37 protein-coding genes, 3 tRNA genes, 2 pseudogenes and 1 riboswitch (2 of these 43 only partly in view) are annotated in these 57,671 nt (G+C 48.9%); of the genes and pseudogenes, 8 read left to right on the top strand and 34 right to left on the bottom strand.

Annotated elements, in window-relative coordinates; all coding sequences use genetic code 11:
* The 6 genes from O3276_RS17855 to O3276_RS17835 all read right to left on the bottom strand — a co-directional run.
* On the bottom strand, window positions 1-162 hold the 5' end (the start) of the coding sequence (locus O3276_RS17855; protein ID WP_269672551.1) for a calcium-binding protein. 2,217 nt of this gene lie to the left of the window's left edge; 162 of the gene's 2,379 nt are visible here — the first part of the coding sequence; the start codon lies at window positions 160-162; its stop codon lies off the left edge, out of view.
* Window positions 163-194: 32 nt separating this feature from the next.
* Window positions 195-599, bottom strand: coding sequence for a hypothetical protein (locus O3276_RS17850; protein WP_269672550.1), 405 nt, complete (start codon window positions 597-599; stop codon window positions 195-197).
* A gap of 33 nt (window positions 600-632) precedes the next feature.
* Window positions 633-2,111, bottom strand: a complete 1,479-nt coding sequence (locus O3276_RS17845) for an HlyD family type I secretion periplasmic adaptor subunit (protein ID WP_269672549.1) — start codon at window positions 2,109-2,111, stop codon at window positions 633-635.
* Complete coding sequence (locus O3276_RS17840) at window positions 2,112-4,235, bottom strand: type I secretion system permease/ATPase (protein WP_269672548.1); 2,124 nt, start codon at window positions 4,233-4,235, stop codon at window positions 2,112-2,114.
* A gap of 604 nt (window positions 4,236-4,839) precedes the next feature.
* Complete coding sequence (locus O3276_RS25860) at window positions 4,840-4,932, bottom strand: ATP-binding protein (RefSeq protein WP_219622270.1); 93 nt, start codon at window positions 4,930-4,932, stop codon at window positions 4,840-4,842.
* A complete protein-coding gene (locus O3276_RS17835; RefSeq protein WP_269672547.1) occupies window positions 4,920-5,204 on the bottom strand; it encodes an ATP-binding protein in 285 nt (94 codons plus the stop codon). The genes O3276_RS25860 and O3276_RS17835 overlap by 13 nt, the downstream gene beginning before the upstream one ends.
* Window positions 5,205-5,263: 59 nt before the next feature.
* On the opposite strand from O3276_RS17835, the gene O3276_RS17830 reads away from it, so the two are divergent.
* Both O3276_RS17830 and O3276_RS17825 read left to right on the top strand, forming a co-directional pair.
* Window positions 5,264-5,665: a hypothetical protein gene (locus O3276_RS17830; protein WP_269672546.1), complete on the top strand. Its 402-nt coding sequence runs from the start codon at window positions 5,264-5,266 to the stop codon at window positions 5,663-5,665.
* Window positions 5,666-5,704: 39 nt separating this feature from the next.
* Complete coding sequence (locus O3276_RS17825; RefSeq protein WP_269672545.1) at window positions 5,705-5,902, top strand: hypothetical protein; 198 nt, start codon at window positions 5,705-5,707, stop codon at window positions 5,900-5,902.
* A 236-nt stretch (window positions 5,903-6,138) separates the two neighbouring features.
* Here the strand turns inward: O3276_RS17825 and O3276_RS17820 are convergent.
* The 6 genes from O3276_RS17820 to birA form a co-directional block, all read right to left on the bottom strand.
* Window positions 6,139-6,214, bottom strand: a tRNA-Thr gene (locus O3276_RS17820).
* A 34-nt stretch (window positions 6,215-6,248) separates the two neighbouring features.
* Window positions 6,249-6,322, bottom strand: a tRNA-Gly gene (locus tag O3276_RS17815).
* 121 nt (window positions 6,323-6,443) lie between these two features.
* Window positions 6,444-6,527 (bottom strand) — tRNA-Tyr (locus tag O3276_RS17810).
* A gap of 161 nt (window positions 6,528-6,688) precedes the next feature.
* On the bottom strand, window positions 6,689-7,411 hold the full coding sequence (locus O3276_RS17805) for an SPOR domain-containing protein (RefSeq protein ID WP_269672544.1): 723 nt from the start codon (window positions 7,409-7,411) through the stop codon (window positions 6,689-6,691).
* A gap of 1 nt (window position 7,412) precedes the next feature.
* A complete protein-coding gene (locus O3276_RS17800; protein ID WP_269672543.1) occupies window positions 7,413-8,180 on the bottom strand; it encodes a type III pantothenate kinase in 768 nt (255 codons plus the stop codon).
* Window positions 8,177-9,175, bottom strand: a complete 999-nt coding sequence (birA, locus tag O3276_RS17795) for a bifunctional biotin--[acetyl-CoA-carboxylase] ligase/biotin operon repressor BirA (RefSeq protein WP_269672542.1) — start codon at window positions 9,173-9,175, stop codon at window positions 8,177-8,179. Before birA ends, O3276_RS17800 begins: the two co-directional genes overlap by 4 nt.
* Before the next feature lie 148 nt (window positions 9,176-9,323).
* On the opposite strand from birA, the gene O3276_RS17790 reads away from it, so the two are divergent.
* On the top strand, window positions 9,324-10,394 hold the full coding sequence (locus tag O3276_RS17790; RefSeq protein ID WP_269672541.1) for a pyridoxal phosphate-dependent aminotransferase: 1,071 nt from the start codon (window positions 9,324-9,326) through the stop codon (window positions 10,392-10,394).
* On the opposite strand, the gene thiC is transcribed toward O3276_RS17790, so the two are convergent.
* The 3 genes from thiC to O3276_RS17775 all read right to left on the bottom strand — a co-directional run bounded on the left by thiC (window position 10,361) and on the right by O3276_RS17775 (window position 13,823).
* A complete protein-coding gene (gene thiC, locus O3276_RS17785; RefSeq protein ID WP_442876532.1) occupies window positions 10,361-12,202 on the bottom strand; it encodes a phosphomethylpyrimidine synthase ThiC in 1,842 nt (613 codons plus the stop codon). The genes O3276_RS17790 and thiC overlap by 34 nt on opposite strands.
* A gap of 194 nt (window positions 12,203-12,396) precedes the next feature.
* A riboswitch (TPP riboswitch) is annotated at window positions 12,397-12,510 on the bottom strand.
* A gap of 40 nt (window positions 12,511-12,550) precedes the next feature.
* Window positions 12,551-13,225: a phosphohydrolase gene (locus O3276_RS17780; RefSeq protein WP_269672540.1), complete on the bottom strand. Its 675-nt coding sequence runs from the start codon at window positions 13,223-13,225 to the stop codon at window positions 12,551-12,553.
* 97 nt (window positions 13,226-13,322) lie between these two features.
* A complete protein-coding gene (locus O3276_RS17775; protein ID WP_269672539.1) occupies window positions 13,323-13,823 on the bottom strand; it encodes a GNAT family N-acetyltransferase in 501 nt (166 codons plus the stop codon).
* Between the two features lie 930 nt (window positions 13,824-14,753).
* Between O3276_RS17775 and O3276_RS17770 the strand changes: the two genes are divergently transcribed.
* The gene (locus O3276_RS17770) at window positions 14,754-15,782 is read left to right on the top strand and encodes a YbgA family protein (RefSeq protein ID WP_269672538.1); all 1,029 of its coding nucleotides are present in this window, start codon (window positions 14,754-14,756) and stop codon (window positions 15,780-15,782) included.
* 33 nt (window positions 15,783-15,815) lie between these two features.
* Window positions 15,816-16,229, top strand: a complete 414-nt coding sequence (locus O3276_RS17765; protein ID WP_269672537.1) for a hotdog fold thioesterase — start codon at window positions 15,816-15,818, stop codon at window positions 16,227-16,229.
* 75 nt (window positions 16,230-16,304) lie between these two features.
* Here O3276_RS17765 and tal read toward each other — a convergent pair.
* The 14 genes and pseudogenes from tal to O3276_RS17695 all read right to left on the bottom strand — a co-directional run bounded on the left by tal (window position 16,305) and on the right by O3276_RS17695 (window position 44,955).
* A pseudogene (tal, locus tag O3276_RS17760) lies at window positions 16,305-17,257 on the bottom strand (transaldolase).
* A gap of 137 nt (window positions 17,258-17,394) precedes the next feature.
* On the bottom strand, window positions 17,395-18,366 hold the full coding sequence (gene rbsK, locus O3276_RS17755) for a ribokinase (RefSeq protein ID WP_269672536.1): 972 nt from the start codon (window positions 18,364-18,366) through the stop codon (window positions 17,395-17,397).
* 118 nt (window positions 18,367-18,484) lie between these two features.
* Window positions 18,485-18,913, bottom strand: coding sequence for a YbaN family protein (locus O3276_RS17750; RefSeq protein WP_269672535.1), 429 nt, complete (start codon window positions 18,911-18,913; stop codon window positions 18,485-18,487).
* Between the two features lie 31 nt (window positions 18,914-18,944).
* Window positions 18,945-19,211, bottom strand: a complete 267-nt coding sequence (locus tag O3276_RS17745; protein WP_269672534.1) for a hypothetical protein — start codon at window positions 19,209-19,211, stop codon at window positions 18,945-18,947.
* Window positions 19,212-19,433: 222 nt separating this feature from the next.
* A complete protein-coding gene (locus tag O3276_RS17740) occupies window positions 19,434-20,444 on the bottom strand; it encodes a tryptophan--tRNA ligase (protein WP_269672533.1) in 1,011 nt (336 codons plus the stop codon).
* Window positions 20,445-20,560: 116 nt separating this feature from the next.
* Complete coding sequence (locus tag O3276_RS17735) at window positions 20,561-21,952, bottom strand: MATE family efflux transporter (protein ID WP_269672532.1); 1,392 nt, start codon at window positions 21,950-21,952, stop codon at window positions 20,561-20,563.
* Window positions 21,953-22,062: 110 nt separating this feature from the next.
* Entirely contained in the window at window positions 22,063-22,494 is a 432-nt protein-coding gene (locus O3276_RS17730) for a hypothetical protein (protein WP_269672531.1), read from the bottom strand.
* Window positions 22,495-22,592: 98 nt separating this feature from the next.
* The gene (locus O3276_RS17725) at window positions 22,593-25,451 is read right to left on the bottom strand and encodes an RAP domain-containing protein (protein ID WP_269672530.1); all 2,859 of its coding nucleotides are present in this window, start codon (window positions 25,449-25,451) and stop codon (window positions 22,593-22,595) included.
* Between the two features lie 63 nt (window positions 25,452-25,514).
* Complete coding sequence (locus O3276_RS17720) at window positions 25,515-29,150, bottom strand: DUF1601 domain-containing protein (protein WP_269672529.1); 3,636 nt, start codon at window positions 29,148-29,150, stop codon at window positions 25,515-25,517.
* A 53-nt stretch (window positions 29,151-29,203) separates the two neighbouring features.
* Window positions 29,204-31,765, bottom strand: coding sequence for an RAP domain-containing protein (locus tag O3276_RS17715; protein ID WP_269672528.1), 2,562 nt, complete (start codon window positions 31,763-31,765; stop codon window positions 29,204-29,206).
* A gap of 49 nt (window positions 31,766-31,814) precedes the next feature.
* Complete coding sequence (locus O3276_RS17710; RefSeq protein ID WP_269672527.1) at window positions 31,815-34,682, bottom strand: DUF1601 domain-containing protein; 2,868 nt, start codon at window positions 34,680-34,682, stop codon at window positions 31,815-31,817.
* Window positions 34,683-34,724: 42 nt separating this feature from the next.
* Entirely contained in the window at window positions 34,725-38,198 is a 3,474-nt protein-coding gene (locus O3276_RS17705) for a DUF1601 domain-containing protein (RefSeq protein ID WP_269672526.1), read from the bottom strand.
* A gap of 53 nt (window positions 38,199-38,251) precedes the next feature.
* The gene (locus tag O3276_RS17700) at window positions 38,252-41,731 is read right to left on the bottom strand and encodes an RAP domain-containing protein (protein WP_269672525.1); all 3,480 of its coding nucleotides are present in this window, start codon (window positions 41,729-41,731) and stop codon (window positions 38,252-38,254) included.
* A 56-nt stretch (window positions 41,732-41,787) separates the two neighbouring features.
* Window positions 41,788-44,955 (bottom strand): RAP domain-containing protein, encoded by a 3,168-nt coding sequence (locus tag O3276_RS17695; protein WP_269672524.1) that lies wholly within the window; start codon window positions 44,953-44,955, stop codon window positions 41,788-41,790.
* Window positions 44,956-45,210: 255 nt separating this feature from the next.
* Between O3276_RS17695 and O3276_RS17690 the strand changes: the two genes are divergently transcribed.
* A protein-coding gene (locus tag O3276_RS17690; protein ID WP_269672523.1) for an IS5 family transposase occupies window positions 45,211-45,986 on the top strand; the annotation gives its coding sequence in 2 pieces (ribosomal slippage) (window positions 45,211-45,550 and window positions 45,550-45,986; 777 coding nt in all).
* A 79-nt stretch (window positions 45,987-46,065) separates the two neighbouring features.
* Here O3276_RS17690 and O3276_RS17685 read toward each other — a convergent pair.
* From O3276_RS17685 to O3276_RS17675, 3 genes are read right to left on the bottom strand one after another with little or no spacing between them, the layout of a single operon-like run.
* Window positions 46,066-46,977 (bottom strand): RAP domain-containing protein, encoded by a 912-nt coding sequence (locus O3276_RS17685; RefSeq protein WP_269672522.1) that lies wholly within the window; start codon window positions 46,975-46,977, stop codon window positions 46,066-46,068.
* A complete protein-coding gene (locus O3276_RS17680) occupies window positions 46,863-49,076 on the bottom strand; it encodes a DUF1601 domain-containing protein (RefSeq protein WP_269672521.1) in 2,214 nt (737 codons plus the stop codon). The genes O3276_RS17685 and O3276_RS17680 overlap by 115 nt, the downstream gene beginning before the upstream one ends.
* 53 nt (window positions 49,077-49,129) lie before the next feature.
* A complete protein-coding gene (locus O3276_RS17675; RefSeq protein WP_269672520.1) occupies window positions 49,130-51,943 on the bottom strand; it encodes an RAP domain-containing protein in 2,814 nt (937 codons plus the stop codon).
* A gap of 66 nt (window positions 51,944-52,009) precedes the next feature.
* Between O3276_RS17675 and O3276_RS17670 the strand changes: the two are divergent.
* Together O3276_RS17670 and O3276_RS17660 are read left to right on the top strand one after the other, a co-directional pair.
* Window positions 52,010-53,661: pseudogene (locus O3276_RS17670) on the top strand (IS1634 family transposase).
* A 464-nt stretch (window positions 53,662-54,125) separates the two neighbouring features.
* Complete coding sequence (locus tag O3276_RS17660) at window positions 54,126-55,550, top strand: transposase (protein WP_269672517.1); 1,425 nt, start codon at window positions 54,126-54,128, stop codon at window positions 55,548-55,550.
* Here O3276_RS17660 and O3276_RS17655 read toward each other — a convergent pair.
* Window positions 55,547-55,858, bottom strand: coding sequence for a hypothetical protein (locus O3276_RS17655; RefSeq protein ID WP_269672516.1), 312 nt, complete (start codon window positions 55,856-55,858; stop codon window positions 55,547-55,549). The genes O3276_RS17660 and O3276_RS17655 overlap by 4 nt on opposite strands.
* A 119-nt stretch (window positions 55,859-55,977) precedes the next feature.
* Window positions 55,978-57,671 carry the 3' portion of an RAP domain-containing protein gene (locus O3276_RS17650; protein ID WP_269672515.1) on the bottom strand. 1,573 nt of this gene lie beyond the right edge of the window, so only the last 1,694 of its 3,267 coding nucleotides appear in the window; the start codon falls outside the window, past its right edge; its stop codon occupies window positions 55,978-55,980.

Genomic DNA, 57,671 nt, shown 5'->3' with positions numbered 1-57,671 from the left:
AACTGCAAAACCTGCTGCCACCTCAGCCCATGCTGTCGTTGCCTCAGCAATTTTTGCAGGATCTTTGCTCAACTCATATGCATCCATAGCATCGCCAGCTGTTTTTATTTTATCAGCTGCCCACACTCCAATACCTACATAAGATTCTACTTTTGAACTCATTTTAAGGTCACCTCCAAGCATCTTTATTTTTATTAAATAAGCCATTTGTTATAAAAACGGCTTTCCCTAAGAAAACCAAAACTAATAGCTATTATCCAATACACGAACATAGAGAGACCTAGTTCTCTAACTCCTGTATCAAAATAATTTTTATCCGACCTAAGGATTGTCATTAAAACTACAAATCCAAAAAACAAATACCCGAGATCAGAAAAAACTCTTTTTTTAAAGCCAGGAACTGGATCACGACTACTTACCTTGAATTGTTTATTCCCAACATAAACTCTTGCAACAGCAAAAAATATTGACAGACTCGCCATTAGCAACAAACTGTAGGTCTCTATTGAAACTGGCCATTCCTGATTAAAACCAATTGTTCCTGAAATCTTCAGAAACCAGTATGCTGCGAGATAAAGTAATAAAAATACTGTTTCCATAACTTAAACCGACCTTAAACTTGTTATAAAGACTTAACGCTCACGTATACTTTCTTGCTTAAACCTTAAAAGTGGACTCAAAAAATACTCTATCAGTCGCCTTTGCCCCGTTTTAATTTCTACCGCCACACTCATTCCTGGGGCGAGATTCACCTTACGGCTTTCTACCTGCATCCAGTCTTTTTCGATTTGCACATTGGCAAGGTATCTCAGCCCTAACTGCTCATCGGGCACGGCATCGTTGGAAACGTTGGTTAACATGCCATCAATCAAACCGTATTTGGTGAAGTTAAAGGTGTCGATTTTTACTTCGGCGCTTTGGCCCTCGTGAACAAAACCGATGTCTTTGTTCAGTATCCAGGCTTCCACTTCCATCTTTGCTTCGGCGGGTACAATCTGCATCAGTGCCTGCGCTGGCTGTACCACACCGCCGATGGTGTGCACCTGCAATTGTTGCACCGTGCCATCAATGGGTGAGGTGATCTGTTGCTGGTCGTGCAACTCTTCTGCTTTGATGCGTTCCTGCTCCAGTGTGTCCAGCTGACGGTGCAGCTGTTCCTGCTGATCCAGGCTTTCCCGGCGAGTCTGTGCATGGAGGCTGGCCAGTTGATGTTGCAGCGCTTCCGCTTCTGCAGCCAGTTGCTTAACGGCGGCGCTTTGAGCCTTGATATCTTCTTCCAGTTCGATGCGTTGCTGTTCCAGCTCCAGGTATTCCACTCTGGAGCCGTAGCTTTTGTCATAAAGCGCTTTCAGTGATTGGGTGCGTTCTTCAATAATGGGAAGAACCCGCTTCAGCTTGTTCACCTGAGCGACAATGGTTTGTAGCTCAGCGCGTTTGCTTTTTTCCTGGCTGATCAGGGCATTTGCTGATGTTCTGTAATCTTCGATTTGTTGAAATAGCAACTGTTCTACGAAGGTTTGAGATTCGCTATTTCTCTGGATCTCATGTTCTTGCCCGGGAGCCTGTTCTTCTGTGACCGCGTACTTTCGGTAAGAGTGGGTATGCATTCCCACGGGAGAACCTAAAGGCCCTAAAACCGTGGGAACGAGGTTGGAGGAAGGGGCATCAAGATAAGCAACAAACGCCTGCTGTCTGGCCAGCTGCAAACCAAGAGCCTCGATTTCCTGTTGCAACCGAACGCTTTCCGCCTCCGTGACGGTGCCTACCAAAGTGATCAATGGATCACCGGCTTTGACTTCATCGCCTTCCCGAACATGAATCACCTGCACCTCACCAATCACCATCGGCTGAATGGTTTTAACCCGCTCACCGGGTATGATTTTTCCCTGGGCGGTGGCCACAATATCGATTTTGCCAAAACAGGCCCAGAGAATGGCGATGACAAACAAAGCGATAATCACTTTAACGATAACCCGGCTTGCCGGACTGGCTGGGGTATCTTCCACTTCCAGTGCCGCTGGCAGAAACTGACGACGGGTGTAATCCAGAGATTCCGGGCGCTCCGTTCGACTTAGCAGCGCTTTGGTGGCTTTTGAGAACAGTGACTTCATCTACACCGCCTCCCGTAAGCTATGCTGATGGGCATTCAACCTTGCGTAATGGCCACCCTGTTTTACCAACTGATCATGAGCACCTTCTTCCACAATTCTGCCTTTGTCCATCACGATAATGCGGTTGGCATCCCGCACCGTGGAAAGACGATGGGCAATAATAAAGACCGTGCGACCCTGGCTGATCTTTTTCATGTTCTGCTGGATGATGTGTTCCGATTCGTAATCCAGGGCACTGGTGGCTTCATCAAAAATCAGGATTTTCGGATTGGTGAGCAAAGCACGGGCAATGGCAATGCGCTGTTTCTGACCGCCGGAAAGGAAGCTGCCCTGTTCACCGACATTGGTGTCGTAACCTTCGGGTAATTCCAAGATAAAATCATGGGCACCGGAGAGTTTCGCCGCTGCCATCACCCGTTCGATGGAGGCACTCGGGTCGGCCAGGGCAATGTTGTCCCGCACTGAGCGGTTGAACAGGAAGTTTTCCTGCAGCACCACGCCCACTTGACGACGTAACCAGGCGGGTTCCACCAGTGCCAGGTCAACACCGTCCACCAATAGACGACCAGATTCAGGTACATACAATCGCTGCACCAGTTTTGTCAGCGTACTTTTGCCTGAGCCAGAACGCCCTACAATACCGATCACTTGCCCGGGGTTGACCGTGAGCGATACGCCATTGAGTACAGCAGGCCGATCGGGCTGATAACGGAAAGTCACGTGTTCAAAACGTACCTGACCTTTCAATGTAGGTAATGTGGTTCGGTTTGGATCGTGCCCCGGTTCCGTGGGGGTATTCAGTACATCGCCCAATCGTTGCACCGAAATACCGGCCTGCTGGAAATCCTGCCAGAGCTGCACCAGCTTCAGGATCGGCGCACTCACCCGACCGGCAATCATATTAAAGGCGATCAGCATACCCACGGACATCTCTCCGTTGATGACCAATGTGGCACCGACCCATAACGTCAGCACCGTGACGACTTTATTGATTAACCCGGCAAACTGGCTGGCAATATTACCAAGGTTCATAGCCCTGAAGGAGGCAGATACATAAGCCGCCAACTGGTCTTCCCAGTGCCGCTGCATCTGGGGTTCTACGGCAGAGCTTTTGATGGTTTCTATGCCAGTGACGGACTCCACCAGGAAGGATTGATTTTCTGCGCCACGCTTGAACTTCTCATTCAGTCGGGCACGGAGAATCGGGGTAACGATCAAAGAGAGCAGGATATAAAAAGGAATGGAACCCAACACAATCCAGGTCAGCGTTGAGCTGTAAAAATACATCACCACAAAAAAGACGACGGTGAATAACAGGTCGATACATAACGTCAGGGCAGAGCCGGTAATAAACTCCCGAATGGTGTCCAGCTCCCGAACCCGGGCCACCGTGTCGCCTACTCGACGAGCTTGAAAGAATGCAATGGGTAAGCGAAGTAAATGGTTGAACAGCCGTGAGCCAAGCACCACATCGACTCTGTTTGTGGTGTGACTGAATACATAATTCCTGAAGCCATTTAGGACAATATCAAAAAATGAGAGTACCAACAGGCCAAATGCCAATACGTCTAACGTCGTTAATGCCTGGTTAACCAGCACCTTGTCGATAATCACCTGAAAGAACAGTGGGGTGATCAGTGCAAACAATTGAATAAAGAAGGAAGCCAGCAATACTTCCGACAGCAGTTTTTTATGCTTCAGCAAAGCGGGAATAAACCAGCTGAAATCAAACTTGGCAAAACTGCCCGGCAATAAAGAGCGTTTCGTGAATAACAGAACATCGCCAGAGAGCATCGTTTCCAACACATCCAACGATACTGCCTCGGGGGATTGCTTCAGCGGACTTTGAATCAGCGCCTTCCCTTCATGTACCCGGGCAATGATGAAGTAGTGACCATCCACCTGTCGTGCAATCGCAGGCAACGGCAGATCAGTCAGCTGATCCACTGCCACTTTGATTTTTCTGGCCTTCAACTTCAGGGATTTAGCCGCCCTGAGCATGGCTATATCGTCAAGCGCTGCATCGCCACGACCAAACTGGTAATGCAACTGCTCAGCCTCTGCCGCTACGCCATGAAATTTGGCCAGCATCACCAGGCAATGTATGGAATTGAATTGACTCACTACTACGACTGTCCAGATACTTATTTTTATGAATGGACATCGTGCCTGGTGCAGAACACGAACTTTCAGTTAGAAGAGGCTTGGAGAAGGAAAGCTTTTCAGCTTGTGACATCTACTGATAACAGGCGACTCTTTCCAGGTACCAGCGAAAGACTGGATATAAGCACTACAGCCACGAACGTAGGCCATCATTCCCCGGGTCATTCCATGTATCCCTTTCACTATTGAGTTGTTCTTATTGAATGAAACACATTCAAACAGCAGTTTAAATCGGTGTCAACAGCTATAAATAAAGTCAATATATTTTTTGACTCTGTTCGCATAATTGCTATAACAACAAGACTTCCAAGGCATCCACAGAATTACAGTCGGGTACTCGTTACAATTCACGACAGAGATAATCGTAGAGTTCCAATCCATTAGACTTTGCACTTTCGATCAGGCTGTAAAAAATGGCACTGCCTGAGTACCAAAGGTCTTCTTTTTCAGCCACAGCACCGTATCCGGCGTATTCATCAGTTTGCAGATACGGGAACCATAGATTGTGCAATGAACTGGTCCGTGGTTCCCTTTTTGATCCGTCACGTTATAGGTTTACTGCATATTATTCCTGTTTTGCCAAATTGAGACTTTGTTTCTTACGCATTGACTCCCCTGACAGTTCCAAACGGTGTGAACGGTGAATCAGACGATCCATAATGGCATCAATAAAAACTGATTTCTGGTTATCCAGTCGCATCGACACAGTGTTTCTAATGCACCCGGATCAATCCCCCGACTGGCCGCATAATCAATATCCTCCACATAGGCGCTGGCCTGCTTGATTTTTGCCGCCTTCCTGAGTCGTTGCTGTTTGCGCTGCTTACGATCCAGAGTTTCAGCTGCAAGTAACAGGCTGAGACGATCTTCAAACGACAGTTTCATCTGGTCGAGTGTTTCAAACATACGGGACAAGGGGGCGAAAGGCATTCTCTGTCCTTGCTTTTGGGAACTCATTGATCAACAGCAGATTGATCAGGATTTTTTAAATGTTACAGCTGCCCTCAATGTACAGGGGCAAACTCTTCAGTGATGAAAATAGCACTGTCAGAAGACAGACATTAAGGGCCAAAACTGTTAATAAACTTGAAGTGCCTTACACGCTTGATTCGCTGACCTGTTTTCTGGCATTGGCTATTGAAGAGGGCTGGGCTGAGCAGAAAAATACTTGTCGACGGGCACATGGCTGCCAGATGACAGTAACCAAACTGTTTCTCAGACAGAGCTTACTAACGCCATTATCTGCTGTTGCAGAAGAACTTTACACGACAATATATGAACAACTGCAGCACCTGTTTACAACGTCGGTTTATGATCCATTCTATTTTGAGTTTAATGATCATAATGACCATCAACGCCAGCTGATTAATGGTTTTTTCGCTCACTGTTAGCTTGTTTTCTCTGGCAGTTTGAAACTGTACGGAGAATGGTTGGCCCAAGCCAGAAAAATCGGGCTGACAAAAAACGCTGCTGATGACAAAGCTTTTTTGTGGTCAGTATTCCTGACAGAAGCCGAAAAGCTTGAGTCCGTATTATTCGACGACCATCCAAAACGTACGAATAGCCATCCACTGATCCTGAAGCTGAAGAGCAGGATGGATGATTTCAAAAAATACACTGGACCATAAACAGCGGGGTGGTAACTCTAAAACAGCAGGGTTGGTCACATTTGAACAGCAGAGGTGGTCAGTTTGGACAGTGCCACTAGCCGGTGTGCTTCTGCAAGAGGCAAAGGCAGTAAAAGCTTTTTCTGCCAACTGCCAACTTGTAAAATTTGACTTGAGAGTGAATCACATAGGTGAGTAAGGAGGGAATTACAGCGCATAAAAAAAGGGCTTACATTACTGTAAACCCTTGTTTTATATGGAGCTCTTAACCGGAATTGAACCGGTGACCTCATCCTTACCAAGGATGCGCTCTACCGACTGAGCTATAAGAGCATGAATCTCAAAAAAGAACGAAAGAGATGCAATCTGGAGCGGGTAGCGGGAATCGAACCCGCATCATCAGCTTGGAAGGCTGAGGTTCTACCATTGAACTATACCCGCACAAACAAACTTCGTTTATGCAGAAGCTTCTGCGCACCCAACAAAGGATACAAGAGAAGCCAGCAGTCTCCAAGCATCAAGAATCAGTTTTTCGATTGACTTAACACAAGGAAGTGAAATCTGGTGGTGGGGGCTGGATTCGAACCAGCGAAGCTTTCGCGTCAGATTTACAGTCTGATCCCTTTGGCCACTCGGGAACCCCACCAGATGCTGCGCTATTTTATTCAGGAAGTTTTCTTTGTCAACCCGACTTTTCTTCACCTCAGCAACCTTGTTATTCGGTCACCTCTGCTTGTCGTCCTGGCTAACTGTCTCCCTGAGCAGCGAGGCGTATACTAGAGAAACTCTTGGTCCGTTGCAATGCTTTTACATCACTTTTTTCAGCGTATCATTCTTCTTGCAGGCCGTTCTTAAGGTTTTCAGTTCAGGAAACTGGTCAGTAGCCTCATCCCAGAATGACGTACTCAGCTTTTCTTCTACTGCGGCATCCATCTCAAGCCACCATTGCTCAGGAACTCTGGGCAGGGACTTGATCGCGACCTCATAGCCCGCATCCATTAAGCGACGGCTTACGGCTTTTGCAAATTCACTGCGGGAAAAGAGCCCCAACGAGATCCCATTGGTCAGTTCGCCCTGGGTAATCACAAAGCTGTCGATTCTCTGGGCCTGAAGTTCCCTTAACAGCCGTATTGCCGCATCCCTGCTGGCCAGTGGCGGTATATGAACCCAGTAATCCTGCTGCTGACTGCTTTCGTCTGCACGCTCTTTGCTGCTGACACCTACGGCAAACAGGCGCTGCTGCAACTCATCCACCTCGATCACATTGGCCAAAGGCCCGACGATCAGACATTCCTGGACGGTATCACCGGAATACAGCGAGGTTTCCAACGTTGGCTGAACTTCAGTCTCATTCCGCAGAGACTGAAGATAATCTTCCGTCTCAGTCAACAGAATCAGCCGCTCACCTGCGGCTTCAGTATAGGCACTATCACTCTCAGGCAGCCAGTAACCCACTCTGGACTCCTGCCATGAGCCCCAGGCAAAGTAACTGATATTGGCAAACACAAGAAAAATTACTGTCAAACGCATTTTATATAATGGAGTTACTCCCCTCCTGTTCGAAAGCAAGCGCCAGACCATCCATCACCAGCGCGGGATGATGGTAACACTCACCCAGATACGGCTGAATCAAGGTAGCATCGCCTCCGGTGAGATAAACCAGGCAGTCTTTGCCACAAGCCGTTTTATACTGCGCCTGTTGTGTATTAATCATGGCTACGGCCATCGCCAGAATACCGTTATTAATGCACCCGGCAGTGCTTGTTCCGGGCATTATCGTTGACGCTTCTGCTGCTACCATGGGAAGTTGTGCTGTCCTGGTATGCAGCATGCTCTTCATCAGGCCGACACCCGGTACAATATATCCACCCTGGTGGTTCCCACCGTCACTCAACAAATCAATGGTAATGGCAGTACCACAGCTCACCACCATTTTATTGCAGGGTTCTTTATTCTCTGCCCTGTCCAGATGATGGGCCGCCAGCATAGCCAGCCAGCGATCAACACCCAGACCGGGATAGGCAGCCTTCACGCCCCGGCACTGCTCTTTAACCTCGGCCTTTAACAGGGATACATTCAAGTGCTGATTAACCGCAGCGCTCAACTGCGCAAAATGCTCATCTCCGGAGACAATGGCAGCCCTGGCCGAATCGACCGGCCCAATTTGATCCAGCAGCTTGGGCAGTTCGTGTTGCCAGTCTTCGCTGTTGGCAAGAAAACCATGGGAGATGATATGGCCGCTATTCTGTAGCCGCCATTTTAATCGGCTATTGCCTGCATCCAGTTCCAGAATTCTCATGATGACTTGCTCTTTGTGAGTGTCGCGGCCTTTAATGAAACCTCACCGCCATTGAAAGTCATCATACCTTCACGGGTCTGCAATAACAGCCCACCATGACCATTCACCCCGGAAGCTACGCCGGACACCATTTTACCGGAAGCGTCCAGAACAACCTCCTGCCCGGCAAAAGCATCATAGCGCTCCCACTGGTCTTGGAAATGGCTGAAGCCCTGCTGACTGAAAAAATCCAGGGTACGGCACAACTCGTTGATCAACTCACTGGCTACCTGGTTTCGGCTCATTGTGGTACCACACACCCGCTGCATATCCACTGCGGGCTGGCTGATACTGTTGATCTGTTGCTGGCTCAGGGCAATATTGACGCCAATACCGATGATCACCTCGCAGTCTCCGGTGGGGTCTCCGTGCACTTCCAGCAGGATGCCACTCAGCTTGCGAAAACCGTCGGGGGAGTTCCACAGCAGATCATTAGGCCACTTCAGTTTGAGATCACCGCCACCGCTGCGTTCAAGTGCTTTCAGTACAGCCAGACCGACCGCCAGGCTCAGCCCTTCGAGGGATGCCATACCAGCACTGTAAAACCAACGTACAGACATGCTGATAGTCGAACCAAAGGGGTTATCCCAGGCTCTGCCCCGCCGACCACGACCGCTGGTCTGATATTCTGCCAGACACACCCCTTTTATTAACGGGCTGGCAACAGGAATCTCTCTGACCAGATCATTGGTAGACGCTGTTTTCAAACAGGTGTGGACAACCACCGACTTTCTGACGGATGGGGCCAGAGCATTGAGAATACGTTCACTATCCAGCAACTCAACTCCCGGGTGCAGCCTGTATCCCCGGCCTTTGACTGAATCAATTTGCAGGCCGAGCGTTTCCAGCATTTTCAGCTTTTTCCAGATCGCAGCGCGACTGATCCCCAACGCCTTGCCCAGCGCCTCACCGGAGTGGAAACCGCCATCAGCCAGAAGTTCTAATACCTTTTCCATTTATAGGAAATCCACATACCTGTCAGGAAACTGAACATTATATCAGGCCAGAGCATTAAGCGGACCCAATGCCTGATAGCTTCTCCCGGGAACTCTGCTCTATACTGCACCTTCTCCAACAAAAACAGATGGATCAGGGAAACCGCCGATGAGCATTTTCAAGTCCCACATCACCCGGATGAGTGCCTATTCTCCGCCACTTGAAGGCAGAGACCCTCATCACAATCTGCTGTTGGACTTTAATGAGAGAACGCTGCCCGTCAGTGAGCATGTTAAAAAGGCACTGATTGACTTTATCAATGATGATCGTCTGCAGGTGTACCCATCCTATGGCGACCTGACCCGGAAAATCGCTGACTATGCAGGCGTCGATGAACCCCAGGTCATGATCACTAATGGCTCTGACCAGGGCATTGATATTATTATCCGTGCGGCTTGCACAGAAGGTGATGACATCATCATCCCCGGCCCGACCTTTGCGATGTACCACCAGTGCGCCAATATTGAAAAGCTGAACATTGTTGAGCCAGACTATACGCGGCAATCCGGCTTTCCGGTTAACGCAGTATTGGACGCCATCACCGCAAAAACCCGGCTGATTGTCATTGCCAACCCGAACAACCCCAGCGGCACGCAAATCCAGCGTGAAGACATTCTGACCATTGCCAGGTCCGCACCCAATACCGCCCTGCTGGTTGATGAATGCTACTTTGAATACTCTCAGGCCACCGTGGCGGATGCGGTTATGGCATACCCGAATATTCTGGTCACACGCACCTTCTCTAAAACCTGGGGCCTGCCTTCCATTCGCCTGGGCTACGTGATCAGCCACCCTGACAACATCCGGGCGCTGCTGAATATCCGTGGCCCTTATGATGTTAACCAGTTTGCTGCCGTGGCCATCAATGCCGCCCTGGACCATCCGGAGTATACCCGTCAGTACGTCAGGGAAGTTATGGAGGCATCCAAGCCCTTGTTTGAGCAGTTCCTTGATCAACAGGCCATTCCCTATTGGCCCAGTGCGGCCAATTTCATCTGGGCATTTCCGGATAATCCTGAGGTCATTGAGTTGCACCTGCGCCAACATGGTATCCTTGTTCGCCCCAAGTCTGACCAGACCGGGCGAAAGGGTCTGAGAATAACACTGGGTGATATTGCCCAGACCCGGCAGCTGATCGAGAGGATTCAGGAGGGGCTTTCCATTGCGGGAGCCGCTTGACTGGCTATGGGCGCTTTACTGGCTAAGGGCTCTTTATTGGCTAAGGGCTCTTTATTGGCTGAAGGCTCTTCCAACTCCCGCACATCGTGCGTCATGCGCATTGGGCAGAAGTTTGGTCCGCACATGGAACAGAAACCCGCATCCTTGGCGCTGTCCTGGGGGAGGGTTTCGTCGTGGTAGGCTTTTGCGGTATCCGGATCCAGGGCCAGGTTAAACTGGTCCTCCCAGCGGAACTCAAAACGGGCACGGGACAGCGCATCATCCCTTAGTTGTGCCCCCGGATGACCTTTGGCGACATCTGCCGCATGGGCAGCAATTTTGTAGGCGATCAACCCCTGTTTCACATCCTCACGGTTGGGCAGGCCAAGGTGCTCTTTTGGTGTCACATAGCAGAGCATTGCACAACCAAACCAGCCAATCATTGCGGCACCGATCCCGGAAGTAATATGGTCATAGCCAGGGGCGATATCCGTCGTCAGAGGACCCAGTGTGTAAAAGGGTGCCTCGTGGCAATACTCCAGCTGTTTATCCATATTTTCCTGAATCAGGTGCATCGGTATATGCCCGGGCCCTTCAATCATCACCTGCACATCATGTGCCCAGGCTTTCTTTGTCAGTTCACCCAACGTTTTCAGTTCAGCAAACTGTGCTGCATCGTTGGCATCAGCCACCGATCCCGGGCGCAGCCCATCCCCTAATGAAAGGGTAATGTCGTATGCCTTGCATATCTCGCAGATCTCATCAAAGTGGTCATAGAGGAAGTTTTCGCTGTCATGCATTTCACACCACTGCCCGAGAATCCCACCACCCCTGGAAACAATACCGGTCACCCGATCAGTGGTCAGTTTCACATGGTCTCTCAACGTTCCGGCATGAATGGTGAAATAATCTACCCCCTGCTCTGCCTGCTCAATCAAGGTGTCTTTCATCACCTCCCAGTTAAGATCCGCTACCTTGCCGTTTACTTTCTCCAGCGTTTGATAAATAGGCACGGTGCCAATGGGTACCGGTGAGTTTCTGATAATCCACTCCCGGGTTTCATGGATATGTTTACCGGTGGAAAGATCCATCACTGTATCGGCCCCCCAGCGGGTTGCCCAGAGCAGTTTTTCAACTTCTTCCTCTATGGTAGACGTCACCGGTGAATTACCAATATTGGCATTAACCTTCACCAGAAAGTTACGGCCGATAATCATGGGCTCTGCTTCGGGATGGTTAATATTCGCGGGTATCACCGCACGACCGGATGCCACCTCTTGACGAACAAATTCGGGGGTTATCTTTGCTTCAGGCCTTCCCATGTTTTCCCTGATGGCGATATATTCCATCTCCGGTGTGATTATTCCCTGTCTGGCATAGTGGAGCTGAGTCACATTTCTTCCAGACAGGGCACATCGGACAGGGGCAGATGACTGAAAGCGCACCGGCTCAACCTGAATATCCTGTTTTCGTCGCAATGCATAGGTCGAAGACTGGGCACTCAACTCTTCGGAGTCTTCTCGTGCCCGTATCCATTCTGAACGGATAGGCGGCAGACCCTTAAGCAGATCCAGGCAGTATTCCGGATCAGTATAAGGACCGGATGTGTCGTACACCCGAACGGCAGATTCAGTGGATAACTGACTGTACTCCCCGCGTCTCTGCCCAATAGTTATTTCCCGCAGGCCCACACGAATATCATGGCGGCTGCCGGGAAGGTAAATTTTCCGTGAGGCAGGAAATGGACGACAGGCTTCTGCCAGAAGTGACTGACTGTCAGCAATTGGAGCACGCATCTGAATACCCTGAAGTTGAGAGTTACCGGCCATGAATATTCCTTATCTATTGTTATTGGTATGGCTTGCCGGTGTCTCAGGCCAGAGAAAAGGAATAGACGGTTTTGGCTAACTTGACTCATCAAGGTTAGCAAGAAGCTGCATGATTTAAAGCAAAACAATGCTTTCAGACATTCAAGGCATGGTTGGCCAAAAGCGTGATCAGCCAGCCACCAGATAGCAACCCGATACTCTCTTCTCTTGTTCCCTTCGCAGGTATTACCCTGAGCAGGTTCAACGAATTTGCTGCACATATCCGATAAAATGCAGCGATCTCAGCTTTCGCACTCCGACAAGATAGGAAGATTATAAAGGTGCCCCAACTGAAAAAGTAGTACCGGGTCAGGAATAATCCCCCTCCAGCTCTTTAAGCAACTTGCCCATATATTCCCTGAGGTATTCAGAATTCCGCTCTGCCATTCTGCGTCCGGCGGACGTCTGCATGGTGTCAGACAGCTTCAGCAACTTCACCTGGAAATGATCCAGCGCGTATTCGCGATCATCAAGGGCCCGGTGCTCTGCCAATGGGTCTTCGGGGTCGAACATTTTTCGCCGCAGCAGGCCCGATGTATAAAAAACCCGGGCCAGCCCGATAGCTCCCAGAGCCTCCATCCGATCCGCATCCTGAACCACTTTGGCTTCCATGGTCTCGGGCGCAATGCCCGCAGAATAGCTGTGACTGGCCACCGAGTGACAAACGTTATCAATCAACTCAGCAGGAAACCCCATATCCTCAAGGCAGGTTCTGGTCTTTAGGGCAGCCAGCGAAGAGGCCCTGGACCTCTCAGGATGATCTTTTGGCAACACCACAATATCGTGAAAGTAGCAGGCAGCGAGAACCACCAGTGGATTCACAGACACCTGCTCCAGATCTATGATCTGCTGCGCCGTTTTCCAGACCCGCTGAAAATGGGAAAAGTCATGGGAGTGGTCATCATGGTCGTGGTGCATGGATTGTAGCCAGGCGATAATTTTCTGCTCCCAGCTACTCAGGATGTCACTGCTGCTATTGCTCATGAGTTCAAAAAAGACTGTAAGTGGAGGGATAAATTTAAAAGAATGAAATTATTTATGGTGATTGTACTGTGGCTGCGGAATATTTTCAGCACATGATTTATATCGGTGACTGTATGCGGTAACGGGCAACCGTACAAGTACTCCACCCCTCAAAGCGATCAAGTGTCATCCCCAGTTGTTGCATAACGCCCTGGGCAAACTCATTAGTGGGGGTTGTATAAGAAATAATCTCTTCCATACCCAGTTGGTTAAACCCGAACTGAGTCACTGCCTCAACAGCTTCCAGCACCAGCCCCTGTCCGCGGTAAGCGGGTAAAAAGCGCCAGCTCATCTCAATATGCTTGCCATAGGGAGAAAAGCCACAATAGCCAATCAGCTGGTTATTCTCTTTGAATACCACCGCCCAGCGCGACCACCCCCATTTATCCAGTTCCGCCTGGTAGCGCCACAACTCGGTTTCTGCAAGGCTTCCGGGCTCTGTGGCCATGGCATCTGAGGCACCGGCAGGTGTTTCGCCCAGTAAGGCAGAGTACGCATCGACATCCTGTAACTGCCAGGTACGAAGTATCAGACGGGGCGTATCAGTAACAATCAGCACGGTAAAATAGTCTCCAGAAACTTTGCTCCAACAAAATAATTACTCCGCCATTTGGACAGTCAGATGATCTGAAAGTTCTCACTAATCAGATGACCCGATGAATGCAACTGACTGATTTATTGATACTAAATATCAAGAAAAGCAACTGCCTTCATCAGACCAGAGAACGCCAGTAGATCATCAGGCAAAACCTGAACCCAGATCACCTGATGATCAGGCAATAGCGAAGAGAGCCTGAAACTGCAACCTTTTACCAGCAGATGTTGATTTCACAGGCTGTGCAACTTCTTTCCCTATATTAGTGTGCGCAGATTGTCAAAAGTTCCCTGATTCTATAAACCGGAAACGGATGGCTAAATCCGGGCTCCATGCCTCCGCTATCGAAAGCAGCCTAAGTAGTTGGCCAAATGGAATCGTATATTTCTGGCTAAGTGGGCAGTTGCTATGCAAGGCGCAACGTAGGGAGCATAGCCGTAGCTATGTGACCGGAGTTGCAACGCCGCAGAGTGACTGACAACTTAGTCAGAAATATATGATTTCATTTGGTTAACTACTTATGCCCACCTCAAATCAGGCATTCCAATACCGTTAATATCCTGCTGGTAATGTTTTGCAAGTCCGGGACAGGGCTTTCGGAATGATCCGGGTCGGGTTAATTCCTGTACGACTGTGATAATAGTGTCGTCTTATGCAGGAAAAATCTGTGCTGTATACCGGCAAAACCGACTCGCCAATGAGACACTGCAATCCATTAAAAAAGCCTTACTGCACAGGCAGTTAGATGATGGAGAGACTTATAGGCACATCACTCTTGCCTTAACAGCAATGTAGAGTTATACCTGTTTTCAACCGCTGACAGGCAAAGGAACTGCCAGTAACTGGCGATATTAACCAGGGCGTGTATTTCGATTGTAAAGTGGAGAATAACAAGTGGCTATCGTTTCCATACCTGAGCCTGAAAAACAGATCACACTGGGCATCAGCTCCTGCCTTTTGGGCCATAAAGTGCGCTATAACGGTGGGCACAAACGCTCGTCTTTTTGTGTCAACACGCTGGATAAATTCTTCCACTTTGAGCCGGTCTGTCCTGAGATGGCTATCGGGCTGGGAACCCCCAGAGAGCCCATCCGACTGGTCGGCCAACTGGCTGAAGCATCACAAACTACCGGCCAAAGTTCATCGTCTGCGCCCGATAAGCAGTTGCAAATCCGGGTAGTCGGCACGGAAAATGCCAGCCTGGATGTAACGAATGCCCTGACGCAGTATGGTCATGATATGTCTGATCAGCTATCACACATTTGCGGCTATATTCTGATGCAGAAGTCCCCCAGCTGCGGCATGGCAAGGGTCAAGGTGTACCATGACAATGGCCACCCGCTGGGCGAAAGTGCACCGGGGGCCTATGCCAGGGCATTTATGGAGAGCAACCCGCTGCTGCCAATAGAAGAAGAAGGCAGGCTGCACGACCCGATACTCTGTGAAAATTTTTTCACCCGGGTTTACGCCTATGACCGTTGGCAGAAAACCGTGATGGCAGGGCCATCTTATGCCGCCCTGGTCGACTTTCACTCTACTCACAAGTACATGATCATGGCCCATTATCCTCAGGGGTATGAGTTACTGGGCCAAATCGTGGCCAAAGGCAGCAAAGCGAATCTGCATGAACTGCTGGAGGAGTACCTGCGCAACTTTATGAGCGCCCTGAAACGACGGGCCAATCGAAAATCTCACACCAATGCCATGATGCATATCCTCGGATATGTGAAAAAGAGCGTCGATGGCAAAGAGAGAAAGCAACTGCTGACGTTGATTGAAGAGTACCGTCAGGAAATGATCCCCCTTATTGCCCCCATGACCATGCTACGGCATTTCATAGACAATCATGGTAGTGTATATGTTCAACGACAAACCTACCTGACGCCTCACCCGGATCAGCTGGGCTTGCGCAACCGGATCTGATAATCAGTGCCAAAAAAGAGAAAAGGAAAAAAGATGTCCATCTGGAAAAGGCCTTACAGTACTGAAACCGCGGCATTCAAGGAAAACATGTGTGACCATTTGGGTATTGAGATCACCGAAGTAGGAGACGACTTTCTCCAGGGCACCATGCCAGTTGACCGCAGAACCATTCAGCCCATGGGACTGCTGCATGGTGGTGCTTCGGTGGTTCTCGCTGAAACACTGGGCAGCATTGCCGCCAACCTGTGCTGTGAAGACGGAGCCTACTGTGTTGGCCTGGAAATCAACGCCAATCATCTTCGCTCAGCCACGTCCGGAAAAGTGACCGGCACAACCCGCCCCATTCATATCGGCCGCAGTACCCAGGTGTGGGAGATCAAGATTGAGGATGACCAGGGCAGGCCCACCTGCATATCCCGTATTACCATGGCAACCAAGAAAATGTAACCTTCTGTCGTATTTTGATCACCAATAGCCATTCCCAGGGGCCCTTGGGAAGGCTCTTGTTTATGTGTATCAGGGCTAAATTGCATCAAGCATTTGCTTTTCCAGCTTAATCTGATCTTCAGCAAACTTTCTGATACCCTCAGCCAGCTTTTCCGTTGCCATGGCATCGTCGTTCATCGCCCAGCGAAATGCAGCCTCATCCAGAACCACTTTTTCATCACGACACACTGGTGAGTCGGCAAACAACTTTTGTTCAAGCAGTTGCCCGGATGATTCCAGCTGAACGAGAAGGTCAGGACCAATCGTCAGGCAATCACAACCGGCTAACTGAGTAATCTCACCGGTATTTCGGAAACTGGCTCCCATCACCACGGTGTTGTAGCCATGTTGTTTGAAGTAGTTGTAGATACGGGTGACCGACTGCACGCCGGGGTCTTGTGAAGCAGTAAAATCCCGGCCTTCTGCTTTTTGTACCAGTCGAGAATCCGGCCAACAAACGGGGAAATCAAATAAGCACCGGCTTCGGCACAGGCCTGGGCCTGGGCAAAACTGAACAGCAAGGTCAGATTACAACGAACACCTTCTTTTTCCAGAACCTCCGCCGCTTTGATACCTTCCCAGGTAGACGCTATTTTGATCAGCACCCGCTCACTATCAGCGCCCTGCTCTTTATAGAGATCAATCAGCTGCCTGGCCTTTTGAATCGTCGCGCCCGTATTAAACGACAGTCGTGCATCCACTTCCGTTGACACAAAGCCCGGCACTACCTGCTGAATCTCTTTGCCAATACCGACCGTCAACCAGTCACAGGCATAACGGGCACTGACCGCTTTTTCTGTAGAATGATTGCGCCCAAAGGCAATGGCTTCATCAACCAGCTTTTTATACGCCGGTAGCTGCGCGGCTTTTAAAATCAGTGAAGGATTGGTCGTCGCATCAACCGGCTGGTAGCGACGGATGGCTTCGATATCACCGGTATCGGCCACAACCTTGGTCATTTTTTTTAATTGGTCGAGCTGATTTTGCATACTGTACCTTCTTCCAGCCAAGCAAACAGCTGGGTGCATGGAGCCTGATAAGCACTTTAAAAATTTACCATCAATGTTTTCGTCTTTAATCAACGAGGGTATCCGTATTCACCTTTCATATCAAAGAAATACCAGCATCATGAGGTATCCGGGGTTGCCGCAGCATCGGCAATTTCCTGATCGCACTGAATAAATTCCTCAACCTGAAAACGATAGGGAATAGACGACTGAGAACCAGCACTCATGACCGAAAGGCCGGCACTGGCATTGGCAAAAAAAGTCGCTTCCTCAAGCGATTTTCCTTCCGCCAGGGCCACCAGCAATGCACCGTTGAATGTATCGCCAGCCGCCGTTGTATCAACGGCCTTAACCGGGAACCCGGGAACCATCAGCCCTTCAGGATGACCTGAAGTCATGGATGATGCATAGGCCCCATACTGACCCATGGTGATCACCACGTCAGTAATACCTTTCTCATGCAATAGAGTAGCAGCCTGGGTTGCCGATGCTTCATCGAGTACTTTAATACCGGTAAGAATGTCTGCCTCCGTCTGATCAGGCGTAATCAAATCCACAGTCAGTAAGTCATCCCCGGAACACGGTTTGACAGATGCGGGGCTCAAGGCAACTTTAGTATGGCTTCCCCTGGCAATATGAGCAGCCTGTCGCATGACAGATTCAGGAATCCCCTGCTGCAAGAGCAGATAATCTGCACCAGCGATCAAACTATGTTTCTGCTCAATATACTCTTCACTCAGGCAGCCATTAGCGCCAGCAGAAATGCCAACCATATTTTCACCTTTGGCATTCACGAACATCAGGGCCACCCCTGTTTGGGCATCCACTATTTCAGTAATTGCCGATGTATCAATACCTTCATCACTCAGCTGCTGTACTATTTCCCGCCCCGGATCATCCTGCCCGATCGCTGCCATCATAAATGTATTGCCACCAAGGCGGGCACAGGCTACTGCCTGATTAGCGCCTTTGCCTCCTGCCATAATGTCGTAAGATGAAGCGGTGATGGTCTGGCCTGGTTTGGGAAAACAATCAACCCTCAGAACATGGTCAACATTAATACTGCCTAGCACGAGAATCTGCTTACTCATATCACCACCGGTGAAAATCAGGCTGACAACTTAATCAAGTGTAATGCAAATGTTGTTTTGGGTTGGGGGTTTTGTTGGAATTGAGTGGGCAGTGGGCAGTTGATTTTAAGACGGGTTTTCAGGGGTGTGTTTTCCTTCTTTTTAATTTTGTCAGGTATAGCGTTACGGTGATGGCTATGGTTAGTAGCAGGTATTTGAGCCATGGCAGGGTGAGTAGCCAAATGGAGAGGCTTATGGTTAGCCAGAGGAAAATGACTGCGCGGATATATACTCTGGTGGAAATGCTGCGTTGATTAAGATATTGGCGTAGTGGGGGGCCAAGTGTTGGGTGGTTCAAGAGTCGGGTGTGAATGGTTGGAGATGAACGCAGGCTGAAAAAAGCGGCTAATAATAGAAAGGGGGTGGTGGGTAGTAGTGGCAGGAAAATGCCGATACAACCCAGTGCAATACAGAGCAGGGCGCAGGCTTTAAAGGCGTACCGGAGTACCGGGTTACGGATTAGAATACCGGGGGAATGGGGGGGCGAGGTTTTATCTCTTGAGTTCATGGTTATCGAAAGTGGATTCTGCGGTTATGCTTTATTCAAAAAATGTCTCTTGAATCTGGGTAACGTAGATCAATTCAGCCAGTTTTTTCAGGGTCACCAGATAATTGGGCTGATGAGTATTACCCACTACCAGATACTGCTCCTCATTACACTGTAAACGTCCGGGGGATTCTTTGTAGACAATTGCGGTTGGGTCAATGTACATCACCTGCCGTGCGGTATTCACATGGGCAGGAATACAGAACTCATAGCTCAGGGATCGCTTGCCGTTCCGCTGGGCCCTCGAGGCCATCAGCATCCAGGCGGCTCAAATCAAATGCTACCTTTTCCTGTACTTTGTCTTTCAGCAGGCCATCCAGATGGCTGCAGGCCGATAGTAAAAGCGCACTCAGCACAATGGCAAATAACTTTGATATGTTCATGGGATTTCCAGTCGAGCAATGGTGCCTGTCATTATTGCTTTTATTATTATGAATGGCTTTCCCAAAGGAAAGCCAAACGTTAAGACGACTGCGGAATATTATGCCAGCGGCTTGAGGCCTACGGCTTGACGAATAGACGTCAGCACAGAAGCGGCTTCGGCCCTGGCCTTCTCAGCCCCTTTCAGCAACTCTTTTTCGATAAATGCAGGATCTTCAATCAACGCATTATAACGTTCCCGGGGAGCTTGCAAGTGAGCATTCAGAAATTCAAACAGCTCATTTTTCAGATCGCCCCAGCCAGCACCATCGGCGTATTGCTGACGTTTTACCTCAATCTGAGTAGCATCGGCAAATGCCGAGTAGATCTGGAAAAGCGTGCAGGTATCCGGGTCTTTCGGCTCACCCGGCTCCAGTGAGTTGGTTTTGATCTTGCGAACCAGCTTCAGCAGCTTCTTTTCGGGGACAAAAAGCGGGATGGTATTATCGTAGCTTTTGCTCATTTTACGACCATCAAGACCATTCAGCACTGCCGTGGTTTCACCCACGACCGCTTCCGGCAAAACGAACCGGGTCTGGTAATGATGATTCATACGACCGGCAATATCCCGGGCCATCTCAATATGCTGGACCTGATCACGCCCCACCGGCACCTTATGGGCATTGAACATAAGAATATCCGCCGCCATCAGCACCGGATAGCAGAACAGCCCCATGGTCACGCCCTTGTCCGGGTCCTGCTCTCCGGCTTCTTCATTAGCCTGTACCGCTGCCTTGTAAGCATGGGCTCGGTTCATCAGGCCTTTGGCGGTCATACAACCCAGAATCCAGTTCAGCTCGGCAATTTCCGGAATGTCTGACTGACGGTAGAAGGTGACACGGTCCGTATCCAGCCCCAGTGCCAGCCAGGTAGCGGCAATCTCGAGGGTAGACTGATGGATTCGCTTGGGGTCACGGCCTTTGATCAGGGCGTGATAGTCCGCCAGAAAGTAGTATGAAGCAATATCGTCACGCCAGCTTTCCTCAATGGCAGGCTTGATAGCCCCTACGTAGTTACCCAGGTGTGGTGTTCCAGTAGTTGTAATACCTGTAAGTACTTTCGTTTTACTCATGAGTTCACTCGCACAGCGACGATTTAACCTGGCCTGACGCGCAGACCAGAAAGAAGGTTATAAAAGGGCAGCATTATAAAAGAGCGTCGCCCTCTCTCACAATAGACACCTGATGCTCATGATATAGCCATGTTATCAGCGGCAGACACCCGATGCCGAATAATGGCACGCAGACGCAAGGTCAAAAGGATAGCATTCATGGTCAATGCACTCACCAGACCAATCCATAAGCCATGAGGCCCCATTGGTGCCACAATCCAGTCGGTCAGCCCGAGAATATAGCCCAGGGGTAACGCCACCCCCCAGCAGGCAAACAGAATCATCGCCATGGGCACCCGGGTATCTTTATAGCCACGAAGCGCACCAATAGCAGCAATCTGAATACCATCAGCGTATTGGAACAGTGCCGCATAAACCAGCAGCTGAGCAGCCAGAATGGCCACTTCTGTGTTCTGTGTATAGATTGAGGTCACCACCCCTGGCAGAAACAACATCACGGCAGCACTGAGGGTGGCACTGACCAGAGTCGTGACAATACCCGCGTAGCTGGAGTAGGCGGCCTGCGCAGTTTTACCGGCACCCAGTGCCTGCCCGACACGAATGGTCAGCCCCATGGAAAGACTCAACGGCACCATAAAGGTCAGTGAGGTAAAATTAAGGGCAATCTGATGCCCTGCTACCACGATGGCACCTAATTTACCAATCAGCAGAGCCACCACCGAAAAGATACTGGCTTCAAAGAAAATGGCCAGACCGATAGGCACGCCCAGCGTTAGCAGGCCGGAAATAATGCTCAGACCAGGCCAGTCCCACTGGTCAAACAGGCCAATTTTGCGATGTTGCTGAGCCAGCATCGTGTATGCCGCCATCATCAGGAACATGGCCCAGAAGCAAACGGCTGTCGCATAACCACAGCCAACGCCGCCCAGCTCCGGCAACCCGAACTTGCCATAAATCAGTACATAGTTCAGCGGAATATTCAGAGCCAGGGCAATAAAACTGAACACCATGCCGGGCTTGGTTTTACCCATTCCTTCGCAGTAGCAGTTAAGCGCCTGGAATAAACAAATCGCCGGAATGCCCCAGGCCAGCGCTTTCAGATACTCCAGCGTTTTACCCGCCATCGCAGGCCCAACCTGCAACCATTGCAATACGACATCGGATTGGTAAATAAAACCCAGGGCCAACAGGCTCATCAGCAGGGCAATCCATAACCCCTGACGCACCTGAGCTGCAATCTCTCCGGTTTGACCTGCACCGTACAGATGGGCAACCGTGGGCGTAATGGCCATTAATATGCCACGGATTAACAGGTAGACCGGCACCCAGGTACTGGAGCCAATGGCAATAGAAGCCAGATCCAGGGCTGAATATTGCCCGGCCATACTGGTGTCGACAAATGACATACCGGTGGTTGCCAGTTGGGCCCCCATGATAGGCCCGGCCAAATACATTAATTCACCAAGTTCGCCACGATAGCGGGCAAAAGCTGAAAGATTGTTGCTCATTGTTGCTCACAGAATAGAAACCCACGGCAGACAAGCCGGGGCTGAGGATTATATATTCTATTAATGATTCAAAAAATAACTGGATTGGAGATTTCAAAATAATACTAAACTTATCTCTTTTTAAGAGCTTTAAGTTTGTTGATATCAGCAGCAACCTCCTCCATCGCACCTGCTACAAATTCTTTCACTTCTTCATTAGTTGTTTCATTAAGATCATAGTTGGGTTCAATGTAATCCTTGGAAAGGTAATGCTCGAAATGCCTGATAGCATTCTTCATTGTCTTCGTGATAGCGCGAATTTGTCCGGAGGTTAACTGTGTGCCGGAATCTAATGCTTCTCGACGTGAATTGAAATTTTCAACACCACGTCCGACATAAGTGGTAAATTTTGGGGCATGCATACCATCAATATAGGCTTTCAACGCTTTAACCTGGTGATCTCCGAAATGCAGCGGGTCTCGTTTTTGAACTTGCGCAGGCATTTGCTCCTTTGAGGGGGCAGCATTTATCCCACTGAGCACAATGCTTATTGCCTTATCCATTTTACATCCCCCTTTAATACGAACGTACCAATTAGCTGCCATGTATTAATGCGTAATAAAAAAGAAAGTACATCTCCAGCAGAATGTCAAACTGGTTCTTAAGTCATGTTGGAAGAGAATCGTTTATTGGCTCTCTTTCTCCTCCTTTTTCTCTTTTTTGGTCTATTTATTTGCTCTTCTGAATATTCTTCGGCAGTAGCATAACCGCCATCTGAAAATAGCCCTCCTTCATCAGCAGTAACGTATGCCTCATCGGCCACTCCCTCGCTACTGTGTAATACCGAACCATGAGCCTCCGGCTGGACGGCTAATTTTGTCGTTATTTGCTCAATAACTCTTTTCATTGAATCCTTATTCCAAAGCTTGTGCACCGGGATTTCAATGACTTCGAATCCTAATTTTTGCAGCAGCGCGACTTTCAGCAACGTTGCACCGTTCCTGGTTTTGAAATCACCACTCACATAATGATAAGGTCCCTGAACGTCGATCACAATGTTGTAATCTGGCAGTAGCAAGTCAACCGGAGGTAATGAGTTCAGACTCTTCTCTTCTTCAATCTGCAACGACGGAAGGCTTGACTGGAGTTGCTCGCGCAAGGTGATTTGAGATTGTGAAATGTTTGTCTGGTAATAGGGGGTCATCGCACACGGTCTCCCAAGCCAACTGGCGGCCATGACCATGACGGTTTGCGCCACTAAATCGTCCGGGAATGTACTTTCCAGGCGAGAAAACAGTTCACCTATGTGCTTTTCAAGCGGGTTTTTATTATTTCTACCAAAGCACAGATCAAACCTGGCACAGAATACCATGACTCCCCAGAGAGGCATCCATATATTTTGCTGGGAAAGCTGTGGGGTTTCACTGATTCTGGCGACCAGAGCATCCAGGGTAGATTTAATCAGGTTCAGCTCAATGGCTTCACCCAGTTTGGCCAGGGCCCACAGCAGGTTGCTGATACCTTGAGGAATGAAGCAGTCTCTCTCTTCTTTTGCTTCGGCTTTGGTTTTTACCCGGTACAACAGCGCGGTCAAAGTCTCTTTGAGCTTCGCTGTCTTCTCCAGCTCCAGCCCGATGTCCCCCAATTTCGCCAGGGCCCACACCAGGTTGGCGAGACCTTGAGCATTGAAGTGGTCTCTCTCGTCTTTTGATTCAGCTTTGGTTTTCACATGGTACAAAAGTGCGGCCAGAGCCTCTTTGAAGATCGCTGTCTTCTCCAGCTCCAGCCCGATGTCCACCAATTTTGCCAAGGCCCACAGTAGATTGACTATATGCTGAGGAATAAAGTGGTTTTTCGGTTCTTTGGCTTTGGTTTTCACATGGGGTAACAGCGCGGCTACCACCTCGGTGAGCTTTGGTACCTGCTCTGACTCCAACCCACTGTCCACCAGTTTCGCCACAGCCCACAGCAGGTTGGCAATACCTTGAGTGTTGAAGTAATCTTTCTTTTCTTTTGATTCGGCTTTGGTTTTCACATGGGGCAACAGCACGGCCAAGGCCTCGTTTAGCGGCCCTGTCTTCTCCAGCCCGTTGTCCACCAGTTTTGCCAGAGCCCACAGCAGGTTGATGGCAGCTTGAGTGTTGAAGCGGTCTTTCTCTTCTTTTGATTCGGCTTTGGCCTTCACATGGGGCAACAGTGCGACTACAACCTCTTTGAGCTTCGGTGTTTTCTCCAGCTCCAGCCCGTTGTCCACCAATCTTGCCACGGCCCACAGCAGGTTGCTGATATGCTGAGGAATAAAGTGGTCTTTCTCTTCTTTTGATTTGGCTTTGGTTTTCACACTGGCCAGCAGAGCGGCCACGGCCTCTCTGAACGTCAGTGTATTCTTCAGACCATTGTCCAACAGTTTCGCCATGGCCCACAGCAGGTTGGCGACTTCCTGTGGTTTGAAGTGGTCTGTCTCTTCTGTTGATCCAGCTTTGCTTTTCATCAGGGGCAACAGCGCGGCTACGGCCTCATATAGCGGCGCTGTCTTCTCCAGATCCAGCCCGTTTTCGACCAGTTTCGCCAGAGCCCACAGCAGGTTGGCGGTACCTTGAGAGCGGAAGTGGTCTTTCTCTTCTTTTGATTCGGCTTTCGTTTTGACAGGGAGCAACAGCGCGACCACAACTTCTTTGAGCTTCGGTGTCTTTTCCAGCTCCAGCCCGTTATCTACCAATTTTGCCACTGCCCACAGCAGGTTGGCGATATGCTGAGGAATATAGAAGTCTTTCCCCTCTTGTGATTCGGCTTTGATTTTCACCAGGGGCAACAGCGCGACCACGGCCTCTTTGAGCTTCGGTGTTTTCTTCAGCTCCAGCCCGTTACCAACCATTTTTGCCAGGGCCCACAGCAGGTTGGCGGTACCTTGGGCATTAATATCCCGGGCTTCAGGTTTTTGCTTGCACTTAACGATTACTGCATCAAGTAACGTTGACAATAAAGCTGCCTGAGCGTCCTTACTTTTCTCATTCAGGTATTGATGAGGGGTAAAAACACCCGCTGACGTAAATGCATGAACCGTTGTCGTCAGGCTTCGCCAGAGCCATCCGGGTGTCGCTTTAAAAGCGTGCAACAATGGTATCAGTTGACATTGTTCACTACGATTTAATGGTCTTTTTGACCTTGATGTGTATTGTTTGATTGAACAGGCAAATTGACTGTGTTTTCTCCCATTACAGCGATCACCATATTGAGTGGATGTCCTCACCAGGTCATCCATTGTTGCTTGTGTGACGAGAGCCTTAAAATCCTGAACCGGTTTTATTGAATGTCCTGGTGGATGGTGAGCAGAGCAGGCGTCAGAAGCAGGATAAAATTCATGACGCTCCGGGATATAGGGAAGTGGTGCGTTCGTGCGCCTCACTGTGCCATACCTGTATCGCCCACTTCCTGAAGCACCGGTATGATCATCCGGCTGATTATAATCATTACCTGATGTTGTGCATTTCCAACTTATACCAGCACTGCCGCTGTCCATAATTATATTTCATTAATTCATGGGAAATATAAAATGTAGACTACTCCACGGCATCAACAGGCTTTAGCCCGGATATTTCATAAACGTGCTAGTTTTTACTGGCTTTTTTCTCTTCCTTTTTCTCTTTTTTGGTTTATTTATTTGCTCTTCTAAATACTCTTCAGCGGTAAAATAACAGTCATCTGATAACTGCCATCCTTCATCGGCAGTAAAATATGCCTCATCTGCTGCCTCCTCACCACTGCTACGTAACACAAGACCATGGGACTCTGGCGAGACGGCTAACTTTATCTTTATTTGCTCAATAACTCTTTTCATTGAATCCTGGTTATTTATCTTATTCACCGGGATTTCAATGACCTCAAATCCTAATTTTTTCAGCAGGGCGACTTTCAATAAAGTTGAACCATTCCTGGTTTTGAAATCACCACACACGTAATGAGAAGGTCCCTGAACGTCGATCACCATGTTGTAATCTGGCAGTAGCAGGTCAACCGGAGGTAGCGAGTTCAGACTCTTTTCTTCTTCAATCTGTAAAGACGGAAAGCTTGACTGGAGTTGATCGCGTAAGTTGGATTGAGATTGTGAAGTGGTTGTCTCGTAATGGGGGGCCACCGAACACGCTCTTCCAAGCCAACTTGCGGCCATGGCAGCGATGCATGAAAACTCTGTATTGCTCGGGGGTAGACTTTCCAGACGAGAAAACAGTTTATCTATGTACTTTTCAAGGGCGTTTTTATTATCGTCACCGAAGTACAGATAATACCTGGCACAGAATACCATGACTCCCCAGAGTGAGACCGATATATTTGACTGAGAGAACTGAGGGTTTTCACTGAGTCTGCAGGCAAGAGAATCGAACGTAGATTTAACCAGCTTCAGCTCAATGGCCTCACCCAGTTTGGCCACGGCCCACAACAGGTTGGCGATATGCTGAGGGATAAAGTGGTCTTTCTCTTCTTTTGATTGGGCTTTGGTTTTCACATGGGGCAACAGCGCGACCACGGCCTCTTTGAGCTTTGCCACCTTCTCCAGTTCCAGCCCGTTGTCCACCAGTTTCGCCAGGGCCCACACCAGGTTGGTGACTTCCTGTGGCTTAAAGTGGTCTTTCTCTTCTGTTGATTCGGTTTTGGTTTTCACGTGGGGCAACAGCGCGGCCATGGCCTCTTTGAGCATTGGTGTCGTCTCCAGTGCCAGCCCATTGTCCACCAGTTTCGCCACGGCCCACACCAGGTTGGCAATATGCTGAGGAATAAATTGGCCTTTCTCTTCTGTTGACTCGGCTTTGGTTTTCAGATTGGGTAGCAGCACGGCTGCCGCCTCTGTGAGCTTTAGTGCCTTCTCCAGCTCCAGCCCATGCTCCAACAGTTTCACCACAGCCCACAGCATGTTAGCGATAGCTTGAGTGTTGAAGTAGTCTTTCTCTTCTTTTGATTCAACTCTGGTTTTCACCCGGAGCAACAGCGCGGCCACGGCCTCTTTCAACTTCGGTGTTTTCTCCAGCTCCAGACCATTGTCTACCAGTTTCGCCAGAGCCCACAGTAGATTGGCAACTTCCTGTGGCTTGAAGTGGTCTCTCGCTTCTTTTGATTCGACCATCGTTTTCACCAGGGGCAACAGCGTGTTGACGGCCTCTTTGAGCGTTGGTGCCTTCTCCAGCTCCAACCCGTTTTCGACCAGTTTCGCCAAAGCCCACAGCAGGTTAGCGATATGCTGAGGAATAAAGCGGTCTTTCTCTTGTGTTGATTCGGCCATAGTTTTCACATGGGGCAACAGCGCGGCCACAGTCTCTTTGAGCTTCGCTGTCTTCTCCAGCTCCAGCCCATTGTCCACCAGTTTCGCCACGGCCCACAGCAGGTTGTTGATGTGTTGAGGGATAAAGTGGATTTTCTCTTGTTTTAATTCAGCCCTGGTTTTTACACAGGACAAAAGTATGTCCACGGTCTCTTTAAGCTCCAGTGTCGTCTCCAGCTCCAGTCCGTTGTCCACCAGTTTCGCCACGGCCCACATCAGATTGACGGTTTCCTGTGGATTGAACTGGTCTCGCTCTTCTTTTGATTCGGCTTTGGTTTTCACTCGGGGAAACAGCGCAGCAACAGCCTCTTTGAGCCGCGGTGTTCTCTCAAACTCCAGCCCGTTGTCCACCAGTTTCGCCAGGGCCCACAGCAGGTTTGCCACTTCCTGTGGCTTGAAGTAGCCTTTTGACTTTCTGGTTTTCACATGGGGCAACAGTGCAGCGACGGCCTCTTTGAGCTTCGCTGTCTTCTCCAGCGCCAGCCCGTTGTCCACCAGTTTCGCCATGGCCCACAGCAGGTTGGCGACTTCCTGTGAAGTGAAGTGGTCTTTCTCTTCTTTTGATTCGGCTTTGGTTTTTACCAGGGGCAACAGCGCGGCTACCGCCTCTTTGAGCTGCGGCGTTTTCCCCAGTCCATTGTCCACCAGTTTTGCCGTGGCCCACAGCTGGTTAGCAGTAACTTGAGGGTTGACGTGGTCTCTCTCTTCTTTTGATTCGGCCTTGGTTTTTACCAGGGGCAACAGCGCGGCTACCGCCTCGTTGAGCTTTGGTGTTTTATCCAGCCCATTGTCCACCAGTTTCGCCATGGCCCACAGCAGGTTGGCGACTTCCTGTGGCTTGAAGTGGTCTTTCTCTTCTTTTGATTCGGCTTTGGTTTTTACCAGGAGCAACAGCGCGGCTACCGCCTCGTTGAGCTTTGGTGTTTTATCCAGCCCATTGTCCACCATTTTTGCCACGGCCCACAGCAGGTTGGCAGTACCTTGAGTGTTGAAGTGATCGTTCCCTTCTTGCGATTTGGCTTTGGTTTTCACATGGGACAACAGCGCGACCACGGTCTCTTTGAGCTTTGGTATCTTTTCCAGTACCAGCCCGTTGTCCAACAGTTTCGCCACAGCCCATAGCAGATTGGTGATTTCCTGTGGATTAAAGTGGTCTTTCTCTTCTATTGATTCGGCTTTGGTTTTCACAAGGGGCAACAGCGCGGCGACAGCTTCTTTGAGCTTCGGTGTCGTCTCCAGCTCAAGCCCGTTGCTCACCATTTTTGCCAGGGCCCACAGCAGATTGGCCGTACCCTGGGTATCAATACCCATGGCGTCAGGTTCTTGATTGCACTTAAGTATTACTGCATCAAGTAACGTTGACAAAAAAGCAGCCTGAGCCTCCTTGCCTCTCTCATTCATGTACTTATGTGGGGTAAAAACACCCGCTGATGTAAATGCATGAAGCGTCGTCGTCAGGCTTCGCCAGGGCCACCCGGATGTCGCTTTAAAATCGTGCAACAATGTTATCAGTTGGTGTTGTTCAGTTTGATTTAATGGTCTTTTTGACCTTAATGTGTATTGTTTGATTGAACAGGCAAATTGACAGTGTTTTTTCCCATCATAGCGATCACCATAATGAGCAGATATCCTCACCAGGTAATCCATTCTTTCTTGTGTTATAAGAGCATTAAAATCCTGAACCGGTTTTATTGCATGTCTTGGTGGATGGTTAGCAGAGCAGGCGTCAGAGGCACGATAAAATACATGACGCTTCGGAATATAGGGCAGTGGAGTATTCGTCCACCGCACTGTGCCATGCCTGTACCGCCCACTCCCTGAAGCACCGGTATGCTCATCCGGTTGATGATAATCATTACCTGATGTTGTGCATGCCCAACTTATACCAGCACCGCCTTTGTCCATAATTATATTTCATTAATTCATGGGAAATATAAAATGTAGACTACTCTACGGCATCAACAGACAGCAGTTTTTACTGGCTTTTTTCTCTTCCTTTTTCTCTTTTTGGGTTTATTTATTTGCTCTTCTAAATATTCTTCAGCGGTAACATAACAGTTATCTGAAAATTGCCCTCCTTCATCAGCAGTAAAATATGCCTCATCTACCACCCATTCGTTGCTGTCAGGTGACACAGGACCATGAGTCTCTGGCGAGACGGCTAACTTTGTCTTTATTTGCTCAATAACTCTTGTCATTGAATCCTGCTTCCAAAGCTTGTCCACCGGTATTTCAATAACCTCAAATCCTAATCTTTTCAGCAGAGCGACTTTCAATAAAGTCGAACCATTCCTGGTTTTGAAATCACCACTCACGTAGTGAGAAGGTCCCTGAACGTCGATCACCACGTTGTAATCTGGCAGTTGCAGGTCAACCGGGGGTAATGAGTTCAGACTCTGTTCTTCTTTAATCTTCAAAGACGGAAGGCTTGACTGGAGCTGATCGCGTAAGATGGCTTGAGATTGGGAAGTGATTGTCTGGTAATGGGGGCCCACTGGACAAGCCCTCCCAAGCCAACTTGCAGCCATGACAGTGATGAATGGAAACTCTGTATTGCACGGGGATGGACTTTCAAGGCGAGAAAACAGTTCATCTATGTGCTTTTCAAGGGTGTTTTTATTATCATCACCGAAGTACAGATAATACCTGGCACTGAATACCATGACTCCCCAGAGAGCCATTGATATATCTTGCTGAGAGAGCTGAGGGTGTTCACTGATTCTGTTGGCAAGAGAATCGAACATAGATTTAACCAGGTTCAGCTCAATGGCCTCACCCAGTTTCGCCACAGACCACAGCAGGCTGGCGATATGCTGAGGAATAAAGAGGTCTTTCTCTTCTTTTGATTCGGCTTTGGTTTTCACATCGAGCAGCAGCGCGGCCATGGCCTCTTTCAGCTTCGGTGTCTTCTCCAGCTCCAGCCCGTTACCCACCAAGGTTGCCACGGCCCACAGCAGGTTGGCGATATGCTGAGGAATAAAGAGGTCTTTCTCTTCTTTTGATTCGGCTTTGGTTTTCACATCGAGCAGCAGCGCGGCCATGGCCTCTTTGAGGGTTGCGGTCTTCTCCAGCTCCAACCCATTGTCCACCAGTTTCGCCAAGGCCCACAGCAAATTGGCGACTTCCTGTGGTTTCAAGCGGTCTTTCTCTGCTGTTGATTCGGCTTTGGTTTTCACAAGGGGCAACAACGCGGCCACGGACTCTTTGAGCTTCGGTGCCTTCCTCAGCGCCAGCCCATTGTCTACCAGTTTTGCCAGGGCCCACAGCAGGTTGGTGAGGTCCTGTGGCTTGAAGTGGTCTTGCTCTTCTGTTGATTCAGCTTTGGTTTTCACCCGGGGCAGCAGAGCAACCAAGGCCTCTTTGAGCTGCACTGCATTCTCCAGCTCCAGACCGTTGTCCACCAGTTTTGCCAAGGCCCATAGTAAGTTGGCGAGGTGCTGTGGCTTGAAGTGGTCTTTATCTTCTTTATCTTCTTTTGATTCGGCTTTGGTTTTTACCCGGAGCAACAGCGCGGCCACGGCCTCTTTAAGCTGCGCTGCATTCTCCAGCTCCAGACCGTTGCCCACCAGTTTTGCCAGAGCCCACAGCAAATTGACGACTTCCTGTGGTTTGAAGTGGTCTTTATCTTCTTTTGATTCGGCGTTGGTTGTCACGTAGGGCAACAGCGCGGCTACAGCACCTTTGAGCTTTGGTGTTATCTCTAGCCCGTTGTCTACCAATTTCGCCACGGCCCACAGCAGGTTGGAGATGTGCTGAGGGATAAAGTGGTCTTTCACCTCTTTTGATTCGGCTTTGGTTTTCACCTTGGGCAACAGTGCGGCCACAGCCTCTTTGAGCCTGGGTGTCTTTTCCAGCTCCAGCCCGTTGTCCACCAGTTTCGCCACGGCCCACAGCAGGTTGGTGCTACCTTGCGCATCAATATCACTGGTTTCAGTTTTTTGGTTGCACTTACGTATTACTGCAACAAGTAAAGTTGACAATAGAGCTTTCTGAGTTTCCTTACTTCCCTCACTCATGTACTTATGAGGGGTAAAAACACCCGCTGATGTAAATGAATGAAGCGTTGTCGTGAGGCTTCGCCAAGTCCACCCGGAGGTAGCTTTAAAATTGTGCAACAATGGTATCAGTTGGCGTTGTTCACTATGATGCAAAGGTCGTCTTGACGCTGAAGTGTATTGTTTGATTACAGTGGCAAATTGACTGTGTTTTTTACCATCATAGCGATCGCTATAACGAGCAGATATGCTCAGCAGGTAATCCATTCTTTCTTGTGTGATGAGAGCATTAAAATCATGAACAGGTTTTATTGAGTGTTTTTTTGCATGGTTAGCAGAAAAGCTGTCAGAAGCACGATACTCGTTACGCTTCTGGATATAGGCGAGTGGCGCATTCACCTGTCTGACTGGGCCATGCCAGTATCCCCCACTCTTTGATGAATCGGTACAATCATCTGGTTGATTATAATCATTACCTGATGTTGTGCATTGCCAACTGATACCAGCACCGCCTCTGTCCATCATTATATTTCATTAATTCATGGAAAAATAAAATATAGACTACTCTACGACATCAACAGGTAGCAGTTTTTACTGGCTTTTTTCTCTTCCTTTTTCTCTTTTTGGGTTTATTTATTTGCTCTTCTAAATATTCTTCAGCGGTAAAATAACAGTTATCTGAAAATTGCCCTCCTTCATCAGCAGTAAAATATGCCTCATCTGCCGCCCAGTCGCCGCTGCTAAATGACACAGAGCCATGAGCCTCTGGCAGGGCTAACTTTGCCTTTATTCGCTCAATAACTATTTTCATTGAATCCTGGTGATCAAGCTTGTTCACCGGGATTTCAATGACCTCAAATCCTGATTTTTTCAGCAGGGCTATTTTCAGCAAAGTCGAACCATTCCTGATTTTGAAATCACCACTCACGTAATGATAAGGTCCCTGAACGTCGATCACCGTGTTGTAATCTGGCAGTAGCAGGTCAACCGGAGGTAGTGAGTTCAGACTCTTTTCTTCTTCAATCTTCACAGACGGAAGGCTCGATCGGAGTTGCTCGCAGAAGGTGGATTGAGATTGTGAAATGATTGTCTGGTAATGGGGCACCACCGGACATGCTCTACCAAGCCAACTGGCGGCCATGGCAATGATGGAAAGATCCTCTATATTATTGCTTGGGGATGTATTTTCAAGGCGAGAAAACAGTTCACCTATGTGCTTTTCAAGCGGGTTTTTATTATCTCTACCAAAGTACAGATAAAACCTGGCACAGAATACCATGAATCCCCAGAGAAAGATTGATATATCTTGCTGAGAGAGCTGAGGGTTTTCACTGACTCTGTCGGCAAGAGAATTGAACATAGATTTAACCAGGTTCAGCTCAATGGCCTCACCCAGTTTTGCCATGGCCCACAGCAGGTTGACGGTACCTTGAGTATTGAAGTGATCTCTCTCTTCTGTTGATTCGGCTTTGGTTTTTACATGGTACAACAGCACGGCCAGGGTCTCTTTGAGCTTCGCTGTCTTCTCGAGCTCCAGCCCGTTGTCCACCAGTTTTGCCAAGGCCCACAGCAGGTTGGCGATACCTTGAGTGTTAAAGTGGTCTTTCTCTTCTTTTGATTCGGCTTTGGTTTTCACATCGAGCAGCAGCGCGGCCACGGCCTCTTTGAGCATTGCTGTGTTCTCCAGCTCCAAACCATTATCCACCAGTTTTGCCAGGGCCCACAGCAGGTTGGCGACTTCCTGTGGCTTGAAGTGGTCTTTCTCTGCTGTTGATTCGGCTTTGGTTTTCACATGGGACAACAGCGCGGCCACGGACTCTTTGAGCTTCGGTGCCTTCATCAGCGCCAGTCCATTGTCCACCAGTTTCGCCACGGCCCACATCAGGTTGGCGACTTCCTGTGGCTTGAAGTGGTCTTTTTCTTCTGTTAATTCGGCTTTGGTTGTCACATAGGGCAACAGCGTGGTCACAGCCTCGTTGAGCTTCGATATCTTCTTCAGCTCCAGCCCATTGTCCACCAGTTTCGCCACGGCCCACACCAGGTTGGCGACTTCCTGTGGCTTGAAGAGGTCTTTCTCTTCTTTTGATTCGGCTTTGGTTTTTACATGGGGCAACAGCGCGGCTACCGCCTCGTTGAGCTTCGGTGTCCTCTCCAGTTCCAGCCCGTTATCCACCAGTTTCGCCACGGCCCACAGCAAGTTGGTGACTTCCTGTGGATTGAAGTGGTCTTTCTCTTCTTTTGATTCGGCTTTGGTTTTTACCTGGGAAAACAGCGCGGCGATAACCTCGTTGAGCTTCGATATCTTCTTTAGCTTCAGCCCATTGTCCACCAGTTTCGCCACGGCCCACACCAGGTTGGCGACTTCCTGTGGATTGAAGTGGTCTTTCTCTTCTTTTGATTCGGCTTTGGTTTTTACATGGGGCAACAGCGCGGCTACCGCCTCGTTGAGCTTCGGTGTTTTCTCCAGCCCATTGTCCACCATTTTTGCCATGGCCCACAGCAGGTTGGCAGTACCTTGAGTGTTGAAGTGATCTTTCCCTTCTATTGATTCGGCTTTGGTTTTCACATGGGGCAGCAGCGCAGCTACTGCCTCGTTGAGCTTCGGTGTTTTCTCCAGCTCCAGCCCGTTGTCTACCAATTTCGCCACTGCCCACAGCAGGTTGGCGATATGCTGAGGGGTAAAATGGTCTTTCTCTTCTTCTTTTGATTCGGCTTTGGTTTTCACCTTGGGCAACAGTGCGGCCACAGCCTCTTTGAGCCTGGGTGTCTTTTCCAGCTCCAGCCCGTTGTCCACCAGTTTCGCCACGGCCCACAGCAGGTTGGTGCTACCTTGCGCATCAATATCACTGGTTTCAGTTTTTTGGTTGCACTTACGTATTACTGCAACAAGTAAAGTTGACAATAGAGCTTTCTGAGTTTCCTTACTTCCCTCACTCATGTACTTATGAGGGGTAAAAACACCCGCTGATGTAAATGAATGAAGCGTTGTCGTGAGGCTTCGCCAAGTCCACCCGGAGGTAGCTTTAAAATTGTGCAACAATGGTATCAGTTGGCGTTGTTCACTATGATGCAAAGGTCGTCTTGACGCTGAAGTGTATTGTTTGATTACAGTGGCAAATTGACTGTGTTTTTTACCATCATAGCGATCGCTATAACGAGCAGATATGCTCAGCAGGTAATCCATTCTTTCTTGTGTGATGAGAGCATTAAAATCATGAACAGGTTTTATTGAGTGTTTTTTTGCATGGTTAGCAGAAAAGCCGTCAGAAGCACGATACTCATTACGCTTCTGGATATAGGCGAGTGGCGCATTCACCTGTCTGACTGAGCCATGCCAGTATCGCCCACTCTTTGCAGAATCGGTACGATCATCCGGTTGTTGATAATCATTACCTGATGTTGCGCATTGCCAACTGATACCAGCACCACCTCTGTCCATCATTATATTTCATTAATTCATGGGAAATATAAAAAGTAGACTATTCTACAGTGTCATCAGGCAGTAGTTTTTACTGGCTTTTTTCTCTTCCTTTTTCTCTTTTTTTGGTTTCTTTGTTTGCTCTTCTAAATATTCTTCAGCGGTAAAATAACAGCTATCTGAAAATTGCCCTCCTTCATCGGCAGTAACGTATGCCTCATCTGCTGACCCCTCGCTGCTGTTATGTAACACAGAGTCATAAGCCTCCGGCGGGTCGGCTAATTTTATCTTTATCTGCTCAATAACTCTTTTCCTTGACTTCTGGTTCCCAAGCTTGTTCACCGGGATTTCAATGACCTCAAATCCTAATTTTTTCAGCAGAGCGATTTTCAACAAAGTCGAACCATTCCTGGTTTTGAAATCACCACCCACGTAATGGGAGGGTCCCTGAACGTCGAGCACCATGTTGTAATTTGGCAGTAGCAGGTCAACCGGAGGTAATGAGTTCAGACTCTTTTCTTCTTCAATCTTCAAAGACGGAAGGCTTGATCGCAGTTGATCGCAAAAGGTGGATTGGGATTGTGAAATGATTGTCTCGTAAAAGGGAACCACCGGACACGCTATCCCCAGCCAACTTGTGACCATGGCAATAATGGATGGATCCCCGGTATTGCCGGTGGGTGTATTTCCCAGGCGAGAAAAGAGTTCACCTATATGCTTTTCAAGCGAGTTTTTATTATTTTTACCGTAGGTCAGATAAAATCTGGCACAGAATGCCATGACTCCCCACAAAGACATCCATCTACTTTGCTGAGAGAGCCGGTGGTTTTCGCCGATTTTGCCAACAAGGGAATCTAACATTGATTTAACCACGTTAAGCTCAATAGCCTCACCCAGTTTTGCCACGGCCCACATCATGTTGGCGACTTCCTGTGGCTTGAATTGGTTTTTCTCTTCTTTTGATTCGGCTTTGGCTTTCACATGGCGCAACAGCGCGGCCAGGGCCTCTTTGAGCTTCGCTGTCTTCTCCAGCTCCAGCCCGTTGTCCACCAGTTTTGCCACGGCCCACAGCTGGTTGGCGATATGCTGAGGAGTGAAGTGGTCTGTCTCTTCTAATGATTCGGCTTTGGTTGTCACATGGGGCAACAGCGCAACCACGGCCTCTTTCAGCTTCGGTGTCTTCTCTAGCTCCAGTCCGTTGTCTACCAGTTTCGCCACGGCCCACAGCACGTTGGCGGTCTCTTTTGCGCTGAAGCGGTCTTTCTCTTCTTTTGATTCGGCGTAGGTTTTCACATAGGGCAACAACCAGGCCACGGCCTCTTTAAGCCTGGGTGTCTTCTCCAGTTCCAGCCCGTTGTCTACCAGTTTCGCCACAGCCCACAACAGGCTGGCGACTTCCTGTGGCTTGAAGTGGTCTTTCTCTTCTTTTGATTCGGCTTTGACTTTCACATGGGGCAACAACACGGCCACAACCTCTTTGAGCTGCGCTGTCTTCTCCAGCTCCAATCCGTTGTCCACCAGTTTTGCCACGGCCCACAGCAGGTTGGCGGTAGCTTGAGTGTTAAAGTGGTCTTTCTCTTCTTTTGATTCGGCTTTGGCTTTCACATGGTGCAACAGCACGGCCACGGCCTCTTTGAGCTTCGCTGTCTTCTCCAGCCCGTTGTCCACCAGTTTTGCCACGGCCCACAGCAGGTTAGCGATATTCTGAGGAATAAAGTGGCCTTTCCCTTCTTTTGATTCGGCTTTGGCTTGCACATGGCGCAACAGCGCGGCCAGGGCCTTTTTGAGCTTCGCTGTCTTCTCCAGCTCCAGCCCATTCTCCACCAGTTTTGCCACGGCCCACAGCAGGTTAGCAATATGCTGAGGAATAAAGTGGTCTTTCTCTGCTTTTGATTCGGCTTTGGTTTTCACATGGGGTAGCAGCGCGGCCACGGCCTCTTTTAGCTGCACTGTCTTCTCCAGCCCGTTGTCCACCAGTTTTGCCACGGCCCACAGCAGGTTAGCAATATGCTGAGGAATAAAGTGGTCTTTCTCTGCTTTTGATTCGGCTTTGGTTTTCACATGGGGTAACAGCGCGGCCACGGCCTCTTTTAGCTGCGTTGTCTTCTCCAGCCCGTTGTCCACCAGTTTTGCCACGGCCCACAGCAGGTTAGCAATATGCTGAGGAATAAAGTGGTCTTTCTCTGCTTTTGATTCGGCTTTGGTTTTCACATGGGGTAGCAGCGCGGCCACGGCCTCTTTGAGCTTGGGTGTTTTATCCAGCGCCAGCCCATTGTCCACTAATCTTGCCACGGCCCACATCAGGTTGGTGATATGCTGAGGAATAAAGTGGTCTTTCTCTGCTTTTGATTCGGCTTTGGTTTTCACATTGGCCAGCAGCGTGGCCACGGCCTCTCTGAACGTCGGTGTCTTCTTCAGACCATTGTCCAACAGTTTCGCCACGGCCCAAAGCAGGTTGGTGACTTCCTGTGGCTTGAAGTGGTCCTTCTCTTCTTTTGATTCAGCTTTGTTTTTCACATGGTGCAACAGCGCGGCTACGGCCTCTTTTAGCTGCGTTGTCTTCTCCAGATCCAGCCCGTTTTCGACCAGTTTCGCCAGAGCCCACAGCAGGTTGGCGGTACCTTGAGAGCGGAAGTGGTCTTTCTCTTCTTTTGATTTGGCTTTCGTTTTCACATGGAGCAACAGCGCGGCCACGACCTCTTTCAGCTTCGGTGTCTTCTCCAGCTCCAGCCCGTTATCTACCAATTTTGCCACTGCCCACAGCTGGTTGGCGATATGCTGAGGAATAAAGTGATCTTTCCCCTCTTTTGATTCGGCTTTGATTTTCACCAGGGGCAACAGCGCGGCCACGGCCTCTTTGAGCTTCGGTGTTTTCTCCAGCCCCAGCCCGTTACCAACCATTTTTGCCAGGGCCCACAGCAAGTTGGCGGTACCTTGGGCATCAATATCCCTGGCTTCAGGTTTTTGCTGGCACTTAACGATTACTGCATCAAGTAACGTGGACAATAAAGCTGCCTGAGCCTCCTTATGTCTCTCATTCAGGTATTTATGAGGGGTAAAAACACCCGCTGACGTAAATGAATGAACCGTTGTCGTCAGGCTTTGCCAAGGCCACCCGGGTGTCACTTTAAAAGCGTGCAACAATGGTATCAGTTGGCATTGTTCACTACGATTTAATGGTCTTTTTGACCTTGATGTGTATTGTTTGATTGAACAGGCAAATTGACTGTGTTTTTTCCCATTATAGCGATCACCATATTGAGTGGATGTCCTCACCAGGTCATCCATTGTTGCTTGTGTGACGAGAGCCTTAAAATCCTGAACAGGTTTTATTGAATGTCCCGGTGGATGGTGAGCAGAACAGGCGTTAGCAGCAGGATAAAATTCATGACGCTCCGGGATATAGGGAAGTGAAGTATTCGTCCGCCTCACTTTGCCATACCTGTATCGCCCACTTCCTGAAGCACCGGTATGATCATCCGGTTGATTATAATCATTACCTGATGTTGTGCATGTCCAACTTATACCAGCGCTGTCCATAATTATATTTCATTAATTCATGGGAAACATAAAATGTAGACTACTCCACTGCGTCAACAGGCATTAGTTTTACTGGCTTTTTTTCTCTTCCTTTTTCTCTTTTTTGGTTTATTTATTATTTGCTCTTCTAAATATTCTTCAGCGGTAAAATAACAGTCATCGGAAAATTGCCATCCTTCATCGGCAGTAAAGTATGCCTCACCTGCATCCCACTCGCGGCTGTCAGGTGACACAGGACCATGGACCTCTGACGAGTTGGCTAACTTTGTCTTTATTTGCTCAATAACTCTTTGTATTGAATACTGGTTATCAAGCTTGTTCACCGGTATTTCAATAAACTCAAATCCTAATTTTTTATATAGGGCGATTTTCAACAAAGTCGAACCATTCCTGGTTTTGAAATCACCACCCACGTAATGGGAAGGCCCCTGAACGTCGATCACCATGTTGTAATCTGGCAGTAGCAGGTCAACCGGAGGCAATGAGTTCAGACTCGTCTCTTCTTCAATCTTCAAAGAGGGAAGGCTTGATCGGAGTTGACCGCAAAAAATGGATTGTGATTGTGAAGTGGTTGTCTGGTAATGGGGAACCACCGGACAGGCTCTCCCCAACCAACTGGCGACCATGGCAATAATGGATGGATCCTCGGTATTGCCGGTGGGTGTATTTCCCAGGCAAGAAAATAGTTCACCCATGTGCTTTTCAAGTGAGTTTTTATTATTTTTACCGTAGGTCAGATAAAATCTGGCACAGAATGCCATAACTCCCCACAGAGACATCCATCTACCTTGCTGAGAGAGCGGGGTGTTTTCGCTGATTTTGCCGACAAGGGAAGCTAACGTGAATTTAACCACGTTCAGCTCAATAGCCTCACCCAGTTTTGCCACAGCCCATATCATGTTGGCGACTTCCTGTGACTTGAATTGGTCTTTCTCTTCTTTTGATTCGGCTTTGGCTTTCACATGGCGCAACAGCGCAGCCAGGGCCTCTTTGAGCTTCGCTGTCTTTTCCAGCTCCAGCCCGTTGTCCACCAGTTTTGCCACGGCCCACAGCTGGTTGGCGATATGCTGAGGAGTGAAGGGGTCTGTCTCTTCTAATGATTCGGCTTTGGTTGTCACATGGGGCAACAGCGCAACCACGGCCTCTTTCAGCTTCGGTGTCTTCTCCAGCTCCAGTCCGTTGTCTACCAGTTTCGCCAAGGCCCACAGCACGTTGGCGGTCTCTTTTGCGCTGAAGTGGTCTTTCTCTTTTTTTGATTCGGCGTAGGTTTTCACATAGGGCAACAACCAGGCCACGGCCTCTTTAAGCCTGGGTGTCTTCTCCAGTTCCAGCCCGTTGTCTACCAGTTTCGCCACAGCCCACAACAGGCTGGCGACTTCCTGTGGCTTGAAGTGGTCTTTCTCTTCTTTTGATTCGGCTTTGACTTTCACATGGGGCAATAACACGGCCACAACCTCTTTGAGCTGCGCTGTCTTCTCCAGCTCCAATCCGTTGTCCACCAGTTTTGCCACGGCCCACAGCAGGTTGGCGGTAGCTTGAGAGTTAAAGTGGTCTTTCTCTTCTTTTGATTCGGCTTTGGCTTTCACATGGTGCAACAGCACGGCCACGGCCTCTTTGAGCTTCGCTGTCTTCTCCAGCCCGTTGTCCACCAGTTTTGCCACGGCCCACAGCAGGTTGGCGGTAGCTTGAGTGTTAAAGTGGTCTTTCTCTTCTTTTGATTCGGCTTTGGCTTTCACATGGCGCAACAGCGCGGCCAGGGCCTCTTTGAGCTTCGCTGTCTTCTCCAGCTCCAGCCCGTTCTCCACCAGTTTTGCCACGGCCCACAGCAGGTTGGCGGTAGCTTGAGTGTTGAAGTGGCCTTTCTCTTCTTTTGCTTCGGCTTTGGCTTTCACATGGTGCAACAGCGCAGCCAGGGCCTCTTTTAGCTGCGCTGTCTTCTCCAGCTCCAGCCCGTTCTCCACCAGTTTTGCCAAGGCCCACAGCAGGTTGGCGGTAGCTTGAGTGTTGAAGTGGCCTTTCTCTTCTTTTGCTTCGGCTTTGGCTTTCACATGGTGCAACAGCGCAGCCAGGGCCTCTTTGAGCTTCGCTGTCTTCTCCAGCCCGTTCTCCACCAGTTTCGCCAGGGCCCACATCAGGTTGGCGGTAGCTTGAGTGTTGAAGTGGTCTTTCTCTGCTTTTGATACGGCTTTGGTTTTCACATGGGGCAACAGCGCGGCCACCGCCTCTTTGAGCTTCGGAGTGCTCTCCAGCTCCAGCCCGTTCTCCACCAGTTTCGCCAGGGCCCACAGCTGGTTGGCGATCTGCTGAGGAATAAAGTGGTCTTTCTCTTGTTTTGATTCAGCCTTGGTTTTCACATGGGGCAACAGTACAGCCACAACCTCTTTGAGCTTCGGTACCTTCTCCAGCTCCAGTCCGTTCTCCACCAGTTTCGCCAGGGCCCACAGCTGGTTGGCGATCCCTTGAGCGGTAAAGTGCTCTTTCTCTTCTTTTGATTCGGCTGTGGTTTTCACATGAGGCAACAGCACGGCCACGGTCCCTTTGAGCTTTGGAGTCTTCTCCACCCCCTTGTCCACCAATTTCGCCAGGGCCCACAGCAGGATGCTGATATGCTGAGGAATAAAGTGGTCTCTCTCTTCTTTTGATTTAGCTCTGGCCTCCACATGGGGCAACAGTGCGGCCATAACCTCTCTGAGCATCAGTCCCTTATCCGGCTCCAGCCCGTTGTCCACCAGTTTCGCAACAGACCACAGCAGGTTGGCGATATGCTGAGGAATAAAGTGTTCTCTCTCTTCTGGTGATTTGGCTTTGGCTTTAACATGGGTCAACAGTGCGGCAACAGCCTTTTTGAGCTTCGGTGTTTTCTCCAGCTCCAGCCCGTTGTCCACCAGTTTCGCTACCGACCACAGCAGGTTATTGATACCGTGTACATCAAGATCTCTGGCTTCAAGTGTTTGGCTGCAATTAAGTATTACTTGATCAAGTAAAGTGGACAGTAAAACAGCTTGAGTTTTCTTAACCCACTCTTCCGTGTATGTATGAGAAGTAAAAACCCCCGCTGAAGTAAATGAATGAAACGTCGTCGTCAGACTTCGCCAGGTCCACCCGGGTGTTGCTTTAAAATCGTGCAACAAGGGTATCAGTTGGCGTTGTTCACTATGATTCAGAGGTCGTTTTGACGCTGAAGTGTAGTGTTTGATTGAAAGGGCAAATTGACAGTGTTTTTTACCATCATAATGATCACCATAATGAGTAGATATCTTCATCATGTAATCTATTTTTTCTGGTGTGATGAGAGCTTTGAAAGCATGCACAGGTTTTATTGAATGTCTTGGTGGATGGTCAGTAGAGCAAGCGTCAGAAGCAGCATAAAATCCGTTACTCTCCCGGACATAGGCGAGCGGCGCATCCAACTGTCTGACTGTACCATGCCAGCATCGCCCATTTTTTGCAGAATCAGTACGATCATCCGGTTGTTTATAATCATTACCTGATGTTGTGCATTGCCAACTGACACCAGCACCGCCTCTGTCCATAATTATATTTCATTAATTCATGGAAAATATAAAATGTAGACTACTCTACGGCGTCATCAGGCAGTAGTTTTTACTGGCTTTTTTCTCTTCCTTTTTCTCTTTTTTGGTTTTTTTGTTTGCTCTTCTAAATATTCTTCGGCAGTAAAATAACAGTCATCTGAAAATTGCCCTCCTTCATCGGCGGTAACGTATGCCTCATCTGCCGCCTCCTCGCCGCTGTTAAGTGAAACAGTGCCACGAGCCTCTGGCGGGACGGCTAACTTTGTCTTTATTTGCTCAATCACTATTTTTATTGAATCCTGCTTCATAAGCTTGGTCACCGGGATTTCAATGACCTCAAATCCTAATTTTTGTAGCAGAGCGATTTTCAGCAAAGTCGGACCATTCCTGGTTTTGAAATCACCACTCACGTAATGGAAAGGTCCCTGAATGTCGATCACCATATTGTAATCTGGCAGTAGCAGATCGACCGGAGGTAATGAGTTCAGACTCTTTTCTTCTTCAATCTTCAAAGACGGAAAGCTCGATTGCAGGTGATCGCGGAAGGTGGATTGAGATTGTGAAGTGTTTGTCGTGTAATAAGGGATGACTGGACACGCTCTCCCAAGCCAACATGCAGCCATGGCAATGATGGATTGATCCTCTATACTGCCCGGGGCTGTATTTTCCAGGCGAGAAAATAGTTCGCCTATGTGCTTTTCAAGGGAGTGTTTATCATTACTACCTGAGTCCAGGTAAAATCTGGCGCAGAATACCATGACTCCCCAGAGAGACATCAATATATCTTGTTGAGAGAATTGAGGGTTTTCACCGATTCTATCGACAAGAGAATCTAACGTAGATTTAATCAGGTTCAGCTCAATGGCCTCACCCAGTTTCGCCAGGGCCCATAGCAAGTTGGCGGTACCTTGAGTGCTGAAGTGGTCTTTCTCTTCTTTTGATTTGGCTTTGGTTTTCACAAGGAGCAACAGCGCGGCCAGGGCCTCTTTGAACTTCGGTGTCTTCCCCAGCTCCAGCCCGTTGTCCACCAGTATCACCACGGCCCACAGCAGGCTGATGATACCTTGAGACTTGAAGCGGTCTTTCTCTTCTTTTGATTCGGCTTTGGTTTTCACATGGGGCAACAGCGCGGCCACGGCCTCTTTGAGCTTCGTTGTTTTCTCCAGCCCCAGCCCGTTATCCACCAGTTTCGCCAGCGCCCACAGCAGGTTGACGACTGCCTGTGGCTTGAAGTGGTCTTTCTCTTCTTTTGATTCGGCTTTGGTTTTCACATGGGGCAATAGCGCATCCACGGCCTCTTTGGGCTTCGGTGTTTTCTCCAGCCCCAGCCCGTTGTCCACCAGTTTCGCCAGCGCCCACAGCAGGTTGACGACTGCCTGTGGCTTGAAGTGGTCTTTCTCTTCTTTTGATTCGGCTTTGGTTTTCACATGGGGTAACAGCGCGGCCACGGCCTCTTTTAGCCTCGTTGTTTTCTCTAGCCCGTGGTCCACCAGTTTCACCAGGGCCCACAGCAGGTTGGCGATATGCTGAGTAATAAAGTGCTCTTTCTCTTCTTTTGATTCGGCTTTGATTTTCACATGTGGTAATAGCGCGGCCACGGCCTCTTTGAGCTTCGGTGTTTTCTCCAGCTCCAACCCGTTATCCACCAGTTTCGCCAAGGCCCACAGCAAGTTGGCAATACCTTGAGTTTTAAAGCGGTCTTTCTCTTCTTTTGCTTCGGCTTTGGTTGCCACATGGGGCAACAGCGCGTTCACAGCCTCTTTGAGCTTCGCTGTCTTCTCCAGCGCCAGCCCATTGTCCACCAGTTTTGCCATGGCCCACAGCAGGTTGGCGATATGCTTAGGAATAAAGTGTTCTTTCTTTGCTTCCGCTTTGGTTTTCACCTGGAGCAACAGCGCGGCCACAGCCTCTTTGAGCTTCTTTCTCTTCTCCAGCTTGAGCCCGTTTTCCACCAGTTTCGCTATTGCCCACAGCAGGTTGGTGACCGCCTGTGGCGTGAAGTGGTCCTTCTCTTCTTTTGATTCGGCGTTGGTTTTCACATAGGGCAACAGCGCACACACGGCCTCGTTGAGCTTCGTTGTCTTCTCCAGCTCCAGTCCGTTGTCCACCAGTTTTGCCATGGCCCACAGGAGATTGGCGACTTCCTGTGGCTTGTAGTGGTCTTTCTCTTTTTTGGATTCGGCTTTGGTTTTCACATGGGGCAACAGCGCGGCCACGGCCTCTTTGAGCTTCGGCGTCTTCTCCAGCTTCAGCCCGTTGTCCACCAGTTTCGCCAGGGCCCACAGCAGATTAGCGGTACCTTGAGTGTTAAAGTGCTCTTGCTCTTCTTTTGATTCGGCTTTGGTTTGCACCTGGAGTAACAGCGCAGCCACGGCCTCTTTCAGCTTCGGTGTCTTCTCCAGCGCCAGACCATTGTCCACCAGTTTCGCCAGGGCCCACAGCAGGTTAGTGGTACCTTGAGTGTTGAAGCAGTCTTTATCTTCTTTTAATTCGGCTTTGGTTTTCACCAGGGGCAACAGCGCAACCACGGCCTCTTTCAGCTTCGCTGTCTTCTCCAGCGCCAGCCCATTGTCCACCAGTTTCGCTACGGCCCACAGCAGGTTGACGGTACCTTGTGCATTAATACTCCTGACATCAGGCTTTTGGTTGCACTTAAGTATTACAGGATCAAGTAAAGTTGACAGTAGAGCAGCTTGAATTTCCTTAACCCACTCATCCATGTATTTATGAGGGGTAAAAACACCCGCTGAAGTAAAGGAATGAAACGTTGTCGCCAGGCTTCGCCAGGTCCACCCGGGTGTCGCTTTAAAATTGTGCAACAACGGTATCAGTTGGCGTTGTTCACTATGATGCAAAGGTCGTTTTGACGCTAAAGTGTAGTGTTTGATTGAAAGGGCAAATTGACAGTGTTTTTTACCATCATAGTGATCACCATAATGAGTAGGTATCTTCATCATGTAATCTATTTTTTCTGGTGTGATGAGAGCTTTGAAACCATGAACAGGTTTTATTGAGTGTCTTGGTGGATGGTCAGTAGAGCAGGCGTCAGAAGCAGCATAAAATCCGTTACTCTCCCGGACATAGGTGAGCGGCGCATCCAACTGTCTGACTGTGCCATGCCAGCATCGCCCACTTTTTGCACCATCGGTACGATCATCCGGTTGTTTATAATCATTACCTGATGTTGCGCATTGCCAACTGACACCCGCACCGCCTCTGTCCATAATTATATTTCATTAATTCATGGGAAATATAAAAAGTAGACTACTCTATCCCGGATATTTCATAAACGTGCTCCCGCTCTCGCTTGTCCTTTGCCGCTCTGAGGGAGTTTTGTTCAGTCGACCGTACTCCCCGGTACGGCGCTCCTTCACAAAATCCCTCAGAGACTGTTGTAAAAGTTACTGACCATTAACTCAGGATAAAAAACTCAACGTCGTCTATAACTACAGTATCTGATTAGTTTAAGGAGGATAATTATGTATCCATCCGACCTGACCAATGACGAGTGGGCAATCCTCAAGCCTCTATTCCCTGACCCTGGCTATGATACTCCAAAAAATGGGCGACCACGCGACTGGAGTTATCGTCTGATATTGAATGCCATATTCTATCTCACTAAAACAGGCTGTCAGTGGCGAATGCTGCCTTCTGACTTTCCACCATGGAGTACTGTCTACACCTATTTTCGAATCTGGAAACAAGATGGCACATGGAAGAAGGTGCATGATGCTCTTCGTGACCAGGTGCGAATTCAGGCGGGCAAAGAGCCACAACCAACAGCAGCAAGCATTGACTCCCAATCCGTGAAAACCTCGGTAAAAGGGGGGATCGAGGCTATGATGGCGGGAAGAAAATAAAAGGCAGAAAACGTCATATAGCTGTTGATACTCTTGGCCTGATTCTGGTGGTATGGGTACACGCAGCCGCATTTAGTGATAGTTTTGCAGGTCAATTCATACTGGCTCACCTTAAGAAATACTTTAAAAACATCCGGAAAGTCTGGGCTGATTGTGGCTACCGGGGTTACCTTGAAGAGTGGTTTTATCGCTTCAAACCCAAAAGGGAACTTGAAATCACAAAACGCCCACGGGGAAAGTTTGTCGTTCAAGCCAGGCGCTGGGTTGTGGAGAGAACCTTTGGCTGGTTTGAAGGATCCAGACGTTTATCTAAAGACTATGAACAGCTGCCAAGGAGTTCAGAAGCCTTCGTTTATATATGCATGATTCGCATAATGCTACGAAGGTTTAAGTAGTTTTAAAACAGCCTCTCAGAGCGACAAAGTCCTGCGCGAGATTCGGGGCAGTTTATGAAATATCCGGGCTATGGCATCGTCAGTCAGCCGTTTTCACTGACTTTTTTCTCCTCCTGTTTCTCTTTTTTGTTTTTTTGATTGGCTCTTCTACATATTCTTCAGCGGTAAAATAGCAGTCATCGGAAAATTCCCCTCCTTCATCGGCAGTAACGTATGCCTCATCTACTGCCCCCTCGCCGCTGTTATATAACAAAGAGCCATAAACCTTTGGCAGGACAGCTAACTTTGTCTTTATTTGCTCAATAACTATTTTTATTGAATCCTGGTTCCCAAGCTTGTTCACCGGGATTTCAATGACCTCAAATCCTGATTTTTTCAGCAGAGCGATTTTCAACAAAGTCGGACCATTCCTGGTTTTGAAATCACCACCCACATAATGGGAAGGTCCCTGAATGTCGATAACCATGTTGTACTCTGGCAGTAGCAGGTCAACCGGAGGTAATGAGTTCAGACTCTTTTCTTCTTCAATCTTCAACGAAGGAAGGCTTGATTGGAGTTGATCGCGGAGGGTGGATTGATATTGTGAAATGATTGTCGTGTAATAAGGGATGACCGGACACGCTCTCCCAAGCCAAATTGCCGCCATGGCCATGATGCATTGATCCTCTATATTGCCCGGGGAGGTATTTTCCAGGCGAGAAAATAGTTCGCCCATGTGCTTTTCAAGAGAGTGTTTATCATTACTACCTGAGTCCAGATAAAACCTGGCACACAATACCATGATGCCCCAGAGAGACATCAATATATCTGGTTGAGAGAATTGAGGGTTTTCACTGATTCTGTCGACAAAAGGATCAAACGTAGATTTCACCAGGTTCAGCTCAATGGCCTCACCCAGTTTCGCCAGGGCCCACAGCAAGTTGGCGGTACCTTGAGTGCTGAATTGGTCTTTCTCTTCTTTTGATTTGGCTTTGGTTTTCGCATGGTGCAATAGCGCGGCCAGGGTCTCTTTGAGCTTCGATCTCTTCCCCAGCTCCAGCCCGTTGTCCCCAGTATCACCACGGCCCACAGCACGTTGATGATACCTTGAGACTGGAAGCAGTCTTTCTCTTCTTTTGATTCGGCTTTGGTTTTCACCTGGGGCAACAGCGCGGCCACGACCTCTTTGAGCTGCGTTGTTTTCTCCAGCCCGTTGTCCACCAGTTTTGCCATTGCCCACAGCAAATTGGCGATGCCCTGAGGTTTGAACTGGTCTTTCTCTTCTTTTGATGCGGCTTTGATTTTCACCTGAGCCAGCAGTGTGACCAGAACCTCTTTAAGCTTCGCTGTCTTCTTCAACTCCAGTCCGTTGTCAACCAATTTCGCCATGGCCCACAGCAGGTTGGAGATATGTTGAGACATAAAGTAGTCTTTCTCTTCTTTTGATTCGGCTTTGATTTTCATCAGGGGCAACAGCGCGGCCACGGCCTCTTTGAGCTTCGGTGTTTTCTCCAGCCCGTTGTCCACCAGTTTCGCCAGCGCCCACAGCAGGTTGACGACTGCCTGTGGCTTGAAGTGGTCTTTCTCTTCTTTGGATTCGGCTTTGGCTTTCACATGGTACAACAACACGGCCATGGCTTCTTTGAGCTTCGGTGTCTTCTCCAGCTCCAGCCCGTTGTCCACCAGTTTTGCCAGAGACCAGAGCAGGTTGGTGATCGTTTGAGTGTTAAAGTGGCCCTTCTCTTCTTTTGATTCGGCTTTGGTTTTCACATGGGGCAACAGCGCGGCCACGACCTCTTTGAGCTTCGTTGTCTTCTCCAGCGCCAACCCGTTGTCCACCAGTTTCGCCAGGGCCCACAGCAGGTTGTTGATAGCTTGAGTGTTCAGGTGGTCCTTCTCTTCTTTTGATGCGGCTTTGGTTTTCACACAGGGCAACAACGCACACACGGCCTCTTTGAGCTTCGCTGTCTTCTCCAGTGCCAGTCCGTTGTTCACCAGTTTTGCCATGGCCCACAGTAGATTGGCGACTTCCTGTGGCTTGAAGTGGTCTTTCTCTTGTTTTGATTCGGCTTTGGTTTTCACATGGCGTAACAGCGCGGCCACGGCCTCTTTCAGCTTCGCCATCTCCAGCTGCAGCCCATTGTCCACCAGTTTCGCCAGGGCCCACAGCAGGTTAGAGGTACCTTGAGTGCTGAAGCGGTCTTTCTCTTCTTTTGATTCAATTTTGGTTTTCACCTGGGGTAACAGCGCAGCCAGGGCCTCTTTCAGCTTCGGTGTCTTCTCCAGCGCCAGCCCATTGTCCACCAGTTTCGCCATGGTCCACACCAGGTTAGAAATACCTTGAGTGTTGAAGCGGTCTTTCTCTTCTTTTGCTTCGGCTTTGGTTTGCACATGGGGCAACAGCACAACCACGGCCTCTTTCAGCTTCGCTGTCTTCTCCAGCGTCAGACCATTGTCCACCAGCTTTGCAACGGCCCACAGTAGGTTGGCGGTACCCTGTGCATTAATATCCCTGGCGTCAGGTTTTTGGTTGCACTTAAGTATTACAGGATCAAGTAAAGTTGACAGTAGAGTAGCTTGAATTTCCTTAACCCACTCATCCATGTATTTATGAGGGGTAAAAACACCCGCTGAAGTAAAGGAATGAAACGTTGTCGCCAGGCTTCGCCAGGTCCACCCGGGTGTCGCTTTAAAATCGTGCAACAACGGTATCAGTTGGCGTTGTTCACTATGATGCAAAGGTCGTTTTGACGCTAAAATGTAGTGTTTGATTGAAAGGGCAAATTGACAGTGTTTTTTACCATCATAGTGATCACCATAATGAGCAGATATCTTCATCATGTAATCTATTTTTTCTGGTGTGATGAGAGCTTTGAAACCATGAACAGGTTTTATTGAATGTCTTGGTGGATGGTCAGTAGAGCGGGCGTCAGAAGCAGCATAAAATTCATTACTCTCCCGGACATAGGCGAGTGGCGCATCCAACTGTCTGACAGTACCATGCCAGCATCGCCCACTTTTTGCACAATCGGTACGATCATCCGGTTGTTTATAATCATTACCTGACGTTGTGCATTGCCAACTGACACCAGCACTGCTTCTGTCCATCATTATATTTCATTAATTCATGGGAAATATAAAAAGTAGACTACTCGATGGCATCATCAGTCAGCCTTTTTCACTGACTTTTTTCTCCTTCTGTTTCTCTTTTTTGTTTTTTCTGTTGGCTCTTCTACATATTCTTCGGCGGTAAAATAACAGTCATCAGAAAATTCCCCTCCTTCATCGGCAGTAACGTATGCCTCATCTTCTGACCCCTCCCCGCTGTTATGTAACAAAGAGCCATAAGCCTTTGGTGGGACGGCTAACTTGGTCTTTATTTGCTCAATAACTATTTTTATTGTCTCCTGGTTCACAAGCCTGGTCACCGGGATCTCAATGACCTCTAATCCTGATTTTTGCAGCAGGGCGATTTTCAGCAACGTCGGCCCATTCCTGGTTTTGAAATCACCACTCACGTAATGGGAAGGTCCCTGAACGTCGATCACCATGTGGTACTCTGGTAGTAGCAGGTCAACCGGAGGTAATGAGTTCAGACTCTTTTCTTCTTCAATCTTCAACGAAGGAAAGCTTGATTGGAGTTGATCGCGGAGGATGGATTGAGATTGTGAAATGAGTGTCTGGTAATCGGGAACCACCGGACACGCTCTCCCAAGCCAATATGCAGCCATGGCAATGATGGATTGATCCTCTATACTGCCCGAAGATGTACTTTCCAGGCGAGAAAATAGTTCGCCTATGTGCTTTTCAAGGGAGTGTTTATCATTACTGCCTGATTCCAGATAAAACCTGGCAGCAAATACCATCACTCCCCAGAGAGACATCAATATACTTTGCTGAGAGAGCCGAGGTGTTTTACTGATTCTGTCAACAAGAAAATCGAACGTAGATTTCACCAGGTTCAGCTCAATGGCCTCACCCAGTTTCGCCAGGGCCCAAAGCAGGTTGGCGATACCTTGAGTGTTGAAGTGGTCTTTCTCTTCTTTTGATTCGGCTTTGGTTTTCACATGGTACAACAGCGCGGCCAGAGCTTCTTTGAGCTTCGGTGTCTTCTCCAGCTCCAGCCCGTTGTCCACCAGTATCACCACGGCCCACAGCAGGTTGATGGTACCTTGAGACTTGAAGCGGTCTTTCTCCTCTTTTGATTCAGCTCTGGTTTTCACATGGTACAACAGCGCGGCCAGGGCCTCTTTGAGCTTCGGTGTCTTCTCCAGCTCGAGCCCGTTGTCCACCAGTTTCGCCATTGCCCACAGCAGGTTGGCCACTGCCTGTGGCTTGAAGTGGTCTTGCTCTTCTTTTGATTCGGCTTTGATTTTCACATGGGGCAACAGCGCGGCCACGGTCTCTTTGAGCTTCACTGTCTTCTCCAGCGCCAGGCCATTATCCACCAGTTTCGCCAGGGCCCACAGCAAGTTGGCAATACCTTGAGTTTTGAAGTGGTCTTTCTCCTCTTTTGATTCGGCCCTGGTTGCCACATGGGGCAACAACGCGTTCACGGCCTCTTTGAGCTTCGCTGTCTTCTCCAGCCCATTGTCCACCAGTTTTGCCACGGCCCACATAAGGTTGACGATATGTTGAGGAATAAAGTGGTCTTTCTTTGCTTCTGCTTTGGTTTTCACCTGGGGCAACAGCGCGGCCACGGCCTCTTTGAGCTTTGTTGTCTTCTCCAGCTCGAGCCCGTTGTCCACCAGTTTCGCCAAGGCCCACAGCAGGTTGGCGACTGCCTGTGGCTTGAAGTGGTCTTTCTCTTCTTTTGATTCGGCTTTGGTTTTCACACAGGGCAACAGCACACACACGGCCTCTTTGAGCTTCGCTGTCTTCTCCAGCTCCAGTCCGTTGTCCACCAGTTTTGCCACGGCCCACAGTAGACTGGCGACTTCCTTTAGCTTGAAGCGGTCTTTCTCTTTTTTTGATTTGGCTTTGGTTGTCACATGGGGCAACAGCGCAACCACGGCCTCTTTGAGCTTCGGCGTCTTCTCCAGCTTTAGCCCGTTGTCCACCAGTTTCGCCAGGGCCCACAGCAGGTTAGTGGTACCTTGAGTGCTGACGCGGTCTTTCTCTTCTTTTGATTCGGCTATGGTTTTCACCTGGGGTAACAGCGCAGCCACGACCTCTTTCAGCTTCGCTGTCTTCTCCAGCGCCAGCCCATTGTCCACCAGTTTCGCCAGGGCCCACAGCAGGTTAGCGGTACCTTGAGTGTTGAAGCGGTCTTTCTCTTCTTTTGCTTCGGCTTTGGTTTTCACATGGGGTAACAGCGCAGCCACGACCTCTTTCAGCTTCACTGTCTTCTCCAGAGCCAGCCCATTGTCCACCAGTTTCGCCAAGGCCCACAGCAGGTTGACGGTACCCTGTGCATCAATCCCCCTGGCTTCAGGTTTTTGGTTGCACTTAAGTATTACTGAATCAAGTAAAGTTGACAGTAAAGCAGCTTGAGCTTCCTTAACCCACTCATCCATGTATTGATGAGGGGTAAAAACACCCGCTGAAGTAAATGAATGAAACGTTGTCGTCAGGCTTCGCCAAGTCCACCCGGGTGTCGCTTTAAAATTGTGCAACAAGGGTATCAGTTGACGTTGTTCACTGTGATTTAAAGGTCGTTGTGACGCTGCTGTGTATTGTTTAATTAAAGTGGCAAATTGACTGTGTTTTTTACCATCATAGCGATCACTGTAACGGGCAGATACTTCCACCAGCCAATCCATTTTTTCTTGTGTGATGAGAGCATTAAAACCATGATCAGGTTTTACTGAGTGTCCTGGTGGACGGTTAGCAGAGCAGGCATCAGAAGCAGGATGACGTTCATTACACCTCTGGATATAGGGCAGTGGCGCAATCATAAGCCTGACTGTGCCATGTCTGTATCGCCCACTTTTTGTAGAATCGGTACGATCATCCGGTTGTTTATAACTGCCTTTCACCACCCCGATTGATATTTTCCTGAAACCTGATGTCAAAGGACTGATCAGATCTTCAGGAGCACCGATATGCCGCCAGTTCAATACCAGTCTAAGAACCTTAATCACCTTGGCCTGGTTGCCGCCATGTGCCGGGAGCTAAAGATAGCCGAATATTTCGATGCACGCATAACCAATGACTCTGATGCACGCAATGTCACCATTGGACAGGCTGTGGTCGCAATGATCATCAATGGGCTGGGCTTTACAGGGCAGACCCTCTATCTGGTCCCTGAGTTTTTTGAGGACAAGCCGATTGATCGCCTCATTGGGGAAGGCATCCAGGCAGAACACTTAAACGACAAAATACTTGGCCGGGCTCTCGACAGTCTTTATGAAGTTGGCGTCAGTGACTTATACCTGAATCTTGCCATTAAGGTCGTCAACCATCTAAAGCTGCCCTGCAAGGCATTAAACCTGGACGGCACCAGCCTTCATACAGACGGTGTCTATAACAGTAATGAAAACCCTGATGACTTGAACTGCATCCATATCTGCCGCGGCTATAGCCGTGATCACCGGCCTGACCTGAATCAGGTTGTCTTGCAGTTAATCACCGAAAATGAGGCGGGTATCCCTGTGTTTATGGCACCTGCGAGTGGTAATGTAAACGACAAAACTTGCTTTCAGGAAATTATCAAAAATCATTTGTCGTGTTTTAAGGCAGCTTTGAATAACCGTTATCTGGTCGCAGATGCAGCCATGTACGTTGCTGAAACCCTCCAGTTGCTTGATAAGCAAAAACAGCTGTTTATCTCCCGGGTGCCGCTGAATATCAAGGATGCCAAGGAGCTGGTCGGCAAAGCGCCTGCGATGGCACTGGAGCCTGTTGAAGGCTATGAGGATTATTCTTTTACTGAAGTACCTGCCTGTTATGGTGATGTTCGACAACGATGGTTCTTGTTTCTCAATAAAAAGCGAAGGCTCAGTGAACAGAAAACGCTAACCAGAAAGATGCAGAAACAGTCACTGAAAGAAGCCCGCGATCTGGAAAAGTTGGGTAAAAAGGCTTTTCTGTGCCGGGACGATGCATTGGAGGCTTTTGCCTTGTGGCAGAAACAATCGAAACTCTGTCAAAGTGAAACGGAACCTGAGGTTATCTGTAAACCCTGCTATCCGGGCAAAGGGCGTCCATCGTCAGATAGTAAGCCTGATCACTTCGAATATTTTGTACAGAGCACATGCTTTGTTTCCTGCGAGAAAGAGAGAATTCGCTGGCCTCACTGGGTTGCTTTATCTTGGGCACCAATGATTTGGACCAAAAGGGTTTGAATACCCACAAGGGCATAAATGCCGCTGAGCTGTTGTCTACCTACAAGTCACAACAGAAGGTTGAAGGTGGCTTTCGATTCCTGAAGAGCCCGGACTTTCTGGTTTCCTCACTCTACCTGAAGAAAGCGGAACGAATTGAGGCCCTGTTAATGGTGATGACACTGTGTCTGATGGTCTATGCTGCTATCCAACACAGAATAAGGTATGAATTGAAGAAGCAGAGCCGTGTATTCTTAAACCAGAAAAAAAAGCCCTGCCAGAATCCAACGGCGAGATGGGTGTTTTTCTGTTTTCAAGGGGTTAGTGTATTAACGGTCAATAATCAGGAACAACGTGTGGTCGGTTTGAAGGAAAGACAATGGACGATCATTCAAGTTTTAGGCATTTTATATGAGTCGGTATATTCCTGATTGGGGTGGTGAAAGGCGGCTTAAGTATTACTGGATCAAGTAAAGTTGACAGTAAATCAGCTTGCGCTTCCTTAACCCACTCATCCGTGTATTGATGAGGGGTAAAAACACCCGCTGAAGTAAAGGAGTGAAACGTTGTCGCCAGGCTTCGCCAGGTCCACCCGGGTGTCGCTTTAAAATCGTGCAACAAGGGTATCAGGCGGCGTTGTTCACTGTGATTTAAAGATCGTTGTGACGCTGATGCGTATTGTTTAATTAAAGTGGCAAATTGACTGTGTTTTTTACCATCATAGCGATCACTATAACTCGACTCTAAAGTTTTAGTCTGACTATTGGGTCAAATTTGAGCAGGTCTCACTGCCGCTACTCGGACTTTAGCTGCGCAGAGTCTTCATCGTGGCAACAGGAGGCCTGCTGTACCAAGCTTGGTTGCAAAGTAATGTATTGGCAACATTCATGTGACCATGGTTATACGTATTCTTCCCTGCGCTACTCAATTTATTGATCATCTCGATCAAGCCTTACGCCGTGCTCCGCAAGCTCAGCGACTGACTACCAAGCAACGCTATTTTCTGGCATTTGTCATTTCGGCAATGATTCTGACGCAGAAGCTCTGTTGGGCAACCATGGAACGTCGAAGCCTTGGCCAATACACATCAGCCGCCTTATGGTGGATGTTTTACCGATCCGAAATTGTCTGGCATCTACTGCTACGCATCAGTGTTCTCGTCATTATTGGCCGCTATGGTTTATCAGAGGGAAATCTTCTTATTGACGACACCGGGCGCTCACGATGCAAACGAACCAAAAAGATAGGCAAGACCCACAAGATTAGGGAGAAGAAGACCAGTGGTTATGTCAACGGTCAGGAGCTGGTCTTTCTGGTTTTACAAACCCCGCTGGTGACCATTCCCATTGACTTCCGGTTCTATATGCCTGACCCGAAGATGACCGAATGGCGGAAGAAAAGAGACTTGTTGAAAAAACAGGGAGTTCCTCCAAAGGATCGACCTCCCAAGCCAAAGCCCAACAGTGAGTACCCAACAAAACAGCTACTGGCGCTGGATTTGATTCAGGCCTTCCAACGCCACTTTCCTGATATAAACGTCACCGGCATCCTGGCGGACGCTCTCTATGGTGATGCCCATTTTATGGATGGAGCTTCCTCAGTCTTCTCGGGAACACAGGTTGTTAGCCAGCTCCGTTGGAACCAGACGGTGATCTACAAAAACAAAGAAGTTAATCTGAAGACCTATTTTGACAGTTATCTCGGGCCTGGCGTTAAAAAAACTCTGGTCATACGAGGAGGAAAGGAGCAAAAGGTGACGGTATTGTCTGCCCGTCTCAAGGTCAAAGCCCATGGGCAGAAGCGATTTATTATTGCTTTGAAATACGAGGGAGAGGACGACTATCGCTATCTGGCCGCCACGGATGTTTCCTGGCGTCATGATGATATTGCCCGGCTTCACACGCTGAGGTGGTTGATCGAGGTGTTCTTTGAGGACTGGAAACTTCATGAAGGCTGGTGCAACAGAGCCTTGCAGCAAGGCATTGAAGGGTCTGAGCGTGGCGTGATCCTGAGCGTGCTGTGTGACCATATGTTGCTCCTTCATCCTGAACAATCTGCCCGCTTGGAACACAAGCAGCCTGCGCTTACCGTTGGCTGTCTGGTCGAGAAGCTCAGAATCGATGCGTTGCTGGATATCATCCGGACAGTTGTGGATTCAGAAAATCCTCAGGAGCAGTTCAAGAAGCTGACGGAGTCTCTGGAAGACTACCGGCCAGTGAGAATATCCAGCAAGCATATGGCGGGCAGGGAGCTGGGGAGAATGATGCCAACTGCTTCACTCAAGTATCGTTTACCGGAATATCAAACACTTGTGCATTAGAAACTTGAGAGTCGAGTATAACGAGCAGATACCCCCACCAGCCAATCCATTTTTTCTTGTGTGATGAGAGCATTAAAACCATGCTCAGGTTTTATTGAGTGTCCTGGTGGACGGTTAGCAGAGCAGGCATCAGAAGCAGGATGAAGTTTATTACGCTTCTGAATATAGGGCAGTGGCGCATTCACCTGCCTGACTCTGCCATGTCTGTATCGCCCATTTTTTGCAGAATCGGTACGATCATCCGAGTGTTTATATTCACTACCTGATGTTGTGCATTGCCAACTGACACCAGCACCGCCTCTGTCCATAATTATATTTCATTAATTCATGGAAAATATAAAAAGTAGACTAGTCTACGGCATCATCAGTCAGTAGTTTTTACTGACTTTATTCTCCTCCTGCTTCTCTTTTTTGTGATTTCATTTGGTTAACTGCTTAAATCTTCTTCGGCGGAAAAATAACAGTCATCGGAAAATTGCCCTTCTTCATCGGCAGTAATGTATACGTCATCTACCGCCTTCTCGCTGTTCAGTAACACAGGGCCATCAGCCTCTGGCAGGATGGCTAACTTTGTCTTTATTTGCTCAATAACGCTTTGCATTGAATCCCGGTCATCCAGCTCTGTCACCGGGATTTCAATAACCTCAAACCCTAATTTTTGCAGCAGGGCGATTTTCAACAAAGTCGGGCCATTCCTGGTTTTGAAATCACCCCCCACGTAATGGAAAGGCCCCTGAATGTCGATCACCATGTTGTAATCTGGCAGTAGCAGGTCAACCGGAGGTAATGAGTTCAGACTCGTCTCTTCTTCAATCTTCAAAGACGGAAGGCTTAATCGGAGTTGATCGCGAAAAATGGATTGTGATTGTGAAATGGTTGACCGGTAATAGGGAACCATCACCGGACAGGTTCTCCCAAGCCAGCTTGCGGCCATGGCCATGATGAATGGAGCCTCTGTATTGTACGGGGGTGGAATTTCCAGGCGAGACAACAGTTCATCTATAGGCTTTTCAAGAGCATTTTTACTGTCGCTACCGAAGTGCAGATAAAATCTGGCACAGAATACCAGGACTCCCCAGAGAGACATCGGTATATCTCGCTGAGAGAGCTGAGGGATTTCAGTGATTCTTTCAACAAGAGAATTGATCGCAGATTGGACCAGATTCAGCTCAATGGCTTCACCCATTTTCGCCAGGGCCCAAAGTAGATTGGCAACTTCCCTTGGCTTTAAGTGGTCTTTGTCTTCTTTTGCTTCGGCTTTGGTTTGCACATGGGGCAACAGCGCAATCACGGGTTCTTTGAGCTTTGATGTTTTCCCCAGCGTCAACCCCTTCTCCACCAGTTTCGCCAGGGCCCACAGCAGGTTGGCGATATTCTGCGAAGAAAATTGGTCTTTCTCTTCTATTGATCCGGCTTTGGTTGTCACATGGAGCAACAGTGCGGCCACGACCTCTTTGAGCCTCGGTGTCCTCTCCAGCTCCAGTCCGTTGTGCACCAGTTTCGCCACGGCCCACAGCAGGTTAACGATATCCTGAGTGCAGAAGAAGTCTTTCTTCTCTTTTGATTCGGCGTTGATTTTCACATGGGGCAACAACAACCTGACCACGACCTCTTTAAGTGTCGGTGTGCGCTCCAGCGCCAGTCCGTTGTCCACCAGTTTCGCCAGGGCCCACAGCAGGTTGGCTACTTCCTGCGGCTGGAACTGGCTTTGCCCTTCTTTTGCCTGGGCTTTGGTTTTCACCCAAGGTAACAGCGCAGCCACGGCCTCTTTCAGCTTCGGTGTCTTCTCCAGTTCCAGCCCGTTGTCCACCAGTTTCGCCATGGCCCACAGCAGGTTGGTGATCTGCTGAGGAATAAAGTGGTCTTTTTCTTCCTTTGATTTGGCTTTGGTTGTCACATGGTACAACAGCGCGGCCAGGGCTGCTTTGACCTTCGGTGCCTTCTCCGGTTCCAGCCCGTTGTCCACCAGTTTCGCCAGGGCCCACAGCAGATTGGCGATATGCTGAGGAATAAAGCGGTCTTTCTCTTCTTTGGATTCGGCTTTGGTTGCCACATGAGGCAACAGCACAGCCACCACCTCTTTGAGCTCCGGTGTTTTCTCCAGCGCCAGCCCATGGTCCA

It is taken from the genome of Endozoicomonas sp. GU-1 (genome assembly GCF_027366395.1).
GTDB lineage: Bacteria > Pseudomonadota > Gammaproteobacteria > Pseudomonadales > Endozoicomonadaceae > Endozoicomonas.
This window is presented reverse-complemented; position numbering and strand designations above follow the sequence as displayed.

Excerpts from the sequence above, each read along its gene's own strand:
- O3276_RS17660 (WP_269672517.1), top strand. The coding sequence starts at position 54,126 with ATGGTTATACGTATTCTTCCCTGCGCTACTCAATTTATTGATCATCTC.
- O3276_RS17725 (WP_269672530.1), bottom strand. The coding sequence starts at position 25,451 with ATGGACAGCGGCAGTGCTGGTATAAGTTGGAAATGCACAACATCAGGT.
- O3276_RS17780 (WP_269672540.1), bottom strand. The coding sequence starts at position 13,225 with ATGAGCAATAGCAGCAGTGACATCCTGAGTAGCTGGGAGCAGAAAATT.
- O3276_RS17735 (WP_269672532.1), bottom strand. The coding sequence starts at position 21,952 with ATGAGCAACAATCTTTCAGCTTTTGCCCGCTATCGTGGCGAACTTGGT.
- O3276_RS25860 (WP_219622270.1), bottom strand. The coding sequence starts at position 4,932 with ATGGATCGTCTGATTCACCGTTCACACCGTTTGGAACTGTCAGGGGAG.
- O3276_RS17700 (WP_269672525.1), bottom strand. The coding sequence starts at position 41,731 with ATGGACAGAGGCGGTGCTGGTGTCAGTTGGCAATGCACAACATCAGGT.
- O3276_RS17720 (WP_269672529.1), bottom strand. The coding sequence starts at position 29,150 with ATGGACAAAGGCGGTGCTGGTATAAGTTGGGCATGCACAACATCAGGT.
- O3276_RS17835 (WP_269672547.1), bottom strand. The coding sequence starts at position 5,204 with ATGCCTTTCGCCCCCTTGTCCCGTATGTTTGAAACACTCGACCAGATG.
- O3276_RS17705 (WP_269672526.1), bottom strand. The coding sequence starts at position 38,198 with ATGGACAGCGCTGGTATAAGTTGGACATGCACAACATCAGGTAATGAT.
- O3276_RS17850 (WP_269672550.1), bottom strand. The coding sequence starts at position 599 with ATGGAAACAGTATTTTTATTACTTTATCTCGCAGCATACTGGTTTCTG.
- O3276_RS17730 (WP_269672531.1), bottom strand. The coding sequence starts at position 22,494 with ATGGATAAGGCAATAAGCATTGTGCTCAGTGGGATAAATGCTGCCCCC.
- O3276_RS17680 (WP_269672521.1), bottom strand. The coding sequence starts at position 49,076 with ATGATGGACAGAAGCAGTGCTGGTGTCAGTTGGCAATGCACAACGTCA.
- birA (WP_269672542.1), bottom strand. The coding sequence starts at position 9,175 with ATGGAAAAGGTATTAGAACTTCTGGCTGATGGCGGTTTCCACTCCGGT.
- O3276_RS17695 (WP_269672524.1), bottom strand. The coding sequence starts at position 44,955 with ATGGACAGAGGCGGTGCGGGTGTCAGTTGGCAATGCGCAACATCAGGT.
- O3276_RS17845 (WP_269672549.1), bottom strand. The coding sequence starts at position 2,111 with ATGAAGTCACTGTTCTCAAAAGCCACCAAAGCGCTGCTAAGTCGAACG.
- O3276_RS17740 (WP_269672533.1), bottom strand. The coding sequence starts at position 20,444 with ATGAGTAAAACGAAAGTACTTACAGGTATTACAACTACTGGAACACCA.
- O3276_RS17750 (WP_269672535.1), bottom strand. The coding sequence starts at position 18,913 with ATGAACTCAAGAGATAAAACCTCGCCCCCCCATTCCCCCGGTATTCTA.
- O3276_RS17765 (WP_269672537.1), top strand. The coding sequence starts at position 15,816 with ATGTCCATCTGGAAAAGGCCTTACAGTACTGAAACCGCGGCATTCAAG.
- O3276_RS17745 (WP_269672534.1), bottom strand. The coding sequence starts at position 19,211 with ATGCTGATGGCCTCGAGGGCCCAGCGGAACGGCAAGCGATCCCTGAGC.
- O3276_RS17800 (WP_269672543.1), bottom strand. The coding sequence starts at position 8,180 with ATGAGAATTCTGGAACTGGATGCAGGCAATAGCCGATTAAAATGGCGG.
- O3276_RS17805 (WP_269672544.1), bottom strand. The coding sequence starts at position 7,411 with ATGCGTTTGACAGTAATTTTTCTTGTGTTTGCCAATATCAGTTACTTT.
- thiC (WP_442876532.1), bottom strand. The coding sequence starts at position 12,202 with ATGGCCGGTAACTCTCAACTTCAGGGTATTCAGATGCGTGCTCCAATT.
- O3276_RS17710 (WP_269672527.1), bottom strand. The coding sequence starts at position 34,682 with ATGATGGACAGAGGTGGTGCTGGTATCAGTTGGCAATGCGCAACATCA.
- O3276_RS17830 (WP_269672546.1), top strand. The coding sequence starts at position 5,264 with ATGTTACAGCTGCCCTCAATGTACAGGGGCAAACTCTTCAGTGATGAA.
- rbsK (WP_269672536.1), bottom strand. The coding sequence starts at position 18,366 with ATGAGTAAGCAGATTCTCGTGCTAGGCAGTATTAATGTTGACCATGTT.
- O3276_RS17655 (WP_269672516.1), bottom strand. The coding sequence starts at position 55,858 with ATGGACAGAGGCGGTGCTGGTGTCAGTTGGCAATGCACAACATCAGGT.
- O3276_RS17715 (WP_269672528.1), bottom strand. The coding sequence starts at position 31,765 with ATGATGGACAGAGGCGGTGCTGGTATCAGTTGGCAATGCACAACATCA.
- O3276_RS17790 (WP_269672541.1), top strand. The coding sequence starts at position 9,324 with ATGAGCATTTTCAAGTCCCACATCACCCGGATGAGTGCCTATTCTCCG.